This is a genomic window from Actinopolyspora sp. BKK2 (genome assembly GCF_011291845.1).
Classification (GTDB): domain Bacteria; phylum Actinomycetota; class Actinomycetes; order Mycobacteriales; family Pseudonocardiaceae; genus Actinopolyspora; species Actinopolyspora saharensis.
The window spans coordinates 287,557-343,673 of the sequence record NZ_JAANTE010000002.1 but is presented as its reverse complement, the minus strand read 5'-3'; the positions used below and the strand labels follow the sequence as shown (position 1 = coordinate 343,673).

Here is a 56,117-nt window from a genome sequence, read left to right as displayed (position 1 = left end):
TGGGTCTTCTTGGTTCGCTGCTGCCCGTCCGGGAAGGTCACCGTGAACACCGGGGTGTAACCGTTGCCCGTGAGGTAAACCCGGTCCCCGGCCGTGCGCAGCGGATTGTTCACCTCGAGGTGGTGCGGTTTCCAGTTGCCGGTCTCCAGCGCCTCGCCCGACTGGTACTCGATGTCGGCGTGGAAGTTGTTGGGCTGGCCGGAAGCCAGGTAGCGCACGTCGAAGTCCTTCACCCGCAGGCAGAACTCGCTCAGGCTGGTTCCGTCCACGGTGGGGCCTGCCTGGAAGGAGTCGTAGTTGTACGTGCCCGAGTTGCAGAAGCTCGACCCGTCGGCCTGCACCACGACCTGGCCCTCGTAACGCATGAGCTGACCACCGGCGACAGTGATCAGCAGCCCGACTAGGGCGAAGTGGAAGACCAGGTTGCCCGCTTCCCGCAGGTAACCGCGCTCGGCGCTGATCGTGCGCGAGCCGTCCGCCTCGGTCGCCTCCTCGGTCCGCCAACGGCGCAGCCTGCGCCGGACGACCGCGGTCATCTCCTCCGCGGAGCGGTCGACGGTCCCGCTCGCGTGATGCGGCATCCTCGCCAGGTTCCGCGGCGTGCGCACCGGACGCGCGCGCAGCTGACGCAGGTAGTGCACGCTGCGCGGCAGCAGGCACCCGATCAGTGACACGAACAGCAGCACGTAGATGGCCGCGAACCAGACGGAGCTGAAGACGTTGAACGCCCCGACGGCGTCCAGGACCTTCGCCAGGGTCGGGTAGTTGTCGGAGAACTCCCTGACGTTGTCCTCGTTCAGCGACCACTGCGGCAGCAGCGCTCCGGGCAGCGCCGCGAGCGCGAGCAGGAAAAGCAGGACCAGGGCGGTGCGCATGGAGGTCAACCCGCGCCAGGTGTTGCGCAGGAAGCTCAGGGTGCGCCGCAAGAACGAAGTGCTCATCAAATCGGCAACTCGAATCCGTTGATCGGGACGCGCAGTTCGGCGATCATGTTTCCCCAGAGGCCGGTGACCAGCAGCAAGCCGACCAGCACCAGCAGGCCTCCGCCGACGAGCTGAATGGCCCGGCCGTGTCTGCGCAGCCACCCGGTGCTCCGCACCGCCCAACGCGCGCCGAGGGCGAGCACCACGAACGGGATGCCGAGGCCGAGGCAGTAGACCAGCACCAGGAACGCGCCCCGCACCACGTCACCGTTGACTGCTTCGGTGGTGTAGGCCAGCGAGATCACCCCACCGAGAGTGGGGCCGATGCAAGGTGTCCAGCCGAGACCGAACACCGCACCGAGCAACGGGGCTCCCCAGACACCGCCACGTGGTACGCGGTGGATCCGCACGTCGCGCTGCAGGGCCGGGAAAGCTCCGAGGAAAACCAGCCCCATGAGCACTGTGACGACCCCACCGACGCGGCGCAGCACCGGCTCGTTGGCCAGCAGCGCGTCCGAGAGCCCGAACACGAGCATGGTGGTCAGCAGGAACACGACCGTGAAGCCGAGGATGAACAGGGCCGCCGCGCCCGCCACACGCCAACGTCCGCGACGTGCCTCGTCGGTTTCCGAAACATCGACGGCGGGAGCCTCGGCTCCGACCACACCGGCGAGATAGGCCAGATAGCCGGGGACCAGCGGCACCACGCAGGGCGAGGCGAAGCTGACCACACCGGCGAGCGCGGCGAACCCGACCGCCAGAAGCAGCGGTCCGGACTCTGCCAGCGCATGCGGATCCACACCGCCGAGGGTAGGTAAGCCTTTCGCGGGAGAAGACAGCGCCCCTGGTGAGCGGGACCACACGAGATGTCCGCGCAAGTCGGAGGCGCACCCGCTCGGTCCGAGCGGTCGACGGGCGAGCGGTTTCGCACCCGCTCCCCCTCCCGTGCGAGCCGAACCGCGCGAGCGCTGAAACCCGCGCCGGTGGGCGGAACCGCACCACCGTTCTCGCGTTCTCGCAGGGACGGACCGCCGGCGGGTCCCGCTAGTTCGTGCCGCCGGAGCCGGGAGCCCGCGACTCCTGCTCCGCGGAGCCGACTCCCTTCGAGCCGGTCTTCTCGGAGCCGGACCCCGCGCCCTCGTTCGCGATGTCGCGCACCTTGGGCAGCAGCTCCTCCTTGGTGATTGCCGTCAGGTAGATCGCCGCCACCCGGTGCTCGCGGTCCAGCACCACGGTCGCCGGAGTCGTGCTGCGCGGGAAGCCGTCCAGGGCCAGCATGGCGCGCCCGGAGGGGTCGAAGATCGACGGATAGGTGACGCCGAAGTTGTTCACGAAGTCCTGCGCGGCGTTCCGGTTGTCCCGCACGTCGATGCCGAGCAACTGCACCCCCTGGTCACCGAGGGTGTCCTGCACCGCCTGCAGGTCCTCGGCCTCGGCCCGGCAGGGCGGGCACCACGAGCCCCAGATGTTGAGCACCACGACTTCGCCCTCGAAATCGGACAGCCGGATCCGCCGGTCCGAGTTCTCCAGGGAATCGCCCTTGAGGCCGGTCACCCGGCCGCGCTCGTCCGGCGGGTAGAACAGCCTGGTCCTGCCGCCCGGGGAGACGAAGGTGAACTCCCCGTTCTCGCTCACCGCGCTCCCGTCGCCGCCCGCGCATCCGGACAGCAGACCGAGCAACGCCACGGTCGCCAGGACCAGCCATCGCCTACCGGCTCGAAGCCGCCGACGGTTCGACTTCATGCACCACTCGCTCTCGCGTCCGTCTCACCCGCGGGTTCGGTGTAGAACAGCCGTTCGAACTCCTCGTCGCGGAAAACCAGGCTGGTCACGGAGGCCAACGAGCACTGCCGCTTGCGCGGATCGTGCCACAGGGGCTTGCCCTCGAGGAAACGCCGCAGTGTCCAGATCGGAAGCTGGTGCGAGACGCAGACGGCCTCGCCGGTGCCCGCGGCGTCACGCGCCCGGTGCGCAGCGGCCAGCATCCGGTGGGCGATGCGCAGGTACGCCTCCCCCCAGGACGGACGGAGCGGGTTCCACAGCTTCGGCCAGTGCCGGGGGGAACGCAGCGCCCCGTCCCCCACCGACACCCTGCACCCCTCGAAGCGGTTCTCCGCCTCGATGAGGCGCTCGTCCGTGGTGATGTCGAAGGCGTGCTGCTCGGCCACGGGTGAGGCTGTTTCCGCGGCCCGCTGCATCGGGGAAGCGTGCACCGTCCTGACGTCGCGATCGGCGAGGAAGCCCGCGACCAGCTTGGCCTGGCGCCGGCCCTCCTCGGAGAGCCGGTAACCGGGAAGGCGCCCGTACAGGATGCCCTCCGGGTTGTGCACCTCGCCGTGACGCACGAAGTGGACGACGGTGGTTCTTCCGCTCACTTCCCCGCCTCCGAACCGGCCGCAGCTGCCGCTCTCGCCGCGTGCGGCAGCGCTTCCGCGATGACCTCGAAAGCGGTGTCGTCCATGGCCGAGTTGACGAACCAGCACTCGAAGGCGCTCGGCGGCGGGTAGACACCGCGCCGCAGCAGCTCGTGGAAGAACGGGGGGAACCTCCAGGTCTGCTGCGACTTCGCCCCGGCGAAGTCGCGCACCGGGGTCTCGGTGAAGAAGACGCTGAGCATGTTCCCGGCGAAGGAGACCTGGTGCGGCACCCCCTGGGCGCTCAGCGACTCCGTGAGCAGCTCGCCGAGCCTGGCGGAGTTGCGGTCCAGGGCCGCGTAGGCCGCGTCGTCGGCGGCGCGCAGGTTGGCCAGCCCCGCGGCCACGGCCACCGGGTTACCGGCCAGGGTCCCCGCCTGGTAAACCGGGCCCCGCGGGGCCAGCAGGTCCATCACGTCGGCGCGTCCCCCGAACGCGGCCGCGGGCAGCCCGCCGGACATGACCTTGCCGAAGATGTACAGATCGCCCGCGACGCCGTCGAGGCCGTACCAGCCGGAGCGCGACACCCGGAAGCCCGTCATCACCTCGTCCATCACCAGCAGCGCACCGGCGGAACGGGTGATCTCCCGCAGTTCGGCGTTGAAGCCCTCGCGCGGTGCCACGGCCCCCATGTTGCCCGCGGCGGCCTCGGTGATCACGCAGGCGATGTCGTCGCCGTGCTCGGCGAAGACCGTGCGCACGGCCTCGATGTCGTTGTAGTCGACCACGATGGTGTCGGCGGCCTGGGCGCCGGTCACCCCGGGAATGCTCGGCAGTCCGAGAGTCGCCACCCCGGAGCCCGCTCCGGCCAGCAGCGAATCGACGTGCCCGTGGTAGCAACCGGCGAACTTGACGACCTTGCTGCGCCCGGTGAAGGCGCGCGCCAGCCTGATCGCGGTCATCGTGCCCTCGGTCCCCGAGTTGACCAGCCGCACGTGCTCGACCGGCTCGACCCGGTCGATGATCTCCTGGGCGAGGTCGATCTCCCCCGCGGCCGGGGTGCCGAAGGACAGCCCGTTGGAGGCCACCTCGCGCACCGCCTCGACCACGTCCGGGTGCGCGTGGCCGTTGACCATCGGGCCCCACGAGGAGACCAGGTCCACGAAGCGGTTGTCGTCGGCGTCCCAGATGTAGGCGCCCTCACCGCGAACCATGAACCGCGGTGTCCCGCCCACCGAGTGGAAGGCGCGCACCGGGGAGTTGACCCCGCCGGGCGTCACGGCCTCCGCGCGTTCGAACAGCTCCGCGGAGCGTGGCGCGGTTTCGGATGCGGACGACGTGGAGTTCGCGGGAGTATCGGCAGTCACGCTTCCAGTCTGCCAGCCGGAGAACTCCGGGGGGTCGGGCCTCCCCCGCGCCGGGTGGTACATCTTGCACGCCTCGGGGCGGGGCGGCCCCGGGACAACCCTCCACGGGACGGCGCGGGACCGGTCAGGAGGGGTGGTCGAGCGGTTCGTCCTCGAGGGGCGGCTGCGTGGAGTCCCGCGCGCCGGAGCGTCCTCCCACCCCGAGCATCAGCTGCCGGAGCCCGTCCAGCAGCAGCAGACCGGCCGCGGTCACCGCGAGCACGGCCAGCGTGACCCAGCTTCCCAGCATCCTGGAGACGACCACCCCGCCGGAGGCCGCGGGGAGGTCGATGTGGACCACCGAGTTCCCCCAGGCGGGGAAGGCCGTCGCGACCAGCAGGGCGGCGAGCACCAGCTCGATCCCGAAGACCACCAGTCGCCGGGGCTGGTGCAGCCCCGGCGGACGTGTCCCGGTCGAGCTCGCCGCGCTTTCGGAATCCCGCACGCGGCCAGGATCGCACGGCGGATCGCCGCGGAGGGCCCCGGCGGCTCTGCCGGTGCGGTGCGCACCTCGCGCGAACCGAGCGGGAGGCCTCGGGAGAGCTCGGTCAGTCGCGGTCACCGGCCAACCACTCCGAGGTGCTCCTGCGCCAGAAGCAGGCCCAGGCCAGCACCGCGAGCAGCAGCACGACCAGGTTCGTGGGCGTCCACGTGCCGAAGGCCAGCACGAACAGCACGTGCCCTGCCGCGAGCACCGTGAGCAGGACGCGTGCCCAGGAGCGCCGCCGCAGCACCAGCAGGGCCAGCACCACGTACCCCGCGGTCAGCGCCACGGCGACAGCGGTGTTCACCAGCAGCAGGTTCCGGACCATGGAAGCGGCCTGGGCTTCGGGGACGTCGCGAACGTCGATCAGTCGGTCCCGCAGCGAACCGAACTCGGCCCAGGCGATCGTCGCGCGGACGATCAGGAATACCCCCAGCGCGCCCCAGAGCCCGAGGCCTGCGCGCAACGCGGGCGGGCCCCCGGCGAGCGACGATCGCGACGTGTCCATCCTCCCGAAGGTATCCCGGAACGGCCCACGCCTCGCGGTCGGCGTGCTGCTCCGCGGCCACCGCCGGAGCGCTCGGGCTCCGGTTCAGCCGTGCCGCACCGCCTTGAAGAACCAGTTGGACGGCCGCATCCACACCAGGACCAGGAAGGCGATCATCGCGATGACGCTGACCGCTCCGGAGGAGATGTCCAACACCACCAGCGAAGCGGGCGGTTCCACATTCGTCTGGCCACCGAAAACCATCGAGGTGAAGCCGTTACCGAACAGAAAAGACAGCATGAACAAGATCCAGATCCCGGCGAACACGGTCAGCGTGATCCGCGCCCAGTTGCGGCCGGCCCGCATCTTGAAGCCGAACAGGATCCAGAGCCCGGTCAGCACGGCGAAGACGAAGATGAAGAAGCCGAAGATTCCCATGATCGCGGCCCTCGCCAGGCCGGCGGGGTCCGAGACGTTCGGGGCAGTCGTCCAGAACTCGGTGCTCGCGAGCATTTCGTCGGCCATCTGAGTGGTCGAGAACATGAATCCGGCGGTGAGCAGGGTCACCACGATGGGGGCGATGATCGCGATCCAGAAAGCGACGTTGATCGTCGTCGGGCGATGCGCGGCCGCGAGCTCACCCCCCTGCACCGGAGGTGCCGCGTAGGGATTGGCGCCGTAGGCGCCCTGCTGATATCCCTGCTGCTGGTAGGGCTGTTGTTGATAGGGCTGCTGTGGGTAGCCTTGCTGCGGGAACCCGCCCGAGGGCGTACCGGACTGGTACCCGGGCTGCTGCGACGGGTCCTGCTGCCACGGATTCTGCGGAGAAGTCACGCGCAAACAGTAGAAACCCGGGCCCGGCGTGTCCATCGGTCGTAACCAACCGTTATACGCACTGCGAGCACGGGCGAGTCCCGAGCGTCACAGCTCTCCCGTCCAGCGGCGAGCGCCCCGGCCGCCGATCAAGCGGCGCCGCCGCGGCGCGGCCAACCGAGCGGACCGCCCCGGAAGGTCTCGATCAACGAGCGCCGCTCCGCTTGACCTCGGCGAAGAACCTCCGCGACTCCGGGCGCAGCAGCAGCACGAACACGGCCGCGTCCAGCAGCGCGATCACGACTCCGAAGGCCAGGCTCAGCGGCCCCAGAGCCATGCTGGGCACCCCCTCGACCGAGGCGGTCGGAGTTCCCGACCCCGTGGTGATCAGCGTGAAAGCGGTGCTGACCACGAGCATCCCCGTGATCACGAGGATGACCACCCGCGCCCAGTTCCGACCCCGCGCCATCTTGTTCCCGAGGAGCACGTACAGCGCGGCCACGGCGAGCACGAGCAGCAGCGAGAACATGATCCCGCCGTTGACGGCCGCGTCCACCTCGTGCTGGGCCAGCTCGGGGTTCAGCGTGCGCAGCTCCTCGACCAGCGCCCTGCGGTCGGACATCTGGATCACCGAACGCGCGAAGCCGACCACAGCCGCGGCGATCCACAGCCAGCGGGCGAGCCACACCGAACGGGGCGGGGAGGCGGGGGCGTTCCCGCCGTCTCCCCGCACCGGGTCTCCCTGAGGCGGGCCGGAGTTCCATCCCGTGGTCACGAGGACTCCCCCGCAGGCTCGTCCCCCGCAGGCTCGTCGCGCAGCCAGCGCGCGGCCTGCGTCGCCCAGTAGGTCAGCACGATGTCCGCCCCGGCGCGACGCACCGAGGTCAACATCTCCAGCACGGTCCGCTGCCGGTCCAACCAGCCGCGCTCGGCGGCGGCCTCGACCATCGAGTACTCCCCCGAGACCTGGTAGGCCCCCACCGGAACCGGGGAGGTCTCGGCCGTCTGCCGGACCAGGTCCAAGTAGGACGTGCCCGGCTTGATCATCACCATGTCCGCGCCCTCGGCCAGGTCCAGCTCCACCTCGCGCCGGGCCTCCCGCCCGTTGGCCGGATCCTGCTGGTAGGTCTTGCGGTCCCCGGAGAGCTGGGAGTCGACGGCGTCGCGGAACGGACCGAAGAACGCGGAGGAGTACTTGGCGGAGTAGGCGAACAGCGAGGTCTCGTGGAAACCGGCAGCGTCCAGCGACTCCCGGATGGCGCCGATCTGGCCGTCCATCATCCCGCTGGGACCGAGCACGTGAGCACCGGCCTCGGCCTGCGCCAGGGCCATCTCCCCGTACAGCCGCAGCGTCCGGTCGTTGTCCACGTTGCCCGTGTCGTCCAGCACGCCGCAGTGACCGTGGTCGGTGAACTCGTCCAGGCAGGTGTCGGCCATGAGCACCGTCTCGTCCCCGACCTCGGAGGCGAGGTCCCGCAGCGCCACGTTGAGCACGCCCTCCGGGTCGGCGGCCGCCGATCCGGAGGCGTCCCGCCGCGTGGGGACGCCGAACAGCATCAACCCGCCGACACCGGCCCGGACCGCATCCACGGCCGCTCTGCGCAGCGAATCCCTGGTGTGGTGCAGCACCCCCGGCATGGAGGGGATCTCCACCGGTTCGCTGACCCCCTCGTGAACGAACATCGGCAGCACCAGGTGCCGGGGCCGGACGTCGGTCTCGGAGACGAGGCGGCGCAACGCCGCGTTGCGGCGCAGCCTGCGCGGACGGACTGCGGGATACATGGCAGCACCTCACGTGGGAGTAAGGATTCTGGGCAACATGGCTTGCTCGGGTGGTCCCGCGGCGGTGCCGACTGGCGGGACGCGCGCTCCGGCCCGGGCGGTGCGTGTAGACGCGACCACGCCGAAACCCCCGAACCGCCCGCGGGATCGCCCGGAGACCTCGATCGACGCCCGCACGGGCTCCCGCGCCCCCGAGCGCGAACCGGTCGGGAGAGGGTGGGGTTTCCGGGGAAACCCCACCCCGCGGATCAGGAGCGCCGGGTCCGCTTGGCCTTCTTCGGCGGCGGCAGCGCGCCCTCGGCCCGCAACCGGGCCGCGTGCTCGGCGAGCGAGTCCACCAGCGAGGGGACCTGCGCCACGTCCGGCCGCACGTCCACGCGCAGCCCGAACTCCTTGGCCGTCTCGGCCGTCTTGGGCCCGATGCAGGCCACCAGGGTCCTGGCGTGCGGCTTGCCGGCGATGCCGACCAGGTTCCGGACGGTGGAGGACGAGGTGAAGCACACCGCGTCGAAACCACCGGTCTTGATCATCTCGCGCGTCTCGGCCGGCGGCGGGGCGGCGCGGACCGTGCGGTAGGCGGTCACGTCGTCCACCTCCCAGCCGCGCTCGGTCAGCCCGGCCGAAAGGGTCTCGGTGGCGATGTCGGCCCGCGGCAGCAGCACCCTGGCCACCGGGTCGAGGACCTCGTCGTGCGGGGGGAAATCCTGGAGCAGCCCCTCGCTGGACTGGTCACCGGAGGGCAGCAGCTCCGGGTTGATGCCGAAGGAGCGCACCTTCTCCGCGGTGGCCTCGCCGACGCAGGCGATCTTGACGCCGGAGAAGGCCCTGGCGTCCAGCCCGAACTCGTGGAACTTCTCCCACACGGCGCGGACCGCGTTGGCCGAGGTGAACACGACCCACTGGTAGCGGCCGTCCACCAGCCCCTTCACGGCCCGCTCCATCTGGGCCGGGCTGCGCGGGGGCTCGACGGAGATCGTGGGCACCTCGTGGGAGACGGCGCCGTGCGACCACAGCCGGTCGCTCATCGCGCCCGCCTGGTCCTTGGTCCGCGGGACCAGCACCTTCCACCCGTACAGCGCCCTGGTCTCCCACCAGGACAGCCCGCTGCGGTTCCCGGCGACCTGGCCGACGGTGACGACCAGCGAACCCTGCAGCTCACCGGCGTCGCCGGCCATCGAGGACAGCGTGGTGTCGATGGTGCGCTCCGAGACGGTGGTCCCGTAAGCGGTGACCGCGACGGGGGTCTGGGGGTTCATCCCGTGCTCGACCAGCGCGGAAGCGGCCTCGGCCAGGTGACTGCCCGCGGCGTGCAGCACCAGGGGGCCGTTGGTGTTGGCCAACGCCGCCCAGTCCACCTCGCCCCGGACATCCACCTCGGCGTGCGCGGAGCCGAGCGCGACACCCGCGTAGGCCGGGACCGCGGTTCCGCCGGACACACCGGGAACCACCTCGAAGGAGACGTCGGTCTTGGCGACCTCCTGTACTTCGCGAACCACCGCGTCCGCGGTGAACGGGTCCCCGGAAACCAGGCGCACCACCGGCCTGCCGGTCTGCGCCTCCTCGGCCAGGTTGCCCGCAACGTCGGACGGCTCGCCGACGGCGGGACGCACCTCGGCGGCCTCGTCCGCCAGCGCGGACACATCGGCCGGAACGTCCGGATCCGTCACCACCAGTGACGCGTGTGTGAGCAAATGCTTCGCCCGGACGGTGAGCAGGCCCGAATCACCGGGGCCGGAGCCCACGAATGCCACTCGTCCGGGGGTATTACGTGCTCGGGTCATCAGGGCACTCCCCATCAACTACTGCCGGGCCCGCTGAGCAGCGCGGCCCCGGCTTCGAGCAGCTGGGCGGCGATGCCGTTGCCCAGCTGCTCAGCGGCGGTCGTCTCACCAGTGGCGGATGCGCGAAGCAACTCGTTGTCCTCGGTTGCCGCCACCCCGCGCATGGACAGCCGCCGTACCGCGCGGCCGTCCTCGTCGAGGTCCTCCACCACTCCGGCCAGTGCGCCCACGGGCGCACTGCAGCCGGCCTCGAGCGCTGCCAGCATGGCGCGCTCGGCGGCCACCGCGACGCGGCTGGCCTCATCGTCCAACACGGACTGCAGCAAGTGCTCGGTGTCCACGTCCTCGACGCGGCACTCCACTGCCAACGCGCCCTGGGCGGGTGCGGGCAGCATCTGCAGCGGATCGAGCGATTCAGTGACCACCTCGAGTCGGCCCACCCTGGCCAGACCCGCGCGGGCGAGCACGACGGCGTCCAGCTCACCGTCGGTCACCTTGCGCATACGGGTGTCCACATTGCCACGAATACCGCGCACCTCCAGCCCCAGTCCGAGGGCTTCGAGCTGGCTGGCGCGGCGCGGCGAACCGGTCCCCACAACGGAGCCCGGGGGTAGTTCGCCCAACGTCAGACCGTCCCTCGCCACCAGCGCGTCCCGCGGGTCCTCCCTGGAGGGGACCGCGGCCAGCGCGAGCCTGGGATCGGCAGCGGTGGGCAGGTCCTTGTAGGAGTGCACCGCCACATCGACCTCACCCGCGGCGAGCGCCTCGCGCAACGCCGAGGTGAACACGCCGACACCGATCTCGCTGATCGGGGCCTGCGACTGGTCACCGGGGGTGGAGACCCGGACCAGCTCGGTCGTGTAGCCCGCACGCTCCAGCTCCTCGGCAACCGCAGTGCTCTGCGCCATGGCGAGAGCACTTCCCCTGGTGCCGATGCGGAGAGTGTTCGTCAACGGTCCTCACCGTCCTGTTCGGAGCGATCTCGCGAGACAGCCGTGGCCTGCGTCCGCTGGGCGTGCGAGACGGAGGTGCTCACAGCCTGGCTCGACCGTTCTCCGTCCTCCACTGCCTGCGGAGTACCGATGGCGGCGGCGGTCTGCGGATCCAGTTCGAATAGCTCGCGGAGCGCGTCGGCGTAGCCGGAACCACCCGGCGCCGACGCCAGTTGCTTGACCCGCACGGTCGGAGTGTGCAGCAGTTTGTCCACCACGCGGCGGACAGTGCGCGTGAGCTCCTCGCGAACGTCGGTGTCGAGTTCGGGCAGCCGCGAATCCAGGCGAAGCAGCTCGGAGTCCACCACTTCGGCCGCCCGCTTGCGCAGCGCGGTCACCGTCGGGGTCACCTCGGCGGAACGCTGGGCGGCCAGGTAGGAGCGGACCTCCTCGGCGATGATGGCCGAGGCGTCCTGCTCCGCGCTGCCGCCGTTCTCGTCGGCGAGTCTGCGCTGCAGCGATTCCAGATCCACCACGGTGACTCCCGGAAGCTCGTCCACTTCCGGTTCGGTGTCCCTGGGCAGCCCGAGGTCGCAGAACACCAGCGGCCGCTCGGAGGAGCGCTCGGCCAGGGCGGCCGAAACGGTCTCCGCGTCGACCACGGCACCGACAGCGCCGGTGCAGGTGACCACCACGTCCGCCGCGCGCACGGCCCGGGTCAGCCCGTCCAGGGCCACCGTGTCCGCGGCCAGGCCGTCCGCCCGCAGGGACTCGGCCAACCTGGCCCCGTTCTCGGGGGTCCGGTTGGCGATCACCACGTCGGAGATCCCGAGGCGCTTGAGCTGCGCCGCTGCCAGCGCGCCCATGGAGCCCGCCCCGACGAGCAGGGCGGAGCGTCCCGTCAGCCCTCCGTGCGCGCGTTCCGCGTCGGCCAGTCCCTCGGACACGACCGAGGCCCCGGTCGAGTCGATGTCGGTCTCGGAGTGGACCCGCTTGCCGACGCGCAGCGCCTGCTGGGCCAGCTCGTGCAGCGTCTTGCCGACCGTTCCTGCGCGGTCCGCGTCGCCGTAGGCCTGGCGGAGCTGCCCCAGGATCTGGGCCTCACCGACGACCATGGAGTCCAGTCCCGAGGCCACCGAGAACATGTGCTCGACGGCGGCCCCCGCGTAGTGCACGTAGAGGTGGTCGGCCAGCTCCACGAACTCCGAGCCGGAGTGCCGCGCCAGCACCGAGGTCACGTCGTCGAGTCCCCCGTGGAACGTCTCCGCCACCGCGTAGACCTCGACACGGTTGCACGTGGCCACGAGCAGCGCCTCGCAGATGTGCTCCTTGCGCAGCAGCTCGTGCAGCAGTTTGTCGACGTCCTCGGCACCGACAGCCACACGTTCGAGCATCCGTACCGGGGAACTCTGGTGCGACAGACCGACGGTGAGCAGATTCACGGCCGAACCACCATCCCGTCCACCGGGTTGACCCCGGCATTCACATCACGAGTTTTCGACTGCGCCGCGCCGTCCGCCTCGGCCTCGGAGGTGGTGGACTCCGAGGTCTCCTGGCTGCGACGGGCGACGTGGAAGGACAGGATCTGCATCTCCACCGCGAGGTCCACCTTGCGCACCTCGACCTCCTCGGGGACCTGCAGAACCACGGGGGCGAAGTTGAGAACGCACCGGACACCGGCCTGCACGAGGCGGTCACAGACCTCCTGCGCCCCCTTGGCCGGCGTGGCGATCGCACCGATGGTGACGTCCCGCTCGGCGCACACGCGGGGGATGTCGTCGACGTGGTCGACGGGGATCCCTCCGACCGGCACCCCCATGAGGTCCGGGTCGAGGTCGAACAGCGCCGCGACCGGGAATCCCCTGCTGGGGAACCCGCCGTAGTTGGCGAGCGCGTGCCCCAGGTTACCGATGCCGATCACGGCGACGCTGTGCTGCTGGGTCAGCCCGAGCGTCCGCTCGATCTGCCCGATGAGCACCGCGACCTCGTAACCGACACCGCGGGTGCCGTAGGAACCGATGTAGGAGAGGTCCTTGCGCAGTTTCGCCGAGTTCACCCCGGCGGCTACCGCCAGCTCCTCGCTGGAGACGGTGTGGACCTCCTGCTCGGCGAAGCCGGACAGCACGCGCAGATACACCGCGAGCCTGGCCACGGCGGCCTCCGGGATCGCCTTGGCGCGGTCCTGGGGCTCGGGGATGGCCACCCCGTCCGACGACTGCTGCTCCGATGCGGGCTCTTCCGCGCCGTGCGCGTCGCCGTCTCGCACGCCTTCTCCGTGCGCCGTCACGCTGGCTCTCCCTCGACCTGCCTGCTGGTGCGTTCGTCGGTGACCGGTAAGGGCGCGATCCACCCGCCGCTTCGTCTCGGAAAGCGGCGACCGGTTCGGCACAGCACCGACCACGAAGTCGTGACTTCCGGGGACGCGTGTGCACGCCACCGATGATCGCGTGCGGAGAATCCGCGGAACGAGTCCGGCAACACGACACCGCCCACCGTAGCTATTTGTGAACACATGCACAAAGTTGGAAGGCCCCGTCGTAACGAGACCCACACCCACTCGAGGCATCATCCCCGAAAGCCCCCCGACGTGCCAAAACGAGTGGCATGCGGCCTACGCGGGCTTCCGTTGCCGAAAGATACCCCCACCGGGGGAGCACTCTCCCCACCGGGCGAGCGAGGCGGAGCGCGGTGACCGAACTCGCGGAACCCGCTCCGTGACCGTCCGGGTTCAGCGCGTCAACGCCGACCGCAACCGCTGCGGCTCCACCTTCCAGAAACCGTGCTCGGCTCCGTCGACGAGAATCACCGGAACCCGGTCACCGAACTCCGCCCGCAGTTCGGCGTCGGCGTCGACGTCGGACACCTCCCACGGCACGCCGAGCTCGGAGCACACCTCGGCGAGCTCCGTCTCGGCGGTGTCGCAGGCGGGACAGTTCTGCCGCACGAGCAGCGTCACCTCGTGCTCGACCGTGCCGGACACACCGCATCACCCCGTTTCGACCGCGACTTCGGCTGCCGCCCGACGATTGTCCAACAGACCCCCGGCGGGCGCGCACCGCCGCTCCGCCCGCACGGGAACGGCGCACCGAGCGTGTCCGGAATCACCGACCACGCGCTTGCGCGCGCCCCCGGGCGGCGAAGTCGCACCGCGGAAATCGACCTCAATTCGAAGGCCTCAGACACTACCTACCGGGCAGTAGCAAGACGTATGCTGCCGATCCTGAAAACCGATCCCCGACGAGGCTCGCACGATCAACCGAAGACTCCAGGGACCAGACATGCTTCAGGCCACGGTTCAGCACCAACCGACGCCGCGCCGTCCCCCGGCCCTCCCCGAAGTGGCTCAACAGCCGCACCCCGACGACTCGGGAGGCGGCACCCGGCAGCTCAGCACGGCGCTGCGGGAACCGACGGGCACCGAGGAACCGACCGGGAGCACGGCCGCACCTGCCCCGCCGGAGCAGTCCGGCACGGGCGGCTGGAACCACGTCCACGCCGCGCAGAACGGTGACGACCAGGCGTTCGGCATGCTCTACGACCAGTACTCGCACCTGGTCTACCGCTACGTGCTGCTCCGCGTCAGCGACCACTGCCTGGCCGAGGACATCACGAGCGAGACCTTCGCCCGCGCGCTGCGGCGCATCGCCTCGGTGAGCTACCAGGGCCGCGACGTGGCCGCCTGGTTCATCACGATCGCGAAGAACCTCCTGCTCGACCACATCAAGTCCAGCCGCAACAGGCTGGAGGTCCCGCTGGCCGATCCCGGCGAGGCCAACAGGAACGGGGGCCCGCACCACAACGGTCCCGAGCAGCAGGTGCTGGCCGAGGCCGCCCACGCGGAGCTGCTGGACTGCGTCCGCAGACTCAACTCCGACCAGCGCGAGTGCATCAGGCTGCGGTTCCTCCAGGGGCTGTCCGTCACCGAGACGGCCGAGCGCATGCAGCGCAACGAAGGTGCCGTGAAGGCACTGCAGCACCGGGCCATCCGCAGACTCGCCCAACTGCTGCCCGACGACCCGCGCTGATGCGCGCACCGGAGCAGGAACCGGGCCGGAAGGGCCGCCCGAGCATCCCCGCACCGGGGACACCCCGCCACCACAGCTCCGGACACACGTGTCCCACCCCACGGTGGAATACTGCCGCCCCCGACTGGGTCAATACCCGAAACGGACAATACCTCTAAGCTAGGAATGCCGGCGGTAGGCGCAGCACCCACCGATGAACAGCCAGACCGCCCGCAGGCCCACAGCAACACGCAACAGACTCCGGAGGACACCGGGAGGCGCGGCGGTGCCGACATGGCCAGGCTCAGCCGAGAGAACCAACGACGGGGATCAGCACGGCAACACGTCCGAAACGAACCAACGGACGCAGGAAGAATCCCTGGACAGCGCCAAACTGGCCGGGCAGGCCTCCGCCGAAGCAGCGGTCACCGCAGCCCCGGACGGGGGCGACGCGACGGCACCGCGCGACCTGACGGCCGCCGCCTTCTTCGACGTGGACAACACGATGATGATGGGGGCCTCGCTCTTCCACTTCGCCCGCGGGCTCGCCGCCAGGAAGTTCTTCAAGGCGGCCGACCTGATCGGGTTCGCCTGGCAGCAGGTGAAGTTCCGCGTGGCCGGGACCGAGAACGCCCAGGACCTGCAGAGCAGCAGGGAGCAGGCGCTGTCCTTCGTGGCCGGGCGTGACGTGTCCGACCTCGTCGGGCTGAGCGAGGAGATCTACGACGAGCTCATGGCCGACCGGATCTGGGCGGGTACGCGCGCGCTGGCCCAGATGCACCTCGACGCGGGGCAGCGCGTGTGGCTGGTCACGGCCACCCCGGTGGAGCTGGCCCAGATAATGGCGCGGCGGCTCGGGCTCACCGGGGCGCTCGGAACGGTCGCCGAGCACTCCAGGGGCATCTACACGGGCAGACTCGTGGGTGAGATGTTGCACGGGCGGGCCAAGGCGCACGCCGTCCGCGCGCTGGCTGCCAGCGAAGGGCTGGACCTGCGCCGCTGCACCGCCTACTCGGACTCGGCCAACGACGTGCCGATGTTGTCGGTCGTCGGGAAGGCCGTCGCGGTCAACCCCGATCAACGGCTGCGCGAGACGGCGCGCTCGCGCGGCTGGGAGATCCGCGACTTCCGGACCGGCCGCAAGGCCGCGCGCATCGGGGTGCACTCCGCGCTGGGAGCAGGAGCGCTGGCCGGGGCGCTGGCGGCGGGGCTGGCCTACCGGCGCAGGGACCGCTCCTGAGCCCGCCCCGGGCGAGAAGGCTCCAGCGCCGCGCAACCGCCCACGAGCCCGAGCAACCGACACCACCGCGCAACCACCCGCGCACACTGATCCCCGGAAAGCCCGGACCGGAACTCCCGACCGGAGGGCACCGCCCGACGCGAGTGCTTTGAGCCTGCGCCACCCGCACCACCACGCAGCCGGAGCCGCCGAAGCGTCACCTCAGCCGAAGAAGACGCTGCTGCGCTGCGCCAACAACCGGTAGATCGTCTCCTGGACGTTCTCCCGCACCTGGTCGCTCAGGTCGAACACGACCATCGGGTCATCGGCCGCCTCGGCCCCGTACTCGGCGGTTTCGATGGGCTCGCCGAACTCGATGTACCACTTGGTGGGCAGCGGCACCGCACCGAGCGCGCCGAGCTGCGGGAAAAACGGTGTGACGGGGAAGTAGGGCATCCCGAGCAAGCGCGCCAGCGGGCGGATGTCGCCGATCTTGGGGTGGATCTCCTCCGCCCCGACGATGGAGCAGGGCACTATGGGAACCCCGCGTCGCATGGCCGCCGAGACGAAACCACCGCGCCCGAAACGCTGCAGCTTGTAGCGGTCCCGGAAGGGCTTGCCGATCCCCTTGAACCCCTCGGGCCACACCCCGACCAGTTCCCCGGCGCGCAGCAGGCGCTCCGCGTCCTCGTTGCACGCGAGGGTCTGCCCCGTCCGCCTGGCCAGGGAACCGATCAGCGGGGCGGCGAAGACCAGGTCGGCGCCGAGCATCCGCAGGTGCCTGCCCGCGGGGTGCCGGTCGCGCAGCGCGACCGTGGTCATCAGCGCGTCCCACGGCAACGTGCCCGAGTGGTTGGCCACAACGAGGGCTCCCGAGTCGCTGGGCACGTTGTCCAGGCCGATGGCCTCCACCCGGAACCAGTTCTCGTAGACGGCCCGCAGCGCGGGCAGGACGAGCCTGTCGGTGAGTTCCCTGTCGAAGCCGAACTCGTCCACCCCGTACTCGCCGAGCAGGCGCCGCCGGACGAAGGCGAGCGCGTCGACGAGGGACTCCTGCCAGTCGGCGTGGCCCTCCTCCTGCTCCTCCCGCGTCCGGGAGGAACCGGGGACGCCCTCCGCGCCGTCCTGCCCGCCCGTTCGAGGCTCCTCCCCGTCCGGGTAGAGCGGGATCACTCTCGCGTTCGCCATCGCTGCTCCCTCACAGAACTCGCTCGGACAGTCGGGGCCCCGACCGCGCACCGGCCGGTGGGCGGTCCACGCCCCCGGCGAGCGGCCACGCGCACCGCAGCTCCTATCGGCCCGCTCGGGAGATCACCCTGCCGAGCCCGCGTTCGGCCTCCCTGATCCGCTCGGGGGAGACCAGCGGACGCAGGTCCCTGCCGCGCACGAAGTCGTCGAAGGCCTGTTGAGTGGTCCACCTCGGAACGAATCCGAACCGCTCGCGCAGCTTCGTCGTGTCCACCACGCGCCCGAAGTTCAGCAACTCCAGCTGTTCGGTGGAGATCCCGGACAGGTTCGTCCCGCGCAGGAAACCGGTCAGCGGCGGGACCGCCACCCCGGGTACCGGGCTCGGCACCCTGCCCGCTCTTCTGATCGCCTGGCCGAGCATGAGCACCCCGTCCCCGCTCACGTTGAACACCCCGGGGTGCTCCTCCAGGGTGGCTCGTTGCAGCGCGGTCAGGGCGTCCTCCGTGTGCAGCAGCTGCAACCGGGCGTCCCGACCGAGGATCGTCGGCACGAGGGGGAGGGAGAAGTACCTGGTCAGGGCGGAGTCGATGCGCGGTCCGATCAGGTCGGTGAAGCGCAGGACCGTTATGTCCATGTCGGGACGGCGCCGCCCGAGCCCGCGCGCGTAGCCCTCCACCTCGACGGCGTCCTTCGCGCACCCGGAGGAGGGCAAATCCCTGGGAGCCGTGTCCTCGGTGAACACCGCGGGGTCGCGCGGGCTGGCCCCGTAGACCGCGCTGGTCGACTTCAGCACCAGTTTCCGCACCCGCGGGGAGCTCTGGCAGGCGGCCATCAGCCGCATGGTGCCGAGAACGCTCATCTCCCTGTGCGCAGTGCGGGCCGTCGGCAGACCGTCCGAACCGGTCGAGGCCTGCACGACCGTGTCCACTCGCGCCTCGGAAACGATCTTGGCGATCAGCGGGTGCCTGATGTCGGCGCGCACGAACTCCGCGCCGCCCATCCTGCGCGACAGCTCCGGGGACGGGGGGACGACGTCCACTCCGAGCACTCTGCCCACTCCGGGGGACTCGGCCAGCCTTCCGGCCAGGTGCGCACCGATGAAACGGCTGACCCCCGTGACGAGCACGACATCCGGCACCGCCGGCCTCCTGGAAGCGTTCGACCGTCGTTCCGGGCCGGAGGGGCGCCGCGCGGGGGCTCCGCGGTCCGGTCCCGCCCGCGGCCCCGGCCCTGCGGCAATCGTAACCCCGAAAGCGTTAACGGAGTGTGTTCAGCGCGTTGTGAAACGCAGCGCCCCGACTCGCCGACGCGGGGTCGACCGACACCTGGGGGCGGGAACTTCCCCGCCCGCGTCGTCGAGCGAACCGGGCCTGCGATCACGCGGGGGAGCTCAGTCCTCGTCCCCCTCGGAGGGATCCGCCCGGTGCTTGGCGCCCAGCTCCACGGAGCGGGAGTGGGCGGCCTCGATCGCGTCGATCAACGCGGCGCGGACTCCGTGCTTCTCCAGCTCGCGAACTCCCGAGATCGTCGTTCCGCCCGGCGAGGTGACCCCCTCGCGCATGATCACGGGGTGCCCTTCGCCCTCCCGGAGCATGGCGGCCGAGCCCACAGCGGACTGCACGACCAGCTCGCCGGCCACCGCCCGCGGCAGGCCGAGCAGGATCCCCGCGTCGATCATCGCCTCGACCAGGTAGAAGAAGTAGGCCGGTCCGGATCCGGACAGCGCGGTGACCGCGTCCTGCTGGTTCTCCGGAATGCGCACCACGCGCCCCACGCTGCCCAGCATCTCCTCCACGGTCTCGAGGTGCGCTTCGGTGGCGTGCGTACCGGCCGAGACCGCGCTCATCGCCTCCCCGACCAGCATCGGCGTGTTCGGCATGACGCGCACCACCGGGGTCCCCGCGGCGAAGCGCCGCTCGAAGAGCTCGGTCGGCAGTCCGGCGCACAGCGTCACGACCAGCTTCTCCGGGGTGACCAGCGGGGAGATCAGCTCGAGCAGCGGATCGATGTCCTGCGGCTTGACCGAGACGACCAGCACGTCGGCCTGCTCAACGGCCTCGGCGACGTCCGCATTGCGGACGCCGTAGCGCTCGGTCAGCTCCTCCGCGCGCTGCTGGTAGCGCTCGGTGAACAACAGCTTCTCCGTCGCGTGTCCGGCGTTGATCAGACCGGACAGCAACGACTCCCCGATCTTTCCTGCCCCGAGTACGGCGATCGTCGACATGGGATCAGGGTGCCAGAGCGGAACCTCCCCGGAACTCGCGGTCCCGTCCACGAACTGGGACGAGCTCCCCGCACGACCGGCCCGCCCGCGGGAGGCCCTCCGGACGGATCGTCGGTCGAGCGGGCCCCGCTCGGAATCGCCGGGCACCGAGCCCACGACCCCCGAGCGACACGTCCCGCTCAGACGCGCAGCGGCTCCAGGTGCAGCCTGGCGAACAGCAGGGCCTCGGCCAGCTGCGCCGCACGCTGGTCGGCGGTCTTGGCCTTCCGCGTGTTGACCTCGACGACCACCGCTCCCGTGTAGCCGCCCGATCCCAGGGTCGTGCACACCTCCGCGCAGGGCTGGGTGCCGTGCCCCGGGAGCAGGTGCTCGTCACGGGGCGCTCCCGTCCCGTCCGTCAGGTGGACGTGCGCCAGCCCGTCCCCCATGCGCCTCATCAGCTCCAGCGGATCGGTCTGGGCCGCGGCCGCGTGCGAGACGTCCAGCGTGTAGTGCCGGAAACCGGTCTCGGTCGGGTCGGGCGAGGGGCGGAACGCCGACAGCCCGGTCGCCCTGTTGCCGCGCAACCTGTCCCAGCTGTTCGGGGGGCGAACGGGGAACATGTTCTCGACCGCGACCCGGATCCCGCTGGTCTCCTCCAGGCTCGCCACCAGCTCGGCGAACCCCTCCGCGTACCTGCGCTGCCAGCGGAACGGCGGATGCACCACGACCGTCGAGGCCCCCAGCTCACTCGCGGCCACCACAGCCCTGCGCAATCGTTCCTCCGGCTCGGAGGACCAAACCCGCTGCGTGATCAGCAGGCACGGGGCGTGCACCGCCAGCACCGGAACTCCGTGCTGCTCGGACAGTCTGCCCAGCGCGGAGACGTCCTGGCTGGTCGCGTCCGCCCACACCATCACCTCGACACCGTCGTACCCCAGGTCGGCGGCCATCTCGAAAGCCGCCCGCACGGGCTGCGGCCATACCGACGCGCTGGAGAGCCCCACCGGCACGGCGGGCCGGTGGGGCTCGGGTGTCGCTACGCCAGGTGTTTCGCGAGTCATGTCCCGCCAAACTCGACTACTGGAACGAACGGGGAACGGCCGGTGCGGCCGCGGGATCGACGGTGCGGCCGGAGCGGTCCGCTCCCGGAACAACCGACCCGGAACGCACCCCGGCGCACCGGAACCGTCCCGAGAACCATCCGTTCGGACGACGCGTGTCGATCACTTTCAGTGTCCCACCAACAGCAAAGCGACCGGCGAGACGGTGCACACCAGACCGACCAGCACCGACAACAGAATGGTCTGCAGATCATCGGTACGCAAGACTTTGCGGGCCCCGAGCACGAGAGCACCGGTGAAAGCCAGCGCCGCGGCGAGGGCGGGCAGCGGGAGCTCGCGCCACAACCAGCGGAATCCCATCCAGACCACTCCCCCCGCCAGCAGTCCGCCCAGGACCTGCCCCACGAGCACCACCCAGTCCATCGCCCGGGAGCGCCCGGAGACCTCCGATTCCGCGGACTCCGCGTGGAGGTCCTCGTCCTCGCTCGCCAGCCCGGCGGGCAGCGAACGCTCCGCGCTCTCGTCGAGGTCGTCCTCGTCGGCGTACTCCGAGCCGTCCGCTCCCCCGAGCTCCGCGGAGGAGGCGGCGCCGTCGATCTCCCCGTAGAAGTCGGCGGCGTCGGCGAACGGGTCCTCCTCCGCTTCCTCGGAGGCGTAGTAGGCGTCCTCGTAGGGGTCCGGGGCCGCCTCGACGACGGAGGGCTCCCGGGCCGGCTGCTCCGCCGGGAGATCCGGGTACTCCAGCAGCGCGGTCCCGTCCCCGTCGGTCACCTCCGGATCGGCGGGCGGAGCGGAAGCAGTGGTGGGAGCCGCCGGCGGAGTGCTCACGGGCGGGAACCGCTCGGTGGACTGCTCGTGCACCCCGGAGGAGGCGACCTCCTGCCGCGGCGGGGAGTCCTCACCACCGGCCACCGGCGCGGCACCGGTGACCTGCGCGCCGGAAGCCGTGCCGTTCGGGGCCGCGGTACCCGCGGGCAGGGCACCACCTCCCGAGCCGGCAGCGGGCAGCGGCGGCTGTTGAGCCGTGACCTCGGTGTCTGTTGCCGCGGCCTCCGGGACGTGCCCGGCCGTCGGTGGCCCGTCCGAGGCCTCACCGGGCCGGAAGCCGTGCTCGGCCGGGGAGGGCTGGCTCTCCTGCTGTTGCGGGGCCGCCCAGGTCCCCTGATTCGCTGCCTGCCGAGCCGTCCGCTCGACTTCCTGGACGGGCTCGCTGCCGGCCTGCTGGTGCTCCTCGGGAGGGGCCTGCTGACCGGCGTCCTCCGGGGAGGCGCTCTCCGCGGGAGCAGCACCCGACCCGCCGGATCCCCGGGAGCGCACCACCGGCGCTTCCCGTCCCCGCACCCACTGCGCGGGACCACTCCCCTCCGGGGTGAACCGGACACCGCTCCCCCCGGACGAGCCCGGCTGGGCCGCGGCCGAGGGCCCCGCCGGCGGCGGGGTCGCGGAGGGTGGCGGGGTCGCGGAGGAACCGGAGACCGACCTCCGGGTGGTCTCCGGAGCGGGCTCGGCGGGCGTCTCCCCGGTCGCCGGTTCCGCCTGCGTCCGCCCGCCGCCCCCCTGAGCCGAGGACTCCGGCTCCTCGTCGCCGGGGTCCTCCACCGGGAGCATGCGTCCGCTGTCCGAGTTGACCCTCTCGATGATCGCCTGGGGAGCCGTTTCGGACGGGTCCTCGGCACGCCTGCGCCTACGGCGTGAGCCGCGCTGCGCGTCACCGCCGTGTTCGGCCAGCAGTTCCGCGACGGTGCGCTGGCTCGGGTCCTTGGACCCACTGTCACGACTCATCGACTCCACCGTGCCCCGTGCTAGATCTCGCGTCCAGTTGACTCCGCGATCGCGCGGCTGTCACCCAGTATCGTCCCCCGCGATTATCGACGGTGCGCTCAGGCCGTCCTCGGGGCCGTCGGCAACGTCGGCCCGGTCCAGCCGCCGCAGGATCACGCCCTCGCGCAGGGCCCACGGGCAGATCTCGACCTCGGACACGTCCAGGGAGCGCAGCACCCCCTCGGCCACCAGTCCTCCGCTGGTGAGCTGATGCGCCCGTGCGCTGCTCACACCGTCCAGCGAGGCCAGGTCGGCCGCGGAGATCCTCGTCACGAAGGCGAGCAGCTGGTTCAACGCCCCGGAGGTGAGGGTCCGGTGCGCGCGCGGCCCCGCGGAGGTGGCGGCAGCACCGCTCAACCTGGCCAGCGAGCGGAAGGTCTTGGAGGTCGCCACGACCTTGTCCGGGCAGTCGAACTCCCGGAAGCGACGAGCCGTCTCGGCCAGCTGGTCGTCGATCCACTCCCGCAGCCGCTCGACCTCGGCACGGCGCGGCGGGTCCTCCGCGGACCAGACACGCGCGACGTGCCCGGCCCCGAGCGGCAAGGAGACCGCCGTGTCCGGCTGTTCGTCGACGCCGAGAGCCATCTCCAGCGAACCTCCCCCGATGTCGAGCACGAGGAGGTTGCCCGCCGACCAGCCGTACCAGCGTCTGGCCGCGAGAAAAGTGAAGCGGGCTTCGTCGACGCCCGAGAGGACCCGCAGCTCGACCCCGGTCCGCTCCCGGACCCGCTCCAGGACCTCAGCGGCGTTGTCCGCGCGGCGGATGGCCGAGGTCGCGAAGCCGACGAGCTCGGAGCACCCGAGCTCCAGCGCCGACTTGCGCGCGGCCTCGACGCTGCTCGTGAGCTCCTCGACGGCGGATGCGGGCAGCGTTCCGGAGGCGTCGATCCGCTCGGACAGCCGCAGCACGGTCTTCTCGGACGTCATCGGTGTGGGATGCGCACCGCGGTACGCATCCACCACCAGCAAGTGAACGGTATTCGACCCCACGTCGAGCACCCCTAGGCGCATAGGGGCCAACCTACCGTCCCGAAGAGCGCCACAAGTGTGTGACGGTGAGATTCACGTCTCGAACTTGTACCCCAGCCCACGCACGGTGAGCAGGTGACGCGGATCCGTGGGGTCCGGTTCCAGCTTGGAGCGCAGCCGCTTGATGTGCACGTCGAGCGTCTTGGTGTCGCCGACGTAGTCGGCTCCCCACACCCGGTCGATCAGCTGCCCCCTCGTCAACACTCGTCCGACGTTGCGCAGCAGGTACTCCAGCAGGTCGAACTCCTTGAGCGGAAGCCCGACCTCCTCACCGGAGACCGTGACCACGTGCCGCTCCACGTCCATGCGCACCGGTCCCGCCTCCAGCGTCTGCCCGCTAGGGGCCGGTTCCTCGACCTCCCCGCCGCGGCGCCGCAGCACCGCCCGCACCCGAGCGGTCAGCTCCCGAGCCGAGTAGGGCTTGGTGACGTAGTCGTCGGCACCCAGCTCCAGACCGACGACCTTGTCGATCTCGGCGTCCCGGGCAGTAACCATGATCACCGGAACGGAGGAGCGCTGCCGGATCTCCTTGCACACGTCCGTTCCGCTCATCCCGGGCAGCATCAGGTCGAGCAGCACGATGTCGGCGCCGTTGCGTTCGAAATCCTCCAGAGCCTCCTGGCCCGTAGTGGCCACGGATGCGGTGAATCCCTCTTTGCGCAGCATGAAAGCCAGTGGGTCGGCGAAGGACTCCTCGTCCTCCACGATCAGCACCCTGGTCACCGGACTCCTCCCGTTTCGACGGTTCGCGTCCCCTCCGCGGTGTGGGTCACGCGGTCTTCTGACTCGTCGCCCGGTTCCTCGCGCCGGACGGACGCGGTTTCGGTGGTTCGGGCCGGTTCACGCCTCGGATGCCGCGGCACCCGCAGCGTGAAGGTGGAACCGGTTCCGGGCTTGCTCCACACCTTGACCTCCCCACCGTGGTTGGCGGCGACGTGCTTGACGATGGCCAACCCGAGACCGGTACCACCGGTGGCCCTGGAGCGAGCTCGATCCACCCGGTAGAAGCGCTCGAACACGCGCTCCTGGTCCGCGGGGTCGATTCCGATGCCCCGGTCGGTAACCGCGATCTCCACGTAGTCCTCGCGGAGTCGTCTGCTGATCGACACCGGGCTCGCGTCCGGTGAGTAGGACACCGCGTTGTTGATCAAGTTGCTCAGCGCGGTGACCAGCAGGGTGCGATCGCCTTCGAGCTGCAGCCCACTGGCCTCGTCGGTGGTGATGTCGATCCCGGCCGACTCCGCGGCCACTCGGCAGCGCCCCAGCGCCTCCTCGACGACGTCGTCGACATCGACGGTGGACAGCTCGGGGAGCGGTTCGGCGCCCTGCAACCTGGAAAGGGCGATCAACTCGGAAACGAGCGTGCCGAGCCGGGTCGACTCGTGCAGGATCTTGTTCGAGAAGCGGCGCACCTCGTCGGGGTCGTCCGCCGCGTCCAGCACCGTCTCGGCCAACAGCGCCAGGGCCCCGACCGGGGTCTTGAGCTCGTGGCTGACGTTGGCCACGAAGTCCCGCCTGGTCTCCTCCAGGCGCACGGACTCCGACTCGTCGGCGGCGTCCACCACGGTGAACCCGTCACCCAGCGGGCGGACGTCGCCGAGCACGGCGGTGGGGGCACGCCCGTGCTGGGCGTCCCGGTTCAACGGGGACAGGTCCACCGAAACCGGCTCTCCCGTGCTCAGCGCCCGGTCGGAGGCCTCGCGTGCCCGGGAGTCGGGACGGCTGTCGCGCACGAAGCCGAGTTCGTCGGCTCGGGGGTTGTGCACCACCACGTCGCCGAAGCTGTTCAGCACGACGATTCCGTTGTCACTGGTGTGCACCAGACGCTGCAGCAGCTCCGCGACTGTCGGCCCCTTCGCACGTGTGCGCTCGGATCGTCCACGGCTCACGGCGAGTCGGTGCCCCGCCACCAAGCCCAACGCCAGCACGCCGATCAACAGGGCGCTATAGCCCAATGCGGTCACACCAGCATCGTAAGCAAGTCAGGGCAGGGCTCGGCCAGAGTATGAGGCCATTCAGTGATACCTCTGACACCCCGCAGGGGGTTTTTCACCCTGGATTCACCCGAAAGAGAACACCCGTTCAGGAGGTGGACGTCCTCGAGTCGGATGGGCCGCTCGGACGGGCCGCGGACCGAGCGCCGCCGCCCCTCGGTTCTCGGTGCCGGGGACGACGGCGCTTCGCCTCCCGTTCGGGTCAGCGTCCCTGACTAGCCACCGAGGCAGCGGCCTCGGCCGCCGCGTCCGGATCGAGGTAGGTGCCCCCCGGGTTCTCCGGGTTCAGCTGCTCGTCCAGGTCGTAGCGCAGCGGAATGCCGGTCGGGATGTTGAGCGCGGCTATGTCCTGGTCGGAGACCCCGTCCAGGTGCTTGACCAGCGCGCGCAGCGAGTTGCCGTGCGCGGCCACGAGCACCGTCCTGCCCGCGCGCAGGTCCGGGACGACCGCGGACTCCCAGTAGGGCAGCAACCGGGTGACGACGTCCTTGAGGCACTCGGTGCGCGGCATCGCGGACCCCAGGTCCGCGTAGCGCGGGTCCCCCTCCTGGGTGTACGGGTCGCTCGGGTCGATCTCCGGGGGAGGAGTGTCGAACGAACGGCGCCAGAGCATGAACTGCTCCTCGCCGTACGTCTCCAGGGTCTGCTTCTTGTCCTTGCCCTGTAGAGCACCGTAGTGGCGTTCGTTGAGCCTCCAGTCCCTGCGGACGGGGATCCAGTGCCGCTCGGCGACGTCCAGGGCCGTGTTCGCGGTGCTGATCGCCCGGCGCAGCAGGGAGGTGTGCACCACATCGGGCAACAGCTCCGACTCGGCGAGCAGCTCACCGCCACGACGTGCTTCGGCCTCCCCGTCCTCCGACAGGGGGACGTCCACCCATCCGGTGAACAGATTCCGCGCGTTCCAGGTGCTCTCGCCGTGGCGCAGCAGTACAAGGGTCCCGACAGTCATGCCGCCAGGTTAGCGCCCACGACGAGGTGGACACGCGACGCACGGGTGGGGTGATTCACCCGCCCCGCGAGCAGTGCCGGCAGATCAGGGGTACCGGATCCGCGGCCGACCAGGCGAAACCTCGCGTCGAAAGCGAACGAAGCCGGGACTGATTCACTTCTCGGGCGGCTTTCGCGCCGTCCGGGACACCTCCCGGTGATCACGGACGACATTCCACGATCACCTTTCCCGGGGGTGGCAAACCCCTCCACCACAGGTGAAATCAGACTGTTATTTATCTGCCGCTTTCCCGATCCTCCATTTGTGTCACTAATCACATATTCGGGTGAAATAGGGACACAGGGACTTCACAACGTTACTTTCTAATTCAAACTTCACTCGATTGGAGCAGGGCACTGGCCTTGTGGTCATTGCTCAACTCTGCGAAGTTTGGCAGCGCTCTGACGAGATCGGCTCCCACGCACTCCCCGATCCCGTCGGAGTCGTGTACGGTCCGCTCCCCCCGTCGGACCGTGCCTGCCGGGCCAGGGTCTCCCCGCCTACTGCGCCCGGCACAGCGGAACCCCCGCGCGGGGCGGCTCGAGCTCGTGACTCCCCCTCTCTCCCGAGCCGTCCCGCGCCGGGTCCGGCAAGGCCCCGCGAGCTTCGAAAGGCCCCACTGGCGCGTCGCCGAGCGGAGCACCGCCTCGAACCCCGGTTACCACCAACCGGCTCGCGCTCAAACGTACCGGCGAAACGCTGGTCCCGCCGCCCGAAATCGACCTCCCGGCAGCGACACCCCGCCGCGCCCCGAGCAACCGCCGGAGAGCTCCGGACAGGAACTCCCGACCAAGGGGTCCGCTCCAACGAAAGCGCTTACGAGCCTGAGCAGTCGGCACCACTGCCGGTTCTCGTGCCGTATGAGGGGAACGTTTCGCGCGAAACTGCGCAGCCCGAGGAGCAGAGGAGTGTCTACCCGATGCCGGGCATCCGCAGCCAAGCGCCGCGAGCGATTCCGCCCGGAACCAGCTACGACAAGCCGGTCCCCGAAAAGCCTGTCACCCCAACGCGAGCGCTTCGAGCCTGACCCGTCGGCACCGCCGCGGGTTCTCTCGTGGTGCTCTCGCGAGGAAGGCCCGACGTTGTGTAGGCCGCTACCCGATGTCGGGCCTCCCGGAGCGAGAGCCCGCGAGAGGTTCCGCCACCCGCACCGCCACGCAGAGCGAGCCGCCGCACCCTCCCCGCAAATTACGACTCGGAGTCGGACACCGGGGGGAGCACCCCGTCCCGCTCGACGAGCGAGCTGAACGCGCGCAGATTCGCCAGCGATTCACCGCGTGATTCCCGCCATCCCCACTCGCGACGAATGGCAGTGGCGAAACCGATTCGCAGCAAGGGGTTGAAATCACCGTCCGCGGCTTCCAGCACCTGCCCCAGAACACGATCGAGTTCATCGGCGTTAACCGCGTGCAAACCGATTCTTCCGATCAGGTAAAGATCGCCGGTGCTGTCGACGGTGTAGTGCACCCCGTACAACCGCGCGTTGCGCCGCAGCACGTAACGGTAGAACTCCTCGTGCCCCTCGTCGGGCTGCCTGCACACGAACGCTTCCACGATCAACGAGTGCTCGGAGACGATCAACCAGCAATTCGTCTGCAGTTTGTTGGTCCCCGGAAGGGTGACGAAGAACCTTCCGAGCTCGGGGTGCTCGTAATCCAGCTCCCCGTCATCCAGAGTGGCCTCGATCACTTGGTCGAGCGATTCCCGCGCGGCTGAGCTCATTGCTCTCCTCCTCGCTCTCGAGCCGGTGCGACGAGCACCGGGGCGAGCTTGCTTCCTCTGACGGACGAACACAGGACTACCGGTCCTTCGGGAATCGAATCACCAAAGCCCTCCGCGGCCGCGGTCCGCACCGCGCTCAAGCAGTCGCCTCGCCCAACCAGGAGGTGTCCCGGAAGGACTTCCGTGCCCGGACGTAGGTCTCCAGCAGCGACTCCGTGGTGCGCTGCCAGGAGAAACGCGCGGCCTCCTCCGGAGCCGCCGCGCCCAACCTGCTCCGCACCCCGGGATTCCACACCAGCGAAGAGAGCACGTCGGCCCAGTCCCGCGAGGCGTGCCCCTCGACCAACCTGCCCGACACCCCGTCGGAGACGGCCACCGACAACCCGCCCACGGCTGCGGCGACCACGGGAGTTCCACAGGCCTGCGCCTCCAGCGCGACGAGCCCGAAGGACTCGTTGTAGCTGGGGACCGCCACCAGATCACTGGCGCGGTACACGGCCACCAGGTCGTCCCCCCACTGCGGGGGCGAGAAGCGAACCACGTCCGTGATGCCGAGTTCCTCGGCCAACTGCTCCATGGCCTCCGGGCGTTCGGTGCCGTTGCCGGAAGGTCCGCCCACCATCAGCACGCGGAGCACGGGACGCAGCTCGGGGAAACGCCCGAGAAGCTCGGCCACTGAGCGCAACAGCACGTCCGGCCCCTTCAACGGCTGCACCCGCCCCACGAAGGTGAGCACCACCGAGTCGGGGTCCAGCCCCAACCTGTCCCGTGCCGCGCCCTGGTCTCCCGGGGTGAAACGCTCCAGGTCCACCCCCGGCGGGACCACCGCGACATCGGCGGGATCGGCATCGTAACGGGTGACCAGCTCCCGCGCCTCGGTCTCGGTGTTGGCCACGAGGCGGTCGGCATCGGCCACGACCTGCTCCTCGCCCACCACGCGCACGCTCGGCTCGGGCTTGTCGCCCTCGGCCAGGGCCGCGTTCTTCACCTTGGCCAGGGTGTGCGCGGTGTGCACGAGCGGGACACCCCAGCGTTCCCGCGCCAGCCAGCCGACCTGACCGGACAGCCAGTAGTGCGAGTGCACGACGTCGTAGTGGCCGGGCTCCTGACGCGCCTCCACCCGCAACGCCCCCGCGCCGAAAGCGCAGAGCTGCGCGGGGAGGTCGTTCTTGTCCAGCCCCTCGAACGGCCCGGCCACGATGTGGCGCACGGTCACTCCCGGTGCCAGCTCCACGACCGGGGGAATCTCCGAGGAAGTGGCCCGGGTGAAGATCTCGACCTCGGTACCCAGCCGCGCCATTCGCCGTGCCGTCTGCGCGATATAGACGTTCATCCCGCCCGCATCACCGGTTCCCGGCTGTTCCAGCGGCGAGGTGTGCAACGAGAACACGGCGACACGGCGCGGGCGCATCGGAAGTCTGCTGGAATTCATCTACTGCTCATCGCAAGTTCGTCGTGTGCGCCCGAGACCTTCGGGCCCACGCAACCACGACGCCCTACCGCGCGGAAACATTCCGAGAGGCACGCAACAACGGGGCCACCGAGCGGCGCGACGACTCGGACGCGCCCACGCGTATCGACATGACCAGCGAAGACAGCCCGGAACTCACCCCGGGACATCGAAAGGTGATCTAAATCACCAACGAGCGGTCGGGCCGGACCCGCACCGGGTGGAACGCTCCGGGCAGCGTTCCACCCGCGACGACTCTCAGCCGGGAACCGCTCCGAGGCCCACCGTCACAGCGCCGACTTCTCCTGCCACTGCTGCCAGCTCAGCATCCAGTCGTAGACCGCGTACTTCGGAGGCATCTGGGTGCCGGAGCCGGTCACCTCGACCGGGTCCCCGAGCAGCGCGCCCTGGAAGTACTCCTTGGCATCGGCGTTGGTGAGGTTCACACAACCGTGCGAGGTGTTCCTGCTGCCGATGTTGGCCCGGTTGTTCTCGTTCTCGTGAATGAACTCCCCGTGGTTGGAGATCCGCACGGCCCACTTCTTCTCCACGTCGGTGTAGCCGTACTTCGGGTTGTCCATGATCTCGACGGGGTGCTTGGCCATCACGGTGTAGGTGCCCTCGTGGGTGTGCAGGTCCGGGTTGGAGGGCTTGCCGTAGCTGGCCGGGTAGTTCGCGACCTCCTTACCGTTGCGGATCACCCGCATCCGGTGCTTGTCCACCTCGGCCTTGACCACCTGAGAACGGCCGATCTCGAACTCGCTCGTGATGTCGGTCTGGCCGTAACTGCCCCCGCCGTAGTCGATCCCGTACAGCGGCGCGTCGACGCTGACCTGGGTGTGCGCGGGCCAGTACTCCTTCGGGCGCCAGTCGACCTGCTTGTCGTTGAGCCACGCCCAAGCCCCTTCGACGGGCCTCGAGGTCTGCACGTCGAGGGCACGCTGCACGGCAGCCTTGTTCTGCACCGGGGAGTCGAACTTGATGCTGATCGGCATCGCGATGCCGACCGTCTTGTTGCCGTACGGATTCACCGTTGCCCGCACCACGTTCTTCGGGGCAACCGTGTGGAAGCTTCCCTCCACCGGAGCGGTGCCTCCCCCGGAGTGAACCACCTTCCCGGACCACTCGTACTCGGTGTCGTAACCGAGCGGCTCGGTGGCCCTCCAGGTGCTCCCGTTCTCGGCGAGTTCGCCCTCGACCTGCTCGCCGTCACCGTTGACCAGCGAAACGTCGCGCAGCTTCCCGTTCTCCGTGGTGACCTCGATCGGGTCCTTCGGATTGACCCCGTCCGCGCCGTTCTTCGGTTCGACGGAAACCGCAGGATCCGAACTACCGCTGTCGTCCTCTTCGGTGCCGCCGGTTCCTCCGTTCGCCCCCGCACACCCGGAGACCAGCAACAACGCCGCCAGCACCGCGATCAGTGCTCCCCCTGGCGAGCGCCTCAGCGAACCGTTCACCCTAGTGGCCACTCCTACCTCAATCCATCGCCCGCGTAAACGCGTTTCACCTCTCTATCCAGAATGACGTCCGGCAAGCACACAGGATGCCCGACAGCCAAGTGTGACGCATCACATCTGGTGGTTCCGTCGGCTACGCCCCTTGATCCCGCGCGACAATCGCGTCGTGAGTACCGAGCCGACAACGACGACAACGGAGAACTCCTCCGGCGAACGGCACCGCGGAGTGGCGGTGGTCACCGGAGCCAGTTCCGGAATCGGCGCGGCCACCGCCCGCGCCCTGGCCTCCGAAGGCTTCCACGTGATCCTCGGTGCCCGCCGGGTCGAGCGACTCCGGGAGCTCGCCGCCGAGACCGGCGGCACCGCCGTGCCCCTGGACGTCACCGACGAGGACTCGGTGAACTCCTTCGTCGAACAGGTGCCCACCTGCCGCGTGCTGGTCAACAACGCGGGCGGGGCCAAGGGGAGCGCCCCGGTCGCGGAATCCAGCGAAGAGGACTGGCGCTGGATGTGGGAGACCAACGTCCTCGGTACGTTCCGACTCACGAAGGCGCTGCTGCCCAAGCTGGTCGACTCCGGCAACGGCCACGTCATCACCGTCACCTCCGTGGCCGCCCTCGAGGTCTACGACAACGGAGCCGGCTACACCTCGGCCAAGCACGCCGAGGCAGCCCTGCACCGCACGCTGCGCGGAGAACACCTGGGAGAGCCGGTCCGCTTCACCGAGGTCTCCCCCGGACTGGTCGAGACCGAGTTCTCCGAGGTCCGCTACGGCGGCGACACCGAACGCGCCGCCGCCGTCTACCGCGGTCTCACCCCGCTGTCCGCCGACGACGTCGCCGACGTGATCTCCTTCGCGGCCACGCGCCCCGAGCACGTCAACCTGGACCAGATCGTGCTCAAGCCGCGGGAGCAGGCCTCGGCCACCCGCACCTACCGTTCTTAACCGATGCACGGCTCGGGTTGCTCGGGTAGTCGCTCAGCGGAACCTCAGTCGGCGCCCGGCTGCGGGTGCCCCGACATCGGGTAGCCACCTACACAACGTCGGGGCCGTCCTCGCCGGGCACTCGACTGAGAACCCGCGGTTGGTCGGGATGCCTAGGCTCAAAGCGCCTACGTTGGGGTGGAACTCTTGGCTGGGAGTTCCGAACCGACCTTCTACACCCGCGGTCGGTCGGGCTGCGCAGGCTCACAGCGCTTGCATCGGGGCGGGGAGTCCTGTGCGAGGTTCGAGCGGCTCGGCTCTCGCAGGTGGTTGCTTAGGCCGTCACGTGAGTCGGCGCCTTGCCGCGTTGGGCCGCCGCTGGGCGAGCTCAGCGCGCGTACTCGTCCCGCGCGCGCAGCCTGCGAAACGTGACGGCCAGCTCCAGATCGAGCTCGGCCAGCACATCCGAGATGGGGCAGGCGTAGCCGACGGTCCCGTCCCGACTACCCGCCACGTGCAGGCCGACCACCCGGCCGTCACCGTTCACCAGCACGGAACCGGCGTCCCCCGCACCGGCGAACGGCTGGTCCTCGGCGGCACTCACCTTGAGCTGCTCCCGCAGCACCCGCACCCCGAGCGCGGCCCCGTGATCCACCCGAACCGTGACGTCGTTGGACGTGACCGTGGCGCAGGTGAGCCCGGTGCCGAATCCGCTCTTGCGCACGAACTCGCCCGGCTCCGCGCTGCCCTGCCCGGTTATCGAGCCGACCCCGGGGATCAGGCAGCAACGGTCCAACGACTCCGAGATCCGCACCGCTGCGGCGTCCACCCGACCGGACAGGGCGGCTCGGGACAGCTCGGCGTACTCCCGTCCGGAGTGCGGGTCCAGCATCGCATCGCCCACCGACCAGGCATCGTCCATGCAGGCCACGTCGAAAGTGGTCAGCCCCATGGTGAGCACCTCGGCCCCGTAGCCGAACACGAGAGTTCCCAGGGTGCCGATCCGCCGACAGTTCCCTTCGACGGCGGTCTCCTCCGGCCCCACTGTGACCGGACGATGCGGAGTTATCCCCACCCCGCCGAAAACGGTGGCGCTCTCCGCCGGGGCCAGCGGAGCCACTGGATCGTCCAGCCTGTAGTGCGCGTGGTGCAGGCTCACCTCTTCTTCCACCACATCGGTGGGTATGCCCAGTATGTTGGACGGGACGCGCTCCGAACCGGCGATCCGCTCCCGCGGTTCCTTGCGGGGCACGGACACGACGATCGCCTGCTGTCCGGTCCCGCACCCGGCGGTCGTCTTCTCTCCGATGTCCACGGCGACCACCGCCGGAATGTCCAGCAGCTGGTCCTCGACCGCGCGCTTGACCGGGCGGATAACCGCTCGATCGCGTACTTCCCTGACGCTAATCATGGCAGCCTCCGCCCACCATTTAACACGCAGGGTTAGGGACTAGTCACGAAGAGTCACACTGATGGTTGTAATTCGTACTCATCGAAGTAGACAGTCCACCAAAACCGGCTCCGGGGCCAGTGACACGCCGAAGGACTCCTGAACCCCCGCACGAACTTCACCCGCGAGGGCGAGCAGATCGGAGGTGCTCGCCGAACCGCGGTTGGTCAGCGCCAGGGTGTGCTTGGTGGACAGACCGACCCGCTCGCCCGGACCGGTGTACCCCTTGGAGAACCCGGCCCGCTCGATCAACCAGGCCGCGGACAACTTCGTGCCCCCCTGCGGGGTGGAGTAGCGGGGAATGCGCTGCTCACCGACCCGTTCCGCGATGACGCGCAACACCTCGGGCAACCACTCGGGCTCCACGATCGGGTTGGTGAAGAACGAACCGGCGCTCCACGTGTCGGGGTCGAGCTCGTCCAGGACCATGCCCTTGGAGCGCCGCAACGCGAGCACGGCCGCACGCACCCGTTCCGCCGGGAGCCGCTCACCGGCATCGACGCCGAGGGCCTCGGCCAGCTCCCCGTAACGAACCGGCTCGGACAGGCCGTCCGCGCGCAGCCGCAGGCGGACGCGCAGCACCACGGCCGAGTCGGTGTGCTTGAGCACGCTGGTGCGGTAGGCCAGCCCGAGCTCAGCCGCCGGAGCGGTGCGAACCTCGCCGGTGACGCGGTCGAGCAGGTCCACCGAGATCAGCCTCTCGGAGATCTCGACCCCGTAGGCCCCCACGTTCTGGACCGGAGTGGCCCCGGTCAGCCCCGGAATCCCCGAGAGGCACTCCAGGCCTCCCAGACCGCGCCGCACGCTGTCGGCCACGACCTCGTCCCAGGTCTCGCCCGCCTCGGCCGTCAGGCACACGGTGTCCTCGGAGAGCCGCTCGTAGTGCAGCCCCGTGGTGGCCACGCGCACCACCAGCCCGGCGAACCCCTCGTCGGAAACGACCAGGTTCGAGCCGCCGCCGAGCACCAGCAGGCGGGTCCCCGAGGCGTCCGCGGCACGCACCCGCTCGACGAGCTCGTCAGCGCTGCCCGCGGTGATCAGTTCCGCCGCGGGGCCACCGAGGCGAAGCGTGGTGTGGCGGGCCAACGAGCGGGCGTCCCCGGCGGGGACGCCGACCGCGGGACCGGAGCGGTCCACGGCGTCGACGGCGGACTCGCCCTCGGGCATCGAACTGGAGGTCACGGTCGTCAACGGTAACCTGCCACGCATGGCACGCCGCATCGAGCACCGCAGCACGTCACACCGTCCTGCGCGGCACATCCACGCGGCGCTGATCGACACCGACTACCTCGGGGCCAGACTCACCGAGCTCGGCGGCGACGTGGCCGAGCTGGTGTCCCACTCCACTTCCGAGGAGGGAGTGCACTTCCGGACCCGCCAGCGGATCCCCGACCGGGACCTGCCCGCGGTGCTGCGGCCCGTCCTGCCCGGCAGCACGGTCCTGGAGCGCAGCGAGACCTGGCGCGAACGGGACACCGAGCACTTCACCGGCGAGGTCGCGGGCATGCTGCGCGGGATCCCCGGTTCCGTGACCGCTTCCCTGTGGCTGAGCGACCTGGAACAGCCTCCCCCCGAGCACGCGGACCACACCGCGGGGCAACCGGAGGCTGGGCAGTCGGATGCTGGGCAACCGGCGGCGGGGCGACTCCCGGCCGTCAGCGAGTTCCTGCTGCAGGGCGAGATCGGGGTGAAACTACCGCTGCTGGCCGACAAACCGGAGGAACTGCTCGAGCGGTGGGTGCGGACCCTGATCGCGCAGGAGTGCGAGTTCACCCATCGGTGGCTGTCCGGAGTCCGCTGACCGGATCACCGCCGGTCGGAGCCGAGCGGAACCTCTCGCGGTCCCGTGGCGAACATCCCTGCTCCGGGAGGAGCGGTGTCGGGCTGAACGACGTCGGGCAGCCGCTCCGGAGCGTCACTCCTGCGCCGTGGCGTCGAGCCCGGCCAGGACTTCGGCGTTGGCCAGCTCGGCGAGCACCTCGCCCGCGACCACGATCTTGCCCGACCGCAGGCCGCTGCCGACCACGACCGCGGGGGAGTTCGCCACGCCCTCGTCCAGCAGCACCGGCCACTCGGAGGGCAGACCGAACGGGGTGATCCCGCCGTAGGCCATGCCGGTCTCGGCCACCGTCTCCTCCTGCGGCGCGAAGGAGGCCTTGCGCACGTCCAGCCTGCGCCGCACCGCGCCGTTGACGTCGACCTTGCCGGTCGCCAGCACCAGGCAGGCCGCCTTGCGCTGCTCACCCGCGCGCTTTCCCGTGGTGACCACGCAGTTGGCAGAGGCTTCCGCGGGCACGCCGTACTGCGCGCAGAAGGCGGCCGTGTCCGCGAAGTCCGGATCGATCTCGGCCACCCCCACCCGTTCCGGTGAGTCCAGCTTCAGCACCGATTCGGCCACGGGATCGGCCAGCAGATCGGGCCGTTCCGGAGCGGGGCGCACGTCGAGACTCGAGGAGATCTCCCACACGGACATGCCGCGAGCATAGCGCGTCCCCGCGGATCGTCCGCGCGGGTCGCGCTCCCGGCGGTCAGTGCTGTTCCCGGCGCGGTTCGGCCGGGCGTCAGGAGTTCAGGAAGTCGCTCAGCACACCGCGCAGCTCCGCCCGGTGCGTCAGCATCGGCGCCGTCGAGTCGAACAGCTCGAGCCTGCCCTCCGGGAGAACCGCTGCGAGCTGCTCGGCCACCTCGGAGTCGTGCAGCGGGTCCGCGGTGGCGCCCACCACGAGGACGGGACGGGGAACGGCGGCCAGCGCCGAGCGATCGGCGAGCGGAGCCCGGTGCGGCAGCTTCTCCAGGGCCGGACCGAGTCGCAGCAGGGTGGCACTGCGCTGCTCGACGTACTCACCGATCCCGGCTCCCTCCGGGAGGCCCCACCCGACGAGCTCGCGCAAGCCTGCTCCGCCGTCGAACTGCGCGGCCCGCACCCCGGCGGAGAGCTGTTCGAACACCTCGGTGACCGCGCCGCCCCTCGGTCGGTCGACGGCCGCGGGAAGCAGCAGGGCCAACCGCTCGAAGCGCCCGGGGTGCTCGGCGACGATCCGGGTCAGCGCGCCCGCGCCCAGCGAGACGCCGACCGCCCGCTCCGCACCGACCAGATCGGCCACTTCCAGCACGTCGGCGGCCACGTTGCCGTAGTCCCAGTAGTCGTCGTCCGGATCGGCAGCCGAACCGTGCCCCGGCAGGGTGAGCACCACTCTCGTGCCACGGATTCCGGAGGCCGGGATGCGGGCCTCGCCCTCCGTGGCTCCGAGACCGTGCGCCACGAGCGTGACCGGAGAACCGCTGCCGTGGACACGCCACCTGGTGCCCGAGGGCAGCACCCGCACGTCCTCCTCGGACGTCTCGCCGCGCCCGCGCACTACCAGGAGCTGCCCTTCTGCACCTCGAGAACCCTGGGCCGCACGTCGACGATGTAGACCAGCGCGGCGACGAGACCGGCGATCCAGAAGATGGTCATGGGACCACCGCGCATCAGGATCAGGATCAGAGCTCCCGCACCGGTTATCCCGAGCCAGACGGGTTTGGACATCTTGTCCGCCGCCGTGAACGCGTCGGCCCGCTGCATCGCGGCGTGCCCGAAGGCGTACACCCCGAGCGGTATGCCCGCCATCCACAGAGCGGTAACGATCACCTGAGCGAGTAGCACGGCAACCAGGATACGTGTTCGTGGCGCGGAGGTCCCGTGTGCGGGAGTTCCGTTCAGCCCTCCGAGCTCTCGCGGTCACCGGAGCCGGACTCGCCGGTGGAGTCGTCCTCCTGCGCGGCGGAGCTCCGGGCCGCCGTCCTGCGCGCGGCGCTGCGCGTCTCGGAGGCCACGCGGTCACCTGCCTCGTTCACCCGCTCGGCCGTCTCCTCCGCCACGTTCTCGGTGGTGCGGGCGACCCGCTCCCCGAAGGAACGGGTGGTGGTGCTCACCTTGCCGAGCACGTCGTCGGCCACTCCCCACGCACCGTCGACGACTTCCTCGACGCGGTGCTGGGCCTGCCCGACCTGCTCCCTGGTGCGCTGGACATCCGGCCGCGCGCGCAGCCGCTCCAGGGTCTGCTCGCCGCGTTGGCCGCAGTACCCGTACACCTCGGCCGCGGAATCGCGGTAGTGCTCGAGCAGCTTCCGCAGCTCCCCGGAGCGCAGCCTGTCGCGCAGCTCGCCCAGGTCAGCCGGGGCCCCCGCGGTGTTCTCGCGGGCCGAGCTCGCGTAGTCCGAGAGCTGGTCCCGAACCCGCTGCGCCGTCTCGGCCACGGCGTGCGCGGCCAGGTCGCCCGCGCCCAGCGCCGCGACCAGCGGTCCCCGTGCCTGCTGGTAAGCGGTCTCGGCGACCCTGCCCGCTTGCAGGCGCACCCGTTGCAGATCCTCGTGCCGCGTGTTCATCTCGCTCACTCCTCGAATTCGGATCCAACCGCTTCGGTGGACACCGCGGTCGCACCGTCCGCGCCCTTATCGGGGGAAACCGCTTCGGCGTCGGATCGGTTCTCGCGGCGGAACGAGGCGTAGACGTCGAGCAGTGTCTGCTTCTGCCGTTCGCTGAGCTCGGTGTCTGCGAGTATCGCCTCGGCAACCGGTCCCCCCGAGCGGGGTTCCATGATCCCGGCCTGCACGTACAGGGCCTCCGCCGAGATCCGCAGCGCCTTGGCGATCTGCTGCAGGATCTCAGCGCTCGGTCTGCGCAGCCCGCGTTCCACCTGGCTCAGGTACGGATTGGACACCCCCGCGCGCTTCGCCAACTGGCGCAACGAGATCTGGGCCGTGTCGCGCTGTGCCCTGATGTAGCCGCCCAGGTCGGTCACGGCCCGATTGACGACCCCGTTGACCGAACGATCCGTACGCCCCACGTTTCAGCCACCTCTCACCGACCACGCTAACAGCATTGCTAACTATTGCAAGCAGTCAGTTTGCACTCTTTCGCGGGACGGGGAAACCGGCACCGAAGACTCCCGCGCCGGGCAACCGGGAAGGCCGTCCCCGCGGACAGCGCCGCCCGTCAGCACGACTTCCACAACCATTGAAAACCATTCGACGGTTATCCAGGTGTGAGTCTCTCCCGATAACCACGTGGAGGCGGGCCGTTTCTGCCCTACGATGGGCGTGTGAACAGCAAAGCCGTCGCAGCCGTCGCGCCGAACGGGCTATCAGCGGCAGCGTCCGAGCCCGTCGGGCCCGACACGGAACAGGACATCGACCTTCTGCTGGCGTTCCTCAACACCACTGACGCCGAGGCGAGCACGGACGTGCTCCGGGACGCGGAACAGTGGCAGCAATGGTGCTTGGAGCACACCGGGCAGGCTTCCGTCGACACGACAGCCGCACGCGAGATCCGCGATCTCATGCGCACGTCGGTCGCCTACGGCCCGCTGACCGCTCCCCGGAGCACGCCCCCGAGCACCGCGCAGTGGCCGGTTCACGTGCGCCTGGAGGACGGTGTCCCGATAACCTCCGGCACCGACGCACTCGGCGTCGTGCTCGCAGCGGCCTCCCGGATCGCCATAACCGGCCGCTGGCACCGCATCAAGATCTGCCCCGCGACGAACTGTCTGCGGGCCTTCTACGACCGTTCCAGAAACCGCTCGCGCACCTGGTGCTCGATGCGCGTGTGCGGCAACAGGGAGAAGGCACGCTCCTGGAGGGAACGGCACGCCCCGAACTGACGGGCGGAAGACGTCGGCGCGCCCGGCCGCGCGACCGTTCACAACAGCAGGTGCGTCACAGTGTGAATGGCCAAGCCGGCCAACGCGCCGACGACCGTCCCGTTGATCCGGATGAACTGCAGGTCACGTCCCACGTGGAGCTCTATCCTGTCCGAAGCCTCTGAGGCGTCCCACCGCTCGACGGTGTCGGTGATCAGCGTGGTTATCTCCGAGCGGTAGTGCGTGACCACGTAGCGGGCCGCCTCGCGCAGCCAGCCGTCCACCTTCTCCCGCAGCTCCGGTTCGGACGCGAGGCGTCCCCCGAAGGAACGCAGTCCCTCCCGGACCCGCGTGCGCAGCTCGCTGTCCGGGTCCTCCGCCGCCTCGAGGAACATCCGCTTGGCCGTGGTCCAGGCCGAACCCAGCAGGTTCCGCACCTCGGGGTGCTCCAGGATTTGGTGCTTGATCCGGTCCGCCCTGGCCATGGTCACCGGGTCCTCGCGCAGATCGGTCGCGAACTCGATCAGGAAGCGGTCGACCGCGGCGCGCATCCGGTGATCGGGGTCGGTCCTGACCGCCCAGGCGAAGGACAGCACCTCGCTGTAGACCCTGTCCGCGACCATCGAGTCGAAGAAGCGCGGTGACCAGGAGGGAGAACGCTGGTTGACCACGCGCGAGACCGTCTCGTAGTTGTCCCGGACCCACTCGTAGGCGCGATCGCACACCAGGTCGACCAGCCCCCGGTGCGAGCCGTCCTCCAGGACCCGCCCGAGGATCCGCCCCAGCGGAGGCCCCCAGGGCTGGTCCACGACCTTCCGCAGCACCACCTGCTCCAGCACCTGGCGCACCTCCTCGTCCCGGAGCACCTGAACGGCACCGCGCGCCGCCGCCGCGAGCTCGGTGGTGGCCCGCTCCGCGTTGTCCCGGTCCGTCAACCACTCGCCCGCCCTGCCTGCGATCCCGGCGCGGTCCAGCTTGTCCACCACCACCTGCTCGGACAGGAAGTTGCCGCCCACGAAGTCACCGAGATTGCGCCCGAGAGCGTTCTTGCGCGTGGGGATGATCGCCGTGTGCGGGATCGGCAGCCCCAGCGGCCTGCGGAACAGCGCGGTCACCGCGAACCAGTCGGCGAGCGCGCCGACCATGCCCGCCTCGGCGGCGGCGTTCACGTAGCCGACCCAGGCCGGGGCCGTGCCCACCAGCCACCAGCGGGTGAGCACGTAGATCAGCGCTGCCAGCAGGAACAACCCGGTGGCCAGCGCTTTCATCCGGCGCAGGGAACGCGCGCGGACGAGTTCGGCTGCCGACGACGCTTGCGACACCCCACGATTCTGACAGCGCGCGCCGAGCACGGACTCCGCCCGCACCCGCTCGCGGGGCGACGGCAGGTCCCACTCCGGCGACACCACGACAATCAACCCGCCGCACTCCCGTCAGGAATTCCGGCAAAGGACTTCGTCCGACGCGAGCGCTTCAGCCCAGGCAGGACGAGGAGATCCGGTGCGTGAGTCGGATGCATTGCAAGGCGGGAGGGCACGTGGCGTAGGCCGCTACTCGAGGTGCCCTCCAACGCAGCAAGGCGCCGACTCACGTGACGGCTACCCGAGGTGGCTACGCAAAGCTCCGTTATGAGTTATGAGGTTCGCCGCGTGCGTACTGTGGCTACCCGATGTCGGGGCTCCCGGAGCGAGACCCCGACTGAGGTTCGGCCACGGAACCCGCCAAGCAGACCGACTCGCGGACTCTCTACTCTCGCCTGCGTGCGTACTCCAGCTCTGACTCGCCGCCTGCGCCCGTTCACTTCGACGATCTTCGCCGAGATCACCGAGCTCGCCCGGAGCACCGGTTCCGTCAACCTGGGACAGGGCTTCCCCGACACGGACGGACCCGCCGGGATGCTGCGGCGCGCGGAGAACGCCATCGGTGAAGGGGTGAACCAGTACCCGCCCGGGGCGGGCGAACCCGAGTTGCGCGCCGCCATCAGCGCCCAGCGGCGCGCCGACTACGGGATCGAGCACGACCCCGAGGACGAGATCCTGGTCACCGTCGGAGCGACCGAGGCCGTCAACGCCTCGATGATGGCGCTGGTCGAACCGGACGAAGAAGTGGTGCTGATCGAGCCCTACTACGACGCCTACCCGGTCGCGGTGGCGATGGCCGGTGGAGTGCACCGGTCGGTCCCCCTGCGCGCCGAGCGGGGACGGTTCCGCCTCGACACGGAGGCCCTGCGCGCCGCCGTGGGACCGCGCACCAGGGCGGTGGTGCTGAACTCGCCGCACAACCCCACCGGAACAGTGTTCACCGCGGACGAGCTGTCGGCGATCGCCGAGACGTGCCGCGAGAACGACCTGCTGGCCATCACCGACGAGGTCTACGAGCACCTGCTGTTCGACGGCAGGGCACACACCCCGCTGGCGACGCTGCCCGGCATGGCCGAGCGCACCCTGTCGATCTCCAGCGCGGGCAAGAGCTTCAGCGTCACCGGCTGGAAGATCGGCTGGGTGTGCGGTCCGGCCGAGCTCGTCTCCGCGGTGCGGGCGGCGAAGCAGTTCACGACCTTCGTCGGGGGCGCTCCCTTCCAGCCCGCGGTGGCGCACGCCCTGAACGAGGAACGTTCCTGGTTGGAAGGGCTGCGTTCCGAGCTGGAGCAGAAGCGGGACCGGCTGACGAGCGGACTGACCCGGGCCGGGTTCGAGGTGCTGCCCTCCGAGGGGACCTACTTCGTGTGCGCCGACGTCCGCCCGCTCGGCTACTCCGACGGGGCCGAGTTCTGCCGCGCGCTGCCGGAGCGGATCGGGGTCGCGGCGATCCCGCCCCAGGTGCTCTGCGACGACCCCGAACCGATGCGTCACCTGGCGCGCTTCGCGTTCTGCAAGCGCGACGAAGTCATCGACGAGGCCGTCGAGCGGCTGCTCAAGCTCGGCCAGGTGTAGCTGCCGGACCGGCTCGGTGCGCTCCGGTGTTCCAGCCGCCGGGCGGGCGCTCGCCCGAACCACGCGGACTCCGGGGACTTCCGGCCTCCGGGGCGGACGGCCACGGTGGATTCCCCTCGCGGGGGTTCCACGTGACCGACCGCCCCACCGGTCCTGTCAGCAGGTGAACCAGTCGGTGGCGACGCTGAAGCCCCACCGCGAGCGGAGGAGCACGCTCACCGGACCGGCTGCTATCCCGCGCACCAGGAACCCACCGCAGTGGTCCAGCACGTCGTGGCTCTCGCCCGCCCCGTGCCGAACGCTCAGAACGCCACCCGCCTGCGACTGCCCGGTCCTGCCGAGCACCACCCCCGCGGCGCTGAACAGCCCCGGGCCGGTGCCGACCAGTTCCAGTTCGACCACCCGTCCCGGTGCTCCGAGGGTCAGCACGCGCGGGCCCTCAGCGTCCGCGTCGCTTCCTGGGGAGGACTCCGGACGGTCCGCGGTGTCGCTGAGCGGGACGAGACGCGCGTTCGGGGATCGTCCTCCGCGGAACCGCTCGACCGCCCGGTACGCGCTCGCGATCGCTCGCCGCGGAGCGGGGTCGCCGAGGCGGAAGAGCTCGCCCAGCAGGTTCAGCTCGGGGAGTGGTGCCGTGCTCATACTGCCGTCACCTCCAGGTCCTCGGCGCTGCCCAGGGCGCTCATCCGCTCGCGCAGCGCGTGCAGGCAGCGCTGCTTCTTCGGGCCGATCGAACCGCGCGCCATCCCCAGCGCGGTGCTGATCTGCTCGTAGCTGGCTTCCGGGGCAACGGCCATCACCCGCAGCAACCGCTGGCAGCGGTCGGAGAGCTGGGAGAAGGCCTGCGCGAGCCGCGTGGTGAGCACCGAGCGCAGCGCGGCGCGCTCGGGATCGCCGGTGTCGTCCACGATCTCGGCCAGCACACCGTCCACTCCGGCCGGGGACTCCCGCCGTCTGGTGCGCGCCAGGCGCAGCGATTCGCGCCGCGCCGTGGTGACCAGCCAACCGGACAGCGCCTCGGCGTCCCTGAGGCGGTGCAGGTTCTCGGCCAGGGACAACCAGGTCGCCTGCCAGGCGTCCTCCGCGTCCGCACGGGTCGCGGAGTAGGCCCGCACCGCTCCCCAGACGACACCGCCGTTGCGGTCCACCAGGTCCCGCCAGGCCCGCTCGTCCCCGAACGCCACTCGCCGCAACAGCACGGCCGTCCCGCAGAACTGTCCCTGTTCCGTCACTGCTCTCACACCTTTCCCACGCTGTTTTCCCACGCCGTGCGTGCTCGTCCTCCCGGGAAGCGGCGCGAACGCTCCGCTGCGGACCGCCGTGCTCCTCCGGGCTCGTGCTGTGGGAGACGTGCGGACGCCGCGCGGATTCACCACTGACGGACAAACCCCTGAACGGGTCACCGGTTCGAGTAGTTCTACGCAGCGGGCCTGCGCTGAACATCGTTCGAGTTAAGTGGTCGACGCGATACCGCCTAACCGAGTGACAAGGGGCTGTTACGGATGCCAACGCCGCCGCCACACGGCAGGATGATGTCCGGACGGCTGGCAACGGGCGCGGGCGGTGATCTGCATGACGCGGTTCCCGGACGGTCGCGGGCACGCGTCCGTGACCGCTCTGGCGTTTCGCGTGGCGCTGCTGCTCGGGATGTTGCTCGCGTTCTGGCTGGCCGCGCAGTGGTGGAACGCGGACAGGGCGGACGCCGCGTCCGCGTTCCCCGGCGCGGAGGGGAGCACTCCGACGGCCGAGGAGACGGAGTCGGACCCCCTGGTGGAGCCGATCGCGATCCGCTCGGGCGACACGGCTGAGCAGGTCGCCGCGCGGATCTCCGGAACCGAGGCGGAGAAGCCGCCGGAGCCCGCCGCGGTCGACGTCGATCCGATCGTGAAACCCCTCGAACTCGCGGTCGACTCCCCTGACGCGGCCGAACCGGTGTCCGCGAGTCGCGACGAGTCCACCGGCGGGACACCGCCGGAGGGCTGTGACTCCTCGCGGGAACTCGCTCCGGATGGGGAATCAGCTCGGGAGGCTGCCGCAACCCCCGGAAGTCCCGGAAGCCCCGGAACAGCGGGTCTCGCGACCGCCGGGTCGACCACATCGGACGGAACGCGCCTGCAGGAGCAGGAGACCGAGCGCACTGCCACCCCGGACCGCGACGACGGGCCGCGTGCCGCCGCGGTCCCCGCCGCCTCCGAGGTCCAGCGGGACAGCGGTGCTTCCCTCCCCTCGCGGGGCGGCCCCGCGCGGACGCTCGAGACCGGCCCGGACACCAGCGGTTCCACCGCGGCGCTCGCCGCGGAGGAAAAGAGCGAGCAGCCCCCCGAGCATCCCCGACCGACCCCGCTGCCCGCTCCGGTCAAGGCTCCCTCCACCGCGCAGGTGGTCCAGCCGAACGCGGGCAGCGGCCAGCGGGACGTCCACGCGCTCCACCCCGAACCGCTGCGGCTGCCGACGCTCACCGAAGCGCGGAGCGAGCAGGAGCACGAGGGCCTCCGCTCCGGCGTCAAGGCCGCGGTACCGGTGACCACACCGGACTGACCGGCGAGCACGCGCCCGCGAACCAGCGCGTCGTCTTCCGACGCGGCTCGAACGGATGGTCCCGGACGAAGGTCCGGGTGACCACGAGTTCCCGGGAGTCGAGTTCTTCCCACTTCCGGTCCGAATGTCCGCGCCCACTTCGGACCGGCCGGGGCCCGTCCCGGCGGAGACCGATTCGTCACGAGAACGGACGGTGCCCCGCCCCGGTGTCGTAATTGCCCCTGCGGCACCGGGGCCGCGGCCACCCACCGGCACGTCGAGGGGCCGTGCCGGCGGGTGGCCCACCACCTGTCGAGATCGCGGTGCTGGTTGCGGGCCGGCTGCTCGGCGGGACCGTCGGCGTCGGCACGGCCTGCCACGCGCAGGCCGTCGGACCGTTGACGCAGCTCGCGCCGCCCGTTGTGGCGATGAGCCCCGCACGAGCCGGATAATCCGGCCATGACCACTGTGCGGACGGCCGAACAGGCAGGGGCAGGACCGGGCGGCACGAGCGAGGACGTGGTGCTGGTGCTGCGGAACGCGGTAGCCGTGCTGGACGGCGCGACCTCGCTGCGCCCCACCACGCGCACCGGGGGCTGGTACGCGGCCGAGCTCGCCGAGAAGCTGCGCCCCAGGTTGGAAGCGGAGGGAGCCGACCTCGCCGAGTCGCTCGCGACGGCGATCTCGGAAACCGCGACCGCTCACGGGTTGCGCCCGGGGAACGCCCCCTCCAGCACGGTCTCGATCCTGCGCTGGGACGAGAGCACGCTGGAGGCGCTGGTGCTCGCCGACAGCCCGGCCGTGGTGTTCACCGACTCGGGGGCGGAAGTGGTCAGCGACGACAGGCTGGCCGAGCTGCGCGTCCCGAACGGCGGAGGCTATCGGCAGCGGCTGCGCGCGGGCGGGGGTTTCGACGAGCTCCACGGGCAGCACCTGCGCGAGGCGGTGGACGAGACGAGCAGGTGGCGCAACGTGGAGGGCGGCTTCTGGGTGGCCGAGGCGGATCCCGTCGCCGCGTACCGGGCCGTCGTGCGGAGCTGGCCGCGCTCCCGGGTGGAGTCCGCGCTGCTGGCCAGCGACGGGGTCTCCTGCGGGGTCGAGCAGTACGACAGCTACCCGGACTGGTCCGCGCTGCTGGGCCACGCCCGCGAGCGGGGGCCGCGGGCCGTGCTGGACCGGGTGCGCGCGGCCGAGGAGTCCGACCCGCACGGCTCGCGCTGGCCGCGCCCCAAGAAGCACGACGACCAGGCGCTGGTCGTGGTCGACTTCGGGCGGGACGAGTAACCTCCCCTTCCCGCCCCTCGAACGGACGCGCACCGGAGGCCACCGCGCATGGCGCTGATCCACGGCACCGTCTACGCGAACGGCAGGCGGCGGGAAGACCACCGCACCCTGCAGGAGACGCTGAGCGGGCTGCGCGCCCCCGACGCGACGGAGAACCGCTTCGGCTGGATCGACCTGGTCGAGCCCGACCACTCCGACCTGGAGGAGCTGGGCGGGGAGTTCGACCTGCACCACCTCGCGCTGGAGGACGCTGCGGTGGCCCACCAGCGTCCGAAGCTGGACCACTACGGGGCGACGTCGTTCCTGGTGCTGCGTCCTGCCGAGTACCGGGAGAGCACCGAGAACGTGGTGCTCGGGGAACTGCACGCCTTCATGGGCTCGGACTTCGTCATCACCTCCCGCCGGAACGGGGGCCTCGACCTCGGGGAGGTGGCCCACCGGCTCGAGCAGCAGCCGCACCTGCTGGCCCGCGGTCCGGCCGCGGTGCTGTACGCGATCGTCGACCGCGTGGTGGACGACTACCTGCCCGTCGAGCGAGGGGTCCAGAACGACCTGGACGAGATCGAGGACGAGGTGTTCGGCGGCGAACCGGCGGTGTCCAAGCGGATATACCGCCTCTCCAGAGAAGTGATCGAGTTCCAGCGGGCGACCGGACCGCTCATGGACGTGCTGGACGGGCTGGGCGAGACCTTCGCGGAGCTGCGGGACGGGGTCGAGCTCAGTCGGCACCTGCGCGACGTCCGCGACCACGCCGCCGACGTGGTCGAGCGGGTTGAGTCGCACCGGCAGCTGCTCTCCAACGTCCTCACGGTCAACTCCACGCTGCACTCCCAGCGACAGAACGAGCAGGCCACCAGGCTCACCGAGACCAGCCTGCGGCAGAACGAGGACATGAAGCGGATCTCCTCCTGGGCCGCCATCCTGTTCACTCCCACGCTGGTGGGCACCGTCTACGGGATGAACTTCACCCACATGCCCGAGTTGAGCTGGCCGTTCGGCTATCCGATGGCGCTGGTGCTGATGCTGTTGGTGGCGGTGGCCCTGTACTTCGTGTTCCGGTCCCGCGACTGGCTGTGATCGACGAGATTGATCAAAAAAAATCTCTTCCCCTAGAGACATTTGCGGTCCTACCTAGTAGACTGAGGCACGTCCACCTGACCCCCAGGGGTGGACTTGGCGCCCCCGCACTCCCGGTGACCCCCAGGCCGGTTGAGAGCGGGGGCGCACCTTTTTCCCAGGTCTTCACCTGTCCGGCTGAGTAAGGCGCCCGTCACCCGAATTCGCCGAGTGCTCTTCCGAGAGACGTGCCATGCTCCGAGCCACACCCCGGAGAAGGGGGCTGAAAGCCTCATCCGCTCGACGGGCGACCGCTTCCGCCGAGCGCGGTCCCGACCGGACACGACCCTCGGAACTCACTCGATCGAGTGAAGTACCGGAACTACACAGGCCCCTGACTCGTCAGTTCTGTAAGGAAAGCCGGAGGTTTTTCACAAGCGGAGGCCCACCATGAACATGCACGCGCGGATCGAGCTGTTCGGCGGCCCGGAGGACGGCCGCGAGATCACACTTCCCGTGAGCGCCGAGGGAGAGCCACTGTCCCCCCTGCCCGTTCCCGCCCCGCGCGACTCGGGAGAGGACGAGGGAGTGGCCTGGTACGAGCGAGACCACCACCGGGGACGCGGCATGTGGATCTACAGGTACGCGAACTCCCGCTCGCCCCGGCAGAGCGAACTGCCCTGAACCGACTCCGCGCAGGGCCCGCTCCGGCGCGGGAAACGTTCCACCGCTCCGGCGCCGCGCCCGTCCTGGTCCGGGCACTTCCGCTGCCGAGCCACCGGCTAAGCGGCGCGAACCGGTTCCCCGCCGTGCTCGAGGTAGACCGTGCGGCCCTCCGCGCGGGCTGCGTGGGCCTGCTTCACCCGGCGGGACAGGCGCGCGGCGAGGTAATCGTCCAGCTCGCGGGTGGGCACCCACTCCCAGCGGTCCAGTTCCGCACCGTCGAGCCGGACGCGGTGCTCGTCCTCGGCCAGGTCACCGCAGTCGAAAATCCACAGCAACTTGTCGCCGTCGTGGGCGCTCGGTGCCCAGTCGAGCGCCAGCACTCGACGCGGCCAGCGCTCGATCCCCAGTTCCTCGACCAGCTCGCGGCGGCAAGCCCGCGCAGGGGACTCGCCGGTGTCCACGTAACCGCCGGGGACGTCCCACCGGTCGCCACCTGTCTTGCGCACGAGCAGCACCCGGCCCGCTGGGTCGACGAACAGCGCTCCGGCGGCCATCCGCACGGTGGCGAACCCGTCGGTCTCCGGTTCCATGCCAACGACCCTAGCCCGAAGCAGCGGCTCCGGGGGTTCGGAAGGTGCTCGTCGCGGGGTCTCCGCTCGGGCGCCCGGTCACGGGAGCACGCCCCGCGCCTCGGCCCTGGCCAGGATCTCGCCGATCAGCGGGCCCTTCGCGGCGGCGTAGGCGTTCATATCGGTCCACTCCCGCCCGGCCAGTTCGCACTTGAGTCGCGCGTAGCGTGCCCGGTCGGACTCGTCGCGGCGCAACCAGTCGCGGAACAGCAGGTGCTGCCGCTCCCAGTCACTGCCCACGTCGTAGACGTGCACGTGCACGTCACGGGCGGGGGTGCGCAGCATCCGGTGACCGGGTTCTCGCACCCGCAACCGGTATCCCGCCCGCTGCAGCGGGCCGAGGTAGGTCGCCTCCGCGGTCACGTCCGGCACGCTCACGCCGATGTCCACGACGGGTTTCGCCGCCAGCCCCGGAACGGCCGTGGAACCGACGTGCTCGATCCGCCGAGCAGTCGTGCCCAGAGCGGTTGCGATCCGCTCGTGCTCGGCGCGGAAGCGCTCCGGCCAGGCGGGGTCGTACTCCACGATGCGGATGTCGCGCTGCTCGACCCCGCCGATCAGTTCGACGTCCTCGGCCACGGGCCGACCGTAGCCGGGATCCCGCACGAACGGAACGGCCGTGCCCAGCGCGCGATCGTCCCGCTCGATGTCGGGGGAGCCAGCTTCCCGGCATGACCACCCAGCAGCCGAGCCGCGAGCTCGAGGCACCTTTCGAGATCACCGCTTGGGACGAGACCGTCTACGAGGAGCCGGTCGAGGGACCCAAGCTGACCCGGATCACGATCCGGAAGCGCTATCACGGCGCGATCGAGGGCTCGGGAGCCGTCGAGGTGCTCACCGCCCAGGGATCGGCCGGGGCGGGCTACGTCGCCTCCGAGCGGGTCGAAGGCACGCTCGAGGGCCGCCGGGGGACCTTCGTCATCCAGCACAGCGGCCTGGCCGACGGAACCGGGCAGAGCAGCCACGGCAACATCGTCCCCGCTTCCGGTGAAGGCCGTTGCCACTGCTCTTCCACGTAACCAGGTGCACCGCCGAACTCCCGACGCTCGGCGTCAGGCCGTCCGCTGTCCGGCTGAGCACCCATCCCGCTCGTCCGCCCGGGCGGTATCTGTCCACTTCAGCTCGTCCGATGAACGGAGTTGCCGGTGCTCGGCGAAATACGTGCCCAACTACGGCAAATCACCGATACCGCACCCACCGATGAACTGCAGATCGTGCGAACCGAACTCGACGAGCTGTGCGGGAAGCAACGCTGACGGGTTCCAGGGCACAGGTGCTCGCCTTCTCCAGGATCGCCGCGTTGTAGATGTCCACGATCGCGGACAGATCCTCACGTGTGGCGAGGCGATGGCGGTACCCCGGGAGATCGCTCCAGTCCGGTTCGACTGCCTCTGCCGCGGCAAGCGCGGTTCGTCGCGACTCCGGAGAGTGCGAACGGTGCGAACCGAGGTCCAGAACGGATCAGGGGTCGATCGCAGCCTTCACGGCGCTACGGTTTCCGCCGCAGGCCCGTCACCTCGGTTCTTTGCGGGCCAGGAGATGAAAGGCTCGACTGAGCTGGCGGTAAGGATCTCTCCGACTGGCCTCGAGTTCGACCGCGGCCGCTGCTTCCACCTCCTGCGAGGCGTTGGGATCCAACTCGGCGCCACTGAACTCCAGCCAGTCGACGAACAGCCACACCCCGTACCAACGCAGTGGCTCCACCCCGTGGTTCCGGACGAGCTCGCTGAGTTCCTCCACCGTGTCGGCTCGGCCCGACAGCCCCAGCACGTTCGTCTCGGTCCGGGAATCGAACGCCGCCAGAGCGTCATCCCACCGACGTTCCAGCGCGGGGCGTACCGCCATCGCCCCGGCGTTGCCAGTCATGATCGAGAGCACCCCGTCGTCGTCAGTGCACCGGCACAGCTGATCGACCAACGGCTCCGGCCGCTCCAGGTACCCGAGTACGCCGTGGCACAGCACGGTGGCGAACTGCTCGCCGTGCACCGCCTCGTGCGCTCGCTCGCCGTCGGCTCGCACGAACGTCACCCGCCGCCGCTCCTGATCGGTCAGCTGCTCGAGCCGCTGTTGCGCCTTGTCCAGCATCGCCTGCGACGGATCGAGCAACGTGACTTCGTAACCTGCTCGGACCAGCGGGAACGAGTGATGACCCGCGCCACCGCCGACGTCGAGAACCCTCGCCGGAGCCGGTGGCAGGTGCTCCAGCAGCTGCTGGTGCATCACGTAGCTGCGCACGTAGCCCTTCGCCGAGGCGAAGGCCTCGTCGGCGTAGCGGTCGGCCAGGTCGGTGCCTGTCCACGTGTTCCCGTCCATCGCCCCACGATAGTCAGTCAGCAACCAGTGACCAATGATCTGGCGGCCTCGACCACGGGCAGGAGCCACGCGGGAGGGACCGGAAGCCAGCGGCGAACAATCATCGGGACCCAAACTGAGACCCCCGCACACGAGAACGGCCCCCACCGCTTCCGGTGAGGGCCGTTCTCGCAGCTCTGAGCCGTGGCCAGGGACGGGGTCGAACCGCCGACCTTCCGCTTTTCAGGCGGACGCTCTACCAACTGAGCTACCTGGCCGTCCGCGCCCGGCTCATGGCCGATCGCAATGGCGACCCAGACGGGACTCGAACCCGCGACCTCCGCCGTGACAGGGCGGCGCGCTAACCAACTGCGCTACTGGGCCATGTTTTTGTTGTCGTCACCGGACGGATCCGACTCCGTACCCCCAACGGGATTCGAACCCGCGTTACCGCCTTGAAAGGGCGGCGTCCTAGGCCTCTAGACGATGGGGGCTTATCCAGTCAGCGAACTGACCGAACTTTGCCTCCAACCGGCTTTCCCGTTTTTTTGTGGGGTGCCCCGTTGGGAACGATTAAAAGCTTAGTGCATGCCTTCGCGGCCTCTGCAAGGGGGGGTCCCCAAAACCGCACGAGCCGAGCAAGCCCCCACGCCCGCCTCAACCGTAAGTCCGTGCGCTGCGAAGAACAAACGCGACCTCTCACCCCTTCCCCCGCGATCACCCCACTTCGGGCCGACCCGACCCCCTCACGACCCCCGCGGAGCACGCGAAACCGGTTCTTGTGACCCCGGTCTCACCTCGGAGGTCGCTCAGTGGACCGGCGGAGGGGTCACCGAGAACGCCGGTTGCTCAACCACTCCGGGCTGGCCACTCCGCGCAGAGTGACGCGCCAGACCTCCTCCATGCGCGCGGCCGCGCCCGGCCCCATCTCGGAGCAACCGACCACGCTCGCCCCCACTACCGCCGTGTAGGCGACCCGGGCCACCGCCATCGGATCCACCCCGGGGCGCAGCAGCCCGCTCACGGCGGAGCGCCGGAGCAGGTCCTGCAGCAACGGCTCCCACGCCAGCTCGTGGCTCTCCTCGTCCTCCGCTATGCGGTGACGCGCGAGCTGGGTCCCGGCACGGATCACGACGTCCTGCTCGATCAACCGGGCGGCGTCGTTGAGCATCCCCACCGCGATCGAGAGCGGATCGAGTTCACGACGCAACCAGGCCCGTTGCAGCCGCGGCCAGCGCTCGGCCTGCAGCCGGACCAGGGCCAGCGCCAACTCCTCCTTGGAGGAGAAGTGGAAGTAGAACGCACCCTTGGTCACACCACTGCGCCGCAGGATCGCGCTGAGCGGCACGGCGTCGTAGCCCGCTCGGTCGAACTCCTCCGCGGCGGCCACGACGATCGCACGACGGGTCAGTTGGGCACGACGCTGCTGAGGCATGTGCGCGGCTCCGGCGTACGACTGTGGGCAGCGCACCAAAACACACCGTGACGGGCAGGCGGCTACCACCCACGAATGGATGATCAACTTCGCGGAATGAAATTACCGCGCGTGGGCAGCGCTTGCCCATCCGCCTTCCTCTCGAACCCGACCGCACAAGGCTGATACGCACTCACGGCCCGGAAAGTGGCCACCTGGCGGACGTTCAAAAAAGACCCGGGGGTAGGTTTTCCCCGTGGCCACACGGCGGCCCGCCCGGGTCCCGCGAGACGTTCCACCGGGGGGTGTACGTCTCGCGGGGCCTCTCGAAAGCGCGCTGCACCGCCCGCAACGCTTCGGCCGCGGCCGCCTCTCGGGCGAGAGCAGCACAGCCGGCGCACGAGAACTCCAGCCCTCCTGTCGCTCACGAACAGGAGAACGACACGGCGCCCGCGACGGCATCGTTCAGGTGACACCGTTCGAGCGGCACCCGGCACCGTTCAACAGCATCGGCCAGCAGGACCGCTCAGCCGGTCCGTTCAGCGGGCCTGTTCAACGGGACGCGGGCGGGTCCTCCTCGCCCTCCTCGTCCTCATCAGCCGTGAGACCGAGCATCTCCAGCAGCTTCCTGCAGTCTTCGGTGTCTCTGGCCCCGCGCGCCACCGCCATCCGAGCACGGTGTAGCTGCTCCGGAGAGAACCGCACGGCATCACTGCTGCGCTGCGCGGGCACCGAGGTCGAGGACCTGGGGTGACTTCTGTCCTGGAGCGCCAGGAACTTGCGTACGTCGAGCGAGCTGTCCATAACCCCTCCCCGACTAGGGTTCTGCCGCAGGTTATCCACCGGGAGACCTCCTAAACAGCCCCCTGGCGAGTGAAGCGTGAACACGTGAAGTAATCGAGCACCCGCGCAGCAAGCACGAGCCACTCCGCGCGAAGGGGTTATTCCCGCAATGCCCGCCGGATAATCACCACGGACGAGTGAGAGGAAACGGCGTTGCACAACACTTACCCCCTAGGGGTATATTGCGAGGCGGCGAAGCCATTCGAACCAACTTCCCGCAGGTGCGCAAAAGGAGGGGCAATGCCCACTCAGACCTTCACCGTGAACGGAATGACCTGCCAGCACTGCGTCGCCTCGGTGACCGAGGAGCTCGGCGAGATCCAGGGAGTCTCCAACGTCGACGTCTCCCTCGAAACCGGCGGGGTGACCGTCACCTCGGAATCGGAGATCAGCCGGGAAGCCGCCTCGGCCGCCGTGCAGGAGGCCGGCTACACCCTCACCGGCTGGCCCGACGAGTGAGCGAAGCGCGAGCCGCGGCACGTGCTGCTCGCCGCGGAAAGCACCCCTCCGCGGCGAGCACTGCGGATCCCGCGGCTCGGGGCCGCGGACCGGGAACGCGACCCCGAGCTCCCGTCCGCTCGCGCGGCCGCTGACGCGAAGCCGCTTCGCGAGCCCTCCACAAAAGGCGGCCGGACATGCCACAATCGCCCCCGCTGACCCACCCCCGGTCAGCAGCTGTGGAGATCGGCATTGCCCTGCCCCCGCGTTTCCCCTGGCGCGGGGGCTTGCCGGACCGAGTTGCCCCACTCGGACGAGTGAGCACCCCCACATCCGCTGTTCCGTCCGGTCCGAACAGTTATCGTGTCGGCGTGGTTCTAGGACGGGCGAAGATCGGACGTCGGCAGCGCACGGACGAGGCCGACACACAGCAGCAGGCCCAGCCGGACAGCGAGCTCGAGTCCTACCTCGCGGCGCTCTCCCCCGAGGAGGATCCGGAGACCACCGGCACCGGCCGCAGCTTCGGTACCTCCGAGGTACACCAACTGCGCCTCCCGTTGATGGCCAACGAACGCCTCAAGGAACTGGCCGCCGAACAGGGAACCTCCCCGAGTGCGCTGGCCAGGGACTGGGTGCTGCAGCACCTGAACGACCATCCCGCGCCGGAGGAGGCCGAGTGGCCCGGCAGCGCGGAATCCCGGCCCGCGCACGCACCCCCCGAGGCGGGCGCCGACGTGCAGTGGCCCGCCGACGAGGGCTTCCCCACCGAGTTCCCCGAGGCTACCGCCCCCGGCAGCGGGTACTCGCGCGCGAGCTTTCCCGAGCACGGGGTCGAGGAGACCGACACCGAGATCACCATCCCGCACGGGCAGTACCGCTACTGACCTCCCGCGGACGGCACGCCCCGGCGGGGCGTGCCCCGATCCGGTGGGCGAACCGCCCCGCGGAACAGCCCAGATCAGGCGGGCAGCCCGAGTTCCCTGGCGATCAGCATCCGCTGCACCTCGCTGGTGCCCTCACCGATCTCCAGGATCTTGGCGTCCCGGTAGAACCTGCCGACCGGCGTCTCGTTCATGAAGCCGTACCCACCGAATATCTGGGTCGCCTCCCGCGCGTTGTCCATCGCGGCGTTGGAGGAGGCCAGCTTGGCCACGGCTGCCTGCCGCTGGTAAGGCGCGCCACGCAGCATCCGGCTGGCCGCGTCGTAGTAGGCCAGCCTGGCCGTGTGCGCGCGCAGCTCCATGTCCGCGAGCTTGAACTGGATCGACTGGTTCTGCCCGATCCTGCGCCCGAAGGCGCTGCGCTCGTCGACGTAGCGCAGGCACTCGTCCACGCACCCCTGGGCGAGGCCGACCCCGAGAGCGGCGATGGCCACCCGCCCCTCGGTCAGGGTGGCCAGGAACTGCGCGTACCCGCGTCCACGCTGCCCGAGCAGGTTCCCCGCGGGCACCCGGCAGTCCTCGAAGACCAGCTCGTGGGTGTCGGAGGCGTTCCACCCCACCTTGGAGTACTTGGGCGAGACGGTGAAGCCCGGTGTTCCCGCGGGAACGATGATGGTGGAGATCTCCTTGCCCCCGTCCGGCTTCCTGCCGGTGACGGCGGCGACCGTGACGAATCCGGTGATATCGGTCCCCGAGTTGGTTATGAACGCCTTGGAGCCGTTGAGCACCCACTCGGAGCCGTCCTGCTCGGCCGTGGTGCGGCAGGCGCCCGCGTCGGAACCGCCGTCCGGTTCGGTCAGCCCGAAGGCCCCCAGCAGCTCGCCCGCGGCGAGCCGGGGCAGCCACTGCTCGCGCTGCTCCCGCGTGCCGAACCGGTAGATCGGCATGACCCCCAGCGACACCCCGGCCTCCAGGGTCACGGCGACCGAGGAGTCCACCCGCGCGAGCTCCTCGATGGCGACGCAGAGCGCGAGGTAGTCACCTCCCATGCCGCCGTGCTCCTCCGCCACGGGGAGACCGAACAGCCCCATCTCGCCCATGCTCGCCACCAGCGGATGGGGGAACTCCTCCCGCTCGTAGTAGTCCCCGATCACCGGGGCCACCTCCTTGAGCGAGAAGGACCTGACCGCCTGGCGCAACTGCTCGTGCTCCTCGCTGAGCTGGTAATCGACCATCCCGACCTCCTGCGCGGTTCGCGGCGTGGATGTGCCGCGCCGACCTGTCACCCGAGGAGGTTCACTCCTCGGGGGTCCCGTCTCCGTCCGCGGTGACCACCGCGAGCGGCTGTTCCAGCTCGACCGCCTGGCCCGTGGTCGCGAACACCTCGGTGACGGTGCCGTCCACGGGGGCGGTCACGGTGTGCTCCATCTTCATCGCCTCGACGACGAACAGCGCCTGGCCGCCGCGCACCCGCTGATCGGGCTCGACGTTGCTGACCAGCACCGTTCCCGGCATGGGGCTGGTGACCGCACCGTCGCTCACGTTCGACTTCCCCGCCGCGTCGGCGAGCAGGTCGCGCTCGGTCAACGACCAGGCGCCCTCCGCGGAGGCGAGTCGGACCGTCCGCCCGGACAGCGCGTAGCGGTAGCGCCTGGTTCGCCCCTCCAGGGTGACCGTGAGCACGGAGTCGTCGCGCCCTGCGCGCAGCGGGCTCGGCCGACCGGCCTCCTCGTCCGGACCCGGCTCGACCAGCGCCTCGGCCGCCGTGGAGTCCCCGCGCAGCCACACGGTCCTGCGCTCGCCGGAGACCTCGAAGGTCCAGCTCATCCAGGCCCGGCCACCTATCCGCCAGCCGGTGAGCGCCTCCCAGGGATCCGCTCCCGGCCCGGCCGGTTCCAGTTCCGCCAGCCGGACCGCCGCGGCGGCGATCAGCACGTGCTCGGGCGGTGCCTTCCGCTGTCCGCTGTTGTCCAGCAGCTCCTCGAGCTCCCGTTCCACGAGCCCGGTGTCGAGCTCGCCCGCGCGCACGTCCGGGTGGTTCAGCAGCGCGCGGAGGAAAGCGGAGTT

Annotated in this window: 57 protein-coding genes and 3 tRNA genes (2 of these 60 only partly in view); 13 read left to right on the top strand and 47 right to left on the bottom strand. The window is 70.1% G+C overall.

Features of this window, described 5'->3' with window-relative positions; genetic code table 11:
• The 15 genes from G9Q41_RS05405 to G9Q41_RS05335 form a co-directional block, all read right to left on the bottom strand.
• Positions 1-941, bottom strand: partial view of a cytochrome c biogenesis protein ResB gene (locus G9Q41_RS05405; RefSeq protein ID WP_165631909.1) — the 5' portion only. Its footprint begins 703 nt before the window's first position; only the first 941 of its 1,644 coding nucleotides appear in the window; it begins with the start codon at positions 939-941; its stop codon lies off the left edge, out of view.
• Complete coding sequence (locus G9Q41_RS05400; protein ID WP_092525748.1) at positions 941-1,723, bottom strand: cytochrome c biogenesis CcdA family protein; 783 nt, start codon at positions 1,721-1,723, stop codon at positions 941-943. Before G9Q41_RS05400 ends, G9Q41_RS05405 begins: the two co-directional genes overlap by 1 nt.
• A 244-nt stretch (positions 1,724-1,967) precedes the next feature.
• Positions 1,968-2,666: a TlpA disulfide reductase family protein gene (locus tag G9Q41_RS05395; protein ID WP_165631910.1), complete on the bottom strand. Its 699-nt coding sequence runs from the start codon at positions 2,664-2,666 to the stop codon at positions 1,968-1,970.
• Positions 2,663-3,298, bottom strand: coding sequence for a histidine phosphatase family protein (locus G9Q41_RS05390; protein ID WP_092525745.1), 636 nt, complete (start codon positions 3,296-3,298; stop codon positions 2,663-2,665). Before G9Q41_RS05390 ends, G9Q41_RS05395 begins: the two co-directional genes overlap by 4 nt.
• A complete protein-coding gene (gene hemL / locus G9Q41_RS05385; protein ID WP_165631911.1) occupies positions 3,295-4,644 on the bottom strand; it encodes a glutamate-1-semialdehyde 2,1-aminomutase in 1,350 nt (449 codons plus the stop codon). The genes G9Q41_RS05390 and hemL overlap by 4 nt, the downstream gene beginning before the upstream one ends.
• Positions 4,645-4,768: 124 nt before the next feature.
• Positions 4,769-5,128, bottom strand: coding sequence for a hypothetical protein (locus G9Q41_RS05380; RefSeq protein WP_165631912.1), 360 nt, complete (start codon positions 5,126-5,128; stop codon positions 4,769-4,771).
• Positions 5,129-5,231: 103 nt separating this feature from the next.
• The gene (locus tag G9Q41_RS05375) at positions 5,232-5,675 is read right to left on the bottom strand and encodes a hypothetical protein (protein ID WP_165631913.1); all 444 of its coding nucleotides are present in this window, start codon (positions 5,673-5,675) and stop codon (positions 5,232-5,234) included.
• Between the two features lie 84 nt (positions 5,676-5,759).
• Positions 5,760-6,488, bottom strand: coding sequence for a hypothetical protein (locus G9Q41_RS21470; protein ID WP_207630559.1), 729 nt, complete (start codon positions 6,486-6,488; stop codon positions 5,760-5,762).
• A gap of 184 nt (positions 6,489-6,672) precedes the next feature.
• The gene (locus G9Q41_RS05365; protein WP_165631914.1) at positions 6,673-7,242 is read right to left on the bottom strand and encodes a hypothetical protein; all 570 of its coding nucleotides are present in this window, start codon (positions 7,240-7,242) and stop codon (positions 6,673-6,675) included.
• Positions 7,239-8,249 (bottom strand): porphobilinogen synthase, encoded by a 1,011-nt coding sequence (hemB, locus tag G9Q41_RS05360; protein WP_165631915.1) that lies wholly within the window; start codon positions 8,247-8,249, stop codon positions 7,239-7,241. The genes G9Q41_RS05365 and hemB overlap by 4 nt, the downstream gene beginning before the upstream one ends.
• A 248-nt stretch (positions 8,250-8,497) precedes the next feature.
• Entirely contained in the window at positions 8,498-10,030 is a 1,533-nt protein-coding gene (locus tag G9Q41_RS05355) for a bifunctional uroporphyrinogen-III C-methyltransferase/uroporphyrinogen-III synthase (protein ID WP_092525734.1), read from the bottom strand.
• 14 nt (positions 10,031-10,044) lie between these two features.
• Entirely contained in the window at positions 10,045-10,983 is a 939-nt protein-coding gene (gene hemC, locus G9Q41_RS05350) for a hydroxymethylbilane synthase (RefSeq protein ID WP_165631916.1), read from the bottom strand.
• Complete coding sequence (locus tag G9Q41_RS05345; protein WP_165631917.1) at positions 10,980-12,404, bottom strand: glutamyl-tRNA reductase; 1,425 nt, start codon at positions 12,402-12,404, stop codon at positions 10,980-10,982. Before G9Q41_RS05345 ends, hemC begins: the two co-directional genes overlap by 4 nt.
• A complete protein-coding gene (locus tag G9Q41_RS05340) occupies positions 12,401-13,249 on the bottom strand; it encodes a redox-sensing transcriptional repressor Rex (protein ID WP_165631918.1) in 849 nt (282 codons plus the stop codon). Before G9Q41_RS05340 ends, G9Q41_RS05345 begins: the two co-directional genes overlap by 4 nt.
• Positions 13,250-13,690: 441 nt before the next feature.
• Positions 13,691-13,942, bottom strand: a complete 252-nt coding sequence (locus tag G9Q41_RS05335; RefSeq protein ID WP_092525726.1) for a glutaredoxin family protein — start codon at positions 13,940-13,942, stop codon at positions 13,691-13,693.
• 298 nt (positions 13,943-14,240) lie between these two features.
• Between G9Q41_RS05335 and G9Q41_RS05330 the strand changes: the two genes are divergently transcribed.
• Positions 14,241-14,987 carry a sigma-70 family RNA polymerase sigma factor gene (locus G9Q41_RS05330; RefSeq protein ID WP_175455139.1) on the top strand — a complete coding sequence of 249 codons (747 nt, stop codon included), beginning with the start codon at positions 14,241-14,243 and terminating at the stop codon, positions 14,985-14,987.
• 265 nt (positions 14,988-15,252) lie between these two features.
• Complete coding sequence (locus G9Q41_RS05325) at positions 15,253-16,206, top strand: HAD-IB family hydrolase (RefSeq protein WP_092525724.1); 954 nt, start codon at positions 15,253-15,255, stop codon at positions 16,204-16,206.
• Positions 16,207-16,407: 201 nt separating this feature from the next.
• Here the strand turns inward: G9Q41_RS05325 and G9Q41_RS05320 are convergent, their stop codons facing one another.
• From G9Q41_RS05320 to G9Q41_RS05265, 12 genes are all read right to left on the bottom strand, one after another.
• Entirely contained in the window at positions 16,408-17,373 is a 966-nt protein-coding gene (locus tag G9Q41_RS05320) for a lysophospholipid acyltransferase family protein (protein ID WP_092525722.1), read from the bottom strand.
• A gap of 103 nt (positions 17,374-17,476) precedes the next feature.
• A complete protein-coding gene (locus tag G9Q41_RS05315; protein WP_165631919.1) occupies positions 17,477-18,511 on the bottom strand; it encodes an NAD-dependent epimerase/dehydratase family protein in 1,035 nt (344 codons plus the stop codon).
• 252 nt (positions 18,512-18,763) lie between these two features.
• A complete protein-coding gene (proC, locus tag G9Q41_RS05310; protein WP_092527926.1) occupies positions 18,764-19,597 on the bottom strand; it encodes a pyrroline-5-carboxylate reductase in 834 nt (277 codons plus the stop codon).
• Positions 19,598-19,776: 179 nt separating this feature from the next.
• A complete protein-coding gene (locus tag G9Q41_RS05305; protein ID WP_092525718.1) occupies positions 19,777-20,640 on the bottom strand; it encodes a sugar phosphate isomerase/epimerase family protein in 864 nt (287 codons plus the stop codon).
• Positions 20,641-20,808: 168 nt separating this feature from the next.
• Entirely contained in the window at positions 20,809-22,422 is a 1,614-nt protein-coding gene (locus tag G9Q41_RS05300; protein ID WP_165631920.1) for a hypothetical protein, read from the bottom strand.
• Between the two features lie 60 nt (positions 22,423-22,482).
• Positions 22,483-23,472, bottom strand: a complete 990-nt coding sequence (locus G9Q41_RS05295) for a Ppx/GppA phosphatase family protein (protein ID WP_165631921.1) — start codon at positions 23,470-23,472, stop codon at positions 22,483-22,485.
• Positions 23,473-23,523: 51 nt separating this feature from the next.
• The gene (locus tag G9Q41_RS05290) at positions 23,524-24,213 is read right to left on the bottom strand and encodes a response regulator transcription factor (RefSeq protein WP_165631922.1); all 690 of its coding nucleotides are present in this window, start codon (positions 24,211-24,213) and stop codon (positions 23,524-23,526) included.
• Positions 24,210-25,454, bottom strand: a complete 1,245-nt coding sequence (locus tag G9Q41_RS05285) for an ATP-binding protein (protein WP_347567464.1) — start codon at positions 25,452-25,454, stop codon at positions 24,210-24,212. Before G9Q41_RS05285 ends, G9Q41_RS05290 begins: the two co-directional genes overlap by 4 nt.
• Positions 25,455-25,686: 232 nt before the next feature.
• Positions 25,687-26,433 (bottom strand): phosphoglyceromutase, encoded by a 747-nt coding sequence (locus G9Q41_RS05280; RefSeq protein ID WP_092525708.1) that lies wholly within the window; start codon positions 26,431-26,433, stop codon positions 25,687-25,689.
• Between the two features lie 1,227 nt (positions 26,434-27,660).
• Entirely contained in the window at positions 27,661-28,194 is a 534-nt protein-coding gene (locus tag G9Q41_RS05275) for a YbjN domain-containing protein (protein ID WP_165631923.1), read from the bottom strand.
• A 136-nt stretch (positions 28,195-28,330) separates the two neighbouring features.
• Positions 28,331-29,626, bottom strand: coding sequence for a D-inositol-3-phosphate glycosyltransferase (mshA, locus tag G9Q41_RS05270; RefSeq protein WP_165631924.1), 1,296 nt, complete (start codon positions 29,624-29,626; stop codon positions 28,331-28,333).
• A 305-nt stretch (positions 29,627-29,931) separates the two neighbouring features.
• Positions 29,932-31,101: an Ig-like domain-containing protein gene (locus tag G9Q41_RS05265; protein ID WP_165631925.1), complete on the bottom strand. Its 1,170-nt coding sequence runs from the start codon at positions 31,099-31,101 to the stop codon at positions 29,932-29,934.
• 226 nt (positions 31,102-31,327) lie between these two features.
• Between G9Q41_RS05265 and G9Q41_RS05260 the strand changes: the two genes are divergently transcribed.
• Entirely contained in the window at positions 31,328-32,047 is a 720-nt protein-coding gene (locus G9Q41_RS05260) for an SDR family oxidoreductase (RefSeq protein WP_165632116.1), read from the top strand.
• Positions 32,048-32,414: 367 nt separating this feature from the next.
• Here G9Q41_RS05260 and G9Q41_RS05255 read toward each other — a convergent pair whose 3' ends face one another.
• Both G9Q41_RS05255 and G9Q41_RS05250 read right to left on the bottom strand, forming a co-directional pair.
• Positions 32,415-33,437: a hypothetical protein gene (locus G9Q41_RS05255; RefSeq protein WP_165631926.1), complete on the bottom strand. Its 1,023-nt coding sequence runs from the start codon at positions 33,435-33,437 to the stop codon at positions 32,415-32,417.
• Positions 33,438-33,515: 78 nt separating this feature from the next.
• Positions 33,516-34,643: a UDP-N-acetylmuramate dehydrogenase gene (locus G9Q41_RS05250; RefSeq protein ID WP_207630671.1), complete on the bottom strand. Its 1,128-nt coding sequence runs from the start codon at positions 34,641-34,643 to the stop codon at positions 33,516-33,518.
• 40 nt (positions 34,644-34,683) lie between these two features.
• Between G9Q41_RS05250 and G9Q41_RS05245 the strand changes: the two genes are divergently transcribed.
• A complete protein-coding gene (locus G9Q41_RS05245) occupies positions 34,684-35,277 on the top strand; it encodes a DUF2505 domain-containing protein (protein ID WP_207630561.1) in 594 nt (197 codons plus the stop codon).
• A 114-nt stretch (positions 35,278-35,391) separates the two neighbouring features.
• Here the strand turns inward: G9Q41_RS05245 and G9Q41_RS05240 are convergent, their stop codons facing one another.
• The 5 genes from G9Q41_RS05240 to G9Q41_RS05220 form a co-directional block, all read right to left on the bottom strand.
• The gene (locus tag G9Q41_RS05240; RefSeq protein ID WP_165631929.1) at positions 35,392-35,949 is read right to left on the bottom strand and encodes a YbaK/EbsC family protein; all 558 of its coding nucleotides are present in this window, start codon (positions 35,947-35,949) and stop codon (positions 35,392-35,394) included.
• 88 nt (positions 35,950-36,037) lie between these two features.
• A complete protein-coding gene (locus G9Q41_RS05235; RefSeq protein ID WP_347567465.1) occupies positions 36,038-36,835 on the bottom strand; it encodes an alpha/beta hydrolase in 798 nt (265 codons plus the stop codon).
• Positions 36,835-37,122 (bottom strand): DUF2516 family protein, encoded by a 288-nt coding sequence (locus tag G9Q41_RS05230; protein WP_092525692.1) that lies wholly within the window; start codon positions 37,120-37,122, stop codon positions 36,835-36,837. The genes G9Q41_RS05235 and G9Q41_RS05230 overlap by 1 nt, the downstream gene beginning before the upstream one ends.
• Positions 37,123-37,175: 53 nt before the next feature.
• Entirely contained in the window at positions 37,176-37,844 is a 669-nt protein-coding gene (locus G9Q41_RS05225) for a hypothetical protein (protein WP_207630562.1), read from the bottom strand.
• A 5-nt stretch (positions 37,845-37,849) separates the two neighbouring features.
• Complete coding sequence (locus G9Q41_RS05220; protein ID WP_165631931.1) at positions 37,850-38,305, bottom strand: helix-turn-helix transcriptional regulator; 456 nt, start codon at positions 38,303-38,305, stop codon at positions 37,850-37,852.
• A 255-nt stretch (positions 38,306-38,560) separates the two neighbouring features.
• Between G9Q41_RS05220 and G9Q41_RS22605 the strand changes: the two genes are divergently transcribed.
• Positions 38,561-39,118, top strand: coding sequence for a CGNR zinc finger domain-containing protein (locus G9Q41_RS22605; protein WP_165631932.1), 558 nt, complete (start codon positions 38,561-38,563; stop codon positions 39,116-39,118).
• A 38-nt stretch (positions 39,119-39,156) separates the two neighbouring features.
• Here the strand turns inward: G9Q41_RS22605 and G9Q41_RS05210 are convergent, their stop codons facing one another.
• A complete protein-coding gene (locus tag G9Q41_RS05210) occupies positions 39,157-40,365 on the bottom strand; it encodes a DUF445 domain-containing protein (RefSeq protein ID WP_165632118.1) in 1,209 nt (402 codons plus the stop codon).
• Positions 40,366-40,857: 492 nt separating this feature from the next.
• Between G9Q41_RS05210 and G9Q41_RS05205 the strand changes: the two genes are divergently transcribed.
• Complete coding sequence (locus tag G9Q41_RS05205) at positions 40,858-42,030, top strand: pyridoxal phosphate-dependent aminotransferase (RefSeq protein WP_092525682.1); 1,173 nt, start codon at positions 40,858-40,860, stop codon at positions 42,028-42,030.
• A gap of 156 nt (positions 42,031-42,186) precedes the next feature.
• On the opposite strand, the gene G9Q41_RS05200 is transcribed toward G9Q41_RS05205, so the two are convergent.
• Positions 42,187-42,672 carry a hypothetical protein gene (locus G9Q41_RS05200; protein ID WP_165631933.1) on the bottom strand — a complete coding sequence of 162 codons (486 nt, stop codon included), beginning with the start codon at positions 42,670-42,672 and terminating at the stop codon, positions 42,187-42,189.
• Positions 42,669-43,262: a sigma-70 family RNA polymerase sigma factor gene (locus G9Q41_RS05195; RefSeq protein WP_092525678.1), complete on the bottom strand. Its 594-nt coding sequence runs from the start codon at positions 43,260-43,262 to the stop codon at positions 42,669-42,671. The genes G9Q41_RS05200 and G9Q41_RS05195 overlap by 4 nt, the downstream gene beginning before the upstream one ends.
• A gap of 340 nt (positions 43,263-43,602) precedes the next feature.
• On the opposite strand from G9Q41_RS05195, the gene G9Q41_RS05190 reads away from it, so the two are divergent.
• The 4 genes from G9Q41_RS05190 (at position 43,603) to G9Q41_RS05175 (ending at position 47,571) form a co-directional block, all read left to right on the top strand.
• Positions 43,603-44,568: a hypothetical protein gene (locus tag G9Q41_RS05190; RefSeq protein WP_165631934.1), complete on the top strand. Its 966-nt coding sequence runs from the start codon at positions 43,603-43,605 to the stop codon at positions 44,566-44,568.
• A 438-nt stretch (positions 44,569-45,006) separates the two neighbouring features.
• Complete coding sequence (locus G9Q41_RS05185; RefSeq protein ID WP_165631935.1) at positions 45,007-45,831, top strand: protein phosphatase 2C domain-containing protein; 825 nt, start codon at positions 45,007-45,009, stop codon at positions 45,829-45,831.
• Positions 45,832-45,879: 48 nt separating this feature from the next.
• On the top strand, positions 45,880-46,908 hold the full coding sequence (locus G9Q41_RS05180) for a magnesium and cobalt transport protein CorA (RefSeq protein WP_165631936.1): 1,029 nt from the start codon (positions 45,880-45,882) through the stop codon (positions 46,906-46,908).
• Positions 46,909-47,337: 429 nt separating this feature from the next.
• On the top strand, positions 47,338-47,571 hold the full coding sequence (locus G9Q41_RS05175; RefSeq protein ID WP_092525670.1) for a hypothetical protein: 234 nt from the start codon (positions 47,338-47,340) through the stop codon (positions 47,569-47,571).
• Between the two features lie 98 nt (positions 47,572-47,669).
• On the opposite strand, the gene G9Q41_RS05170 is transcribed toward G9Q41_RS05175, so the two are convergent.
• Both G9Q41_RS05170 and G9Q41_RS05165 read right to left on the bottom strand, forming a co-directional pair.
• The gene (locus tag G9Q41_RS05170; RefSeq protein ID WP_165631937.1) at positions 47,670-48,143 is read right to left on the bottom strand and encodes an NUDIX hydrolase; all 474 of its coding nucleotides are present in this window, start codon (positions 48,141-48,143) and stop codon (positions 47,670-47,672) included.
• 78 nt (positions 48,144-48,221) lie between these two features.
• Positions 48,222-48,761, bottom strand: a complete 540-nt coding sequence (locus tag G9Q41_RS05165) for a GrpB family protein (protein WP_165631938.1) — start codon at positions 48,759-48,761, stop codon at positions 48,222-48,224.
• 92 nt (positions 48,762-48,853) lie between these two features.
• On the opposite strand from G9Q41_RS05165, the gene G9Q41_RS05160 reads away from it, so the two are divergent.
• Positions 48,854-49,201: a DUF3224 domain-containing protein gene (locus G9Q41_RS05160; protein ID WP_092525669.1), complete on the top strand. Its 348-nt coding sequence runs from the start codon at positions 48,854-48,856 to the stop codon at positions 49,199-49,201.
• Positions 49,202-49,694: 493 nt separating this feature from the next.
• Here the strand turns inward: G9Q41_RS05160 and G9Q41_RS05155 are convergent, their stop codons facing one another.
• The 6 genes from G9Q41_RS05155 to G9Q41_RS05130 all read right to left on the bottom strand — a co-directional run bounded on the left by G9Q41_RS05155 (position 49,695) and on the right by G9Q41_RS05130 (position 52,692).
• Positions 49,695-50,495 carry a methyltransferase gene (locus tag G9Q41_RS05155; protein ID WP_165631939.1) on the bottom strand — a complete coding sequence of 267 codons (801 nt, stop codon included), beginning with the start codon at positions 50,493-50,495 and terminating at the stop codon, positions 49,695-49,697.
• 184 nt (positions 50,496-50,679) lie between these two features.
• Positions 50,680-50,752: transfer RNA gene (locus G9Q41_RS05150), tRNA-Phe, on the bottom strand.
• Between the two features lie 29 nt (positions 50,753-50,781).
• A tRNA-Asp gene (locus G9Q41_RS05145) sits at positions 50,782-50,858 on the bottom strand.
• 37 nt (positions 50,859-50,895) lie between these two features.
• Positions 50,896-50,968 (bottom strand) — tRNA-Glu (locus G9Q41_RS05140).
• 335 nt (positions 50,969-51,303) lie between these two features.
• Entirely contained in the window at positions 51,304-51,909 is a 606-nt protein-coding gene (locus tag G9Q41_RS05135; RefSeq protein ID WP_092525667.1) for a ScbR family autoregulator-binding transcription factor, read from the bottom strand.
• A 531-nt stretch (positions 51,910-52,440) separates the two neighbouring features.
• Positions 52,441-52,692, bottom strand: a complete 252-nt coding sequence (locus G9Q41_RS05130; protein WP_165631940.1) for a hypothetical protein — start codon at positions 52,690-52,692, stop codon at positions 52,441-52,443.
• A gap of 279 nt (positions 52,693-52,971) precedes the next feature.
• Between G9Q41_RS05130 and G9Q41_RS05125 the strand changes: the two genes are divergently transcribed.
• Positions 52,972-53,190 carry a copper ion binding protein gene (locus G9Q41_RS05125; RefSeq protein ID WP_092525665.1) on the top strand — a complete coding sequence of 73 codons (219 nt, stop codon included), beginning with the start codon at positions 52,972-52,974 and terminating at the stop codon, positions 53,188-53,190.
• Between the two features lie 350 nt (positions 53,191-53,540).
• Positions 53,541-54,053 (top strand): hypothetical protein, encoded by a 513-nt coding sequence (locus tag G9Q41_RS05120; RefSeq protein WP_165631941.1) that lies wholly within the window; start codon positions 53,541-53,543, stop codon positions 54,051-54,053.
• Positions 54,054-54,127: 74 nt separating this feature from the next.
• On the opposite strand, the gene G9Q41_RS05115 is transcribed toward G9Q41_RS05120, so the two are convergent.
• Both G9Q41_RS05115 and G9Q41_RS05110 read right to left on the bottom strand, forming a co-directional pair.
• The gene (locus G9Q41_RS05115; protein ID WP_165631942.1) at positions 54,128-55,285 is read right to left on the bottom strand and encodes an acyl-CoA dehydrogenase family protein; all 1,158 of its coding nucleotides are present in this window, start codon (positions 55,283-55,285) and stop codon (positions 54,128-54,130) included.
• Positions 55,286-55,346: 61 nt separating this feature from the next.
• Positions 55,347-56,117 carry the 3' portion of a biotin carboxylase N-terminal domain-containing protein gene (locus tag G9Q41_RS05110; RefSeq protein WP_165631943.1) on the bottom strand. The gene runs 1,350 nt beyond the window's last position, so only the last 771 of its 2,121 coding nucleotides appear in the window; the start codon falls outside the window, past its right edge; the stop codon is at positions 55,347-55,349.

Bases quoted from the DNA above. Each gene is read 5' to 3' on its own strand.
- G9Q41_RS05395 (WP_165631910.1), bottom strand. From the start codon at position 2,666: ATGAAGTCGAACCGTCGGCGGCTTCGAGCCGGTAGGCGATGGCTGGTC.
- G9Q41_RS05375 (WP_165631913.1), bottom strand. From the start codon at position 5,675: ATGGACACGTCGCGATCGTCGCTCGCCGGGGGCCCGCCCGCGTTGCGC.
- hemB (WP_165631915.1), bottom strand. From the start codon at position 8,249: ATGTATCCCGCAGTCCGTCCGCGCAGGCTGCGCCGCAACGCGGCGTTG.
- G9Q41_RS05355 (WP_092525734.1), bottom strand. From the start codon at position 10,030: ATGACCCGAGCACGTAATACCCCCGGACGAGTGGCATTCGTGGGCTCC.
- G9Q41_RS05330 (WP_175455139.1), top strand. From the start codon at position 14,241: ATGCTTCAGGCCACGGTTCAGCACCAACCGACGCCGCGCCGTCCCCCG.
- G9Q41_RS05320 (WP_092525722.1), bottom strand. From the start codon at position 17,373: ATGGCGAACGCGAGAGTGATCCCGCTCTACCCGGACGGGGAGGAGCCT.
- proC (WP_092527926.1), bottom strand. From the start codon at position 19,597: ATGTCGACGATCGCCGTACTCGGGGCAGGAAAGATCGGGGAGTCGTTG.
- G9Q41_RS05305 (WP_092525718.1), bottom strand. From the start codon at position 20,640: ATGACTCGCGAAACACCTGGCGTAGCGACACCCGAGCCCCACCGGCCC.
- G9Q41_RS05300 (WP_165631920.1), bottom strand. From the start codon at position 22,422: ATGAGTCGTGACAGTGGGTCCAAGGACCCGAGCCAGCGCACCGTCGCG.
- G9Q41_RS05295 (WP_165631921.1), bottom strand. From the start codon at position 23,472: ATGCGCCTAGGGGTGCTCGACGTGGGGTCGAATACCGTTCACTTGCTG.
- G9Q41_RS05280 (WP_092525708.1), bottom strand. From the start codon at position 26,433: ATGACTGTCGGGACCCTTGTACTGCTGCGCCACGGCGAGAGCACCTGG.
- G9Q41_RS05275 (WP_165631923.1), bottom strand. From the start codon at position 28,194: ATGAGCTCAGCCGCGCGGGAATCGCTCGACCAAGTGATCGAGGCCACT.
- mshA (WP_165631924.1), bottom strand. From the start codon at position 29,626: ATGAATTCCAGCAGACTTCCGATGCGCCCGCGCCGTGTCGCCGTGTTC.
- G9Q41_RS05255 (WP_165631926.1), bottom strand. From the start codon at position 33,437: ATGATTAGCGTCAGGGAAGTACGCGATCGAGCGGTTATCCGCCCGGTC.
- G9Q41_RS05250 (WP_207630671.1), bottom strand. From the start codon at position 34,643: ATGCCCGAGGGCGAGTCCGCCGTCGACGCCGTGGACCGCTCCGGTCCC.
- G9Q41_RS05245 (WP_207630561.1), top strand. From the start codon at position 34,684: ATGGCACGCCGCATCGAGCACCGCAGCACGTCACACCGTCCTGCGCGG.
- G9Q41_RS05240 (WP_165631929.1), bottom strand. From the start codon at position 35,949: ATGTCCGTGTGGGAGATCTCCTCGAGTCTCGACGTGCGCCCCGCTCCG.
- G9Q41_RS05225 (WP_207630562.1), bottom strand. From the start codon at position 37,844: ATGAACACGCGGCACGAGGATCTGCAACGGGTGCGCCTGCAAGCGGGC.
- G9Q41_RS05210 (WP_165632118.1), bottom strand. From the start codon at position 40,365: ATGAAAGCGCTGGCCACCGGGTTGTTCCTGCTGGCAGCGCTGATCTAC.
- G9Q41_RS05200 (WP_165631933.1), bottom strand. From the start codon at position 42,672: ATGAGCACGGCACCACTCCCCGAGCTGAACCTGCTGGGCGAGCTCTTC.
- G9Q41_RS05190 (WP_165631934.1), top strand. From the start codon at position 43,603: ATGACGCGGTTCCCGGACGGTCGCGGGCACGCGTCCGTGACCGCTCTG.
- G9Q41_RS05185 (WP_165631935.1), top strand. From the start codon at position 45,007: ATGACCACTGTGCGGACGGCCGAACAGGCAGGGGCAGGACCGGGCGGC.
- G9Q41_RS05180 (WP_165631936.1), top strand. From the start codon at position 45,880: ATGGCGCTGATCCACGGCACCGTCTACGCGAACGGCAGGCGGCGGGAA.
- G9Q41_RS05175 (WP_092525670.1), top strand. From the start codon at position 47,338: ATGAACATGCACGCGCGGATCGAGCTGTTCGGCGGCCCGGAGGACGGC.
- G9Q41_RS05170 (WP_165631937.1), bottom strand. From the start codon at position 48,143: ATGGAACCGGAGACCGACGGGTTCGCCACCGTGCGGATGGCCGCCGGA.
- G9Q41_RS05160 (WP_092525669.1), top strand. From the start codon at position 48,854: ATGACCACCCAGCAGCCGAGCCGCGAGCTCGAGGCACCTTTCGAGATC.
- G9Q41_RS05155 (WP_165631939.1), bottom strand. From the start codon at position 50,495: ATGGACGGGAACACGTGGACAGGCACCGACCTGGCCGACCGCTACGCC.
- G9Q41_RS05135 (WP_092525667.1), bottom strand. From the start codon at position 51,909: ATGCCTCAGCAGCGTCGTGCCCAACTGACCCGTCGTGCGATCGTCGTG.
- G9Q41_RS05130 (WP_165631940.1), bottom strand. From the start codon at position 52,692: ATGGACAGCTCGCTCGACGTACGCAAGTTCCTGGCGCTCCAGGACAGA.
- G9Q41_RS05125 (WP_092525665.1), top strand. From the start codon at position 52,972: ATGCCCACTCAGACCTTCACCGTGAACGGAATGACCTGCCAGCACTGC.
- G9Q41_RS05115 (WP_165631942.1), bottom strand. From the start codon at position 55,285: ATGGTCGATTACCAGCTCAGCGAGGAGCACGAGCAGTTGCGCCAGGCG.